Here is a 55,688-nt window from a genome sequence, read left to right as displayed (position 1 = left end):
ACAACGGACTGAACCTGGAAGCCTGGTTCGCGCAGTTCGTGGAGGGCATCGACGTGCCCCACGCGGTGGTGAGCGAGGGCGTGGACCCCATGTCCATCAGGGAGGACGCGTACCAGGGCAAGCCGAACCCCCATGCATGGATGTCGCCGCTCAACGTCCAGATCTACGTTGACAACATGGTCAAGGCCTTCTCCGAGCTGGACCCGGGCAACGCTGCCGTGTTCGAGGCCAACGGCAAGGAGTACAAGGCAAAGCTGCAGGCTGTGCAGGACGAGATGAAGGCCAAGCTGGCCGCCGTCCCCAAGAACCAGCGGGCGCTCGTGACGTGCGAGGGCGCCTTCTCCTACCTCGCCCGCGATGCCGGCCTCCAAGAGGTATACATCTGGGCGGTCAACGCCGAACAGCAGGCCACGCCGCAGCAGATCACCGAGGCCATCGGCTTCGTACGGAAGAACAAGGTGCCGGCCGTCTTCTGCGAATCGACGGTGTCGGACGCTCCGATGCAGCAGGTGGTGGAAGCCACCGGCGCTAGGTTCGGCGGCGTGCTCTACGTGGACTCGCTCTCCGAAGCCGACGGCCCCGTTCCCACTTACCTGGATCTCATCAGGCACGACTCCAAGGTCATCACTGCCGCACTGAATGGGGGCTCGTCATGAGCATGCACGTAGCCCGCCGGCACGCACCCCCGGAGCAGTCCGTTCCGCCACCCGCCATCCAGGTGGCGGGGGTGACTGTGCACTACGGCGAAGTGCTCGCGCTGGATTCCGCTTCGCTGAGCCTCGAGCATGCCAGGATCTGCGGCCTCATCGGCATGAACGGCTCGGGAAAGTCCACGCTGTTCAAAGCCATCATGGGCATGATCAAGCCCGACGCCGGGCGGGTGCTGATCAACGGCGCACCGCCGGCCAAGGCACGCAAGGAGGGCGGGATCGGCTACGTCCCGCAGAGTGAGGACGTGGACTGGCAGTTCCCGCTGTCCGTGCGGGACGTGGTGATGATGGGCCGCTACGGCCACCAGGGCTTTACCCGTCGCCCCTCCAAGGCTGACCGGGCCGCCGTTGACGAGGCACTGGACCGGGTGGAACTCTCAGAGTTCGCGGGCCGGCAGATCGGCCAGCTCTCGGGCGGGCAGAAGAAGCGTGCCTTTGTGGCGCGGGGAATTGCGCAGGGTGCCACCATCATGCTCCTCGACGAGCCCTTCGCAGGGGTGGACAAGCGATCGGAAGCCACCATCACGCGGTTGCTGCGCGAGCTGGCCGCCGACGGCTGCACCATCCTCATCTCCACCCATGACCTTCACGCCCTTCCGCAGCTGTGCGATGAAGCGGTCCTCCTGATGCGCAAGGTGCTGATGCACGGAACTCCGGACGTGGTGCTGCAGCCGGAGAACCTGGCCATGGCCTTCGGACTCGACGTCCTGAACCGGGACGGCGCAGGCACCCCGTTGACCGCAGGCACCCGGGACGCCGCAGGCAACTCGGAGACCGCAAGCAACCGGGACGGCCGGGCCGTTGCCCACGAGTGGGGGATCTGAGCATGGACCTCGTCTCCCTCCTCACCGAACCCCTCGGCTATGACTTCATGGTCCGGGCCATCCTCACTACGGCGCTCGCTGCCGTCGTGTGCGCGGTCCTGAGCTGCTGGCTCGTCCTGATCGGCTGGTCGCTCATGGGCGACGCCGTCTCCCATGCCGTGCTTCCCGGCGTCGTGCTTGCCTACATCGTGGGGGCGCCGTTCGCCCTCGGTGCGCTCGTGTTCGCGCTGATTGCGGTGACCCTGATCGGGGTGGTCCGCAGCACGAGCAGGGTGAAGGAGGACGCCGCGATCGGAATTGTGTTCAGTTCCCTGTTCGCCCTGGGACTCGTGCTGATCTCCGTGACCCCGAGCCAGACGGACCTGAACCACATCATTTTCGGGAACCTGCTGGGCGTCAGCGTCCCGGACCTCATCCAGGTGCTGGTGCTGGGCGTGGTGGCGTTCGCCATTCTCATCCTGAAGCGCCGCGACCTCACCCTCTACGCGTTCGACCCCACGCACGCGCACGCCATCGGTCTGTCACCGAAGCGCCTCGGCGCCCTGCTCCTGGGGCTGCTGGCATTGACGTCGGTGGTGGCGCTGCAGACCGTCGGCGTGGTGCTGGTGGTGGCCATGCTCATCATTCCCGGGGCCACGGCGTACCTGCTGACCGACCGGTTCTCGCGCATGCTGGTGATTGCCCCGTCCATTTCGGCGGCGTGCTCGATTGCCGGCATCTACTTCAGTTACTACCTGGACACGGCATCGGGCGCCATGGTGGTGCTCACGCAGGGCGCGGTCTTCGCCGTCGTCTATCTGTTCAGTCCCCGCCAGGGGCTCATCGGCACCCGGCTGGCCAAGGCCCGCCGCAGGAAGGCTGCCGTGCTCGCCGCCTAAACAGCGGCCGACGGCGGAGGCTCGCCTTAGGCGCGGACGTTCCGACGGCGGACCCCCGCCTTGAGGCGCGACGGTGAACCTTGACGGCACTGGCGCTGCCGGGCACTCTGGAAGGCATGAAGTCCTAATCAGCGGCGATGGCGAATGGCCGGGTCGCATCCCGTTACCGGGCTCCGTAGATCACCTCCCCTGGACGGGACCGATCCGGGCCACCCTTCGGACTGCAAGGACTTCCCATGACTGAACGCACTTCCCGGGTAACGCAGACTTCCTCCGCTGCGCAGGCTTTCCGGGCCGAGCAGATGCGTCTTTCCGGCGTCCGGCACAGCTACGGGGACCGCGAACTGTTTGACGACGTCGACTTGGTGATCTCCCCCGGCGAGCACGTGGCGATCGTCGGAGAGAACGGCGCTGGCAAATCCACCCTGCTGAAAATTCTGGCAGGGCTCGAGAAACCGCAAGCAGGCACGGCTGTCCGCCACGGACGGGTGGGCTACCTGGCGCAGACATCCGGGCTGCCGGAAGGGCTGACCGTGGCCGACGCCATCGACGAGGCACTGCGCCCGCTGCGCGACATGGAATCCGAACTCGAGCGTCTGGAGAGGTGCCTGGCCACTGCCGAAGACTCCGGGCTGGAGGCTTACGGCAGTCTGCAGACCCAGTACCAGATGCGTGAAGGCTACGCCGCGGAATCACGGGTGGAAGCGGCGTTGGACCGGCTGGGCCTTGGCGGCGTGGACCGCAAACGGACCATGGGGTCGCTGTCCGGCGGGGAGCAGGAACGCGTGGCCCTTGCCTGCCTGCTGGCCGACCCCGCCGAAATCCTGCTTCTTGACGAGCCCACCAACCACTTGGATGCGAACGGGGTGGCCTGGCTGGAAACACGACTTGCCGCTCACCGCGGTACGGTGGTGGTCGTTTCCAACGACCGTGTCCTGCTCCGGAAGATCGCATCCACGGTGATTGAAGTGGATGCCGAACGCGGCGCAGTGAACCGGTACGGCAACGGCTACGACGGCTACCTCAAGGAGAAGCGGGCCGAGCGGCAGCGCTGGGTGCAGCAGTACCACGGCTGGATCGACGCCATGGCTGCCGAGCGGAAGCAGGCGGACACCGTCGCAACCACCATGGGCTACGCCCGCCGGCGCGACGGCGACAAAATGAGCTTCGACTACAAGGCTGGCACTTGGGAAAGTGCCGCCACGAGCAAGATCCGCAATGCCCGCGAGCGCCTCCGGCGCCTCGAAGCGAGCCCCGTCCAGAGGCCTCCGGAGCGGCTGAAGCTGGATGCGCGGCTGGCCGCGGATGTGGACGGCAGGCCCGGCGACGGCGGCGTTGGCTCTGACGGTGCCGACGGGGAAGGTGCCGATCGGGAAAAGGCCGGCCGGGAAAGGGCCGGCCGGGACGGTGGCGGCGCTGGCGCCAGCGCCGCGGAACTGCATGGTTCTGAACGATATGGGGCTGTGTTTCGCGTTCACGGCGTGCGCGTACCAGGCCGCTTGGACGTGCCCGCGTTCCGGGTGGATGCGGGGCAGAAAATCCTGATCACCGGGCCCAATGGAGCGGGAAAATCCACGCTGCTGTCCGTGCTGGCGGGGACGCTGGCGCCAACGCAGGGCGTGGTGGAACGCCCGGACAAGGTGGGGTATCTGCAGCAGGAACTCGAGCTGCCCAGACAGCCGTCGCTGCGGCTGCTTCCCGCCTTCGCTGCCGGCCTGGGCGGCAACATCGACGACCACGCAGAGGCGCTGCTCCGGCTTGGCCTGTTCCGCGCCACCGAGTTCCATGTGCCGCTGGGCGGATTGTCGGCCGGCCAGCAGCGTCGGCTTGCGCTGGCGAGGCTGCTTCTGGGGGACCACGACATCCTGCTGCTTGACGAACCGACCAACCACCTGGCTCCCGTGCTCGTGGAGGAACTCGAAACCGCGCTCGCCGGGTTCGGCGGGACGGTGGTCATGGTGAGCCACGACCGCGCCCTGCGGCAATGGTTCCGTGGCTGCGCCCACGGGCCCCGGGGCAAAATTCGCGATTCTTCGGGGCCAGCCGTCACCGGTACCTGGCTGCAATACACGATGGACGGCGGAGCGATCGCCCCGGCCCCACCGACTGCATAGGGCCCGCCGACTGCATAGCCAGAACTGCATAGCCAGGCACGTGCCCGGAACAGGCACGTGGCCGGAAACGGCTTGCGCCAGTGCTGGCGGCCTGCGGCCGCCGGCACTGGCGCCAGCGTGAAAGGTGAACTAAGAACGTGATCCCGTCCGGTTTTACCGGAAGATGTCGTTGTAGGTTCCCATGATGATCCGGTCGCCGGGGGTCGACTTCCGGATGTAGTCGACAACTGCCCAGTCATCGAGGGAGATGCAGCCCGCCGTCGGGACTTTGTTCATGTGCAGGAAAATGGCGAAGCCGGCGTCCTGCACGATGTTGGGGCGGTTGTAGTTGACCACCACACCCTGGCGGTAGTCGTGCGAGGCGCGCGTGGCGAAGTACCACATGTTCTCGTCCCAGCCCACCCATGAGGACGACTCGAAGTACTTGTTGTACGTCGGGGTCCAGGGGTTTCCGCCCCAGCGGGAGTTGGGGTTCAGGGTCCGGTAGGCAAGCTTCGTTCCGGGGTTGCCCAGCCCGAATGCCTCCGTAACCGAGTAGGAGCCGGTAGGAGAGTAGAGGTAGCGGGTCGGGCCGGAGGGAACTCCCGGCGGCTTGAACCCGGAGGCACCCACGTAGCCGTCGGTCCTCCAGTCTGCAACGTACAGACCGGCCACCCGGACGCAGTAGACGTTGGTGGCATATGACTGCTTGTAGCCGCCGGTGTACGTCAACAGGACCCGATTGGCACCGTACGCGGAGTACTTGGTCTGCCCATTGTTGAGCTTGGCGCACGTGGTCATCGCGTAGATCCGCGTGCCTGCCGCAGGTGTCCAGCCGATGTAGCCGCCCTGGAACGCCTGGATGCACTGTCCGGGGATGCATTTCTCGTTCGCCGTGGGATATCCCAAGGCGCTCCGCATCGCGCCGACGCCCATATATCTGGCCCCGATGCCGCCCTTGGTGACCCAGGCGCCGCTTGCAGGTGACCAGAACACGGTGGCGCCCTGGAACGTCTGGATGCAGCCCCCGGCCGGCTTGCCGCAGGCCAGATCGCTGACCGGGTAGCCCATCGGTCCGTACAGGCCGCCCAAGCCCGCCCACCGGGTGTAATAGAGCCCGCTGACCACTCGCGCCCCGGTGGCCGGGCTCCAGTAGATGTATCCCTTGGCGAATCCCTGGGCACAACCGCCGTCGCGGAGGCCGCAGAGTTCCCTGGTGATCGGAAGGCCGAGCACACTCACCGCTCCCAGCGAGTCCCAGCGGCTGCCTATCGCGCCCTTGAGCCAGATTTGGAAAACGCCCGTGCTGGTCGATACAAGCAGCTTGCCGCTGGAGAACTTCTGAGCTGTTCCACCAGTGACGGCAACTTCATCTGTGACGGGATAGCCGAATACGGCGGTGCGGCCGTTTGCATACCAGGAAGGGCCCGTCCGGCCCGCGGCCAGCAGCACAGGATGCGCACCCGTGGCCGAGGTCCAGTACATGGTTCCGCCCTTGAACGTCTGCCCGCACAGGCTTCCGATGCAGATTTCGTTCGCGACGGGCGCGCCGAGAACGCCGGCAGCGCCGTTCATGGCCTGCCATTTCACGGCGATTGCGCCCTTAACGACGACGGGTGCAGGCTCGGCAGGCGGCTCCACCTTTGTTGTCGTCTTCGGGGGAGCAGAGGCCGACGGCGACGGCGTTACCGAGGGCGAGGGCGTCACAGATGGCGACGCCGTCACCGGGGCGGACTCGGCCGGGCTGGCAGAAGGAGTGGGCGAGGCCGACGGCGACGGCGACTCGGTTGGCAGCGGCGCCCCAGAGGCTGTCCCGGTGGGAGTCGGCGCAGGCGTAGCCGTGGCGGCACCTGTCGCTTCAGCCGACTGGGACGACGGTGTGGCGGTGGCGGAATCCTCGGCGAGGGCGGGCGAGGCAGCAAGGGACCCGGCCGCGAAGCTCAGGAGCAGGGCAGCCGTCAGTATTGGTTTTCTCATGAAGCATCCTTTGCCGAGACAACCGGTTCGCACTGGCCTGCTGAGCCAGTGGTTTTCGCGAAGTTCTCGGCTGACACCTCAGCCGATTTCCCTGCCGGGACAGTTTCCGTGATCAGGGCGTGGCCCTGAACGGCAGCGCCTATCGTCACGGCTACCGCCACAGTGTAGGTCTTGGCCTTGTCCGAGGTATTGACCAGGTTCCCTTTGAAGCTCCAGGATCCGCCGGCGCCTGCGGTGCATGTGTGCTCCTGCAGGTCCTTGATGGCGTTCAGCGTGGTCGACACGTCGGTGGGCAAGGATGGTGGGTCGGTTGGCGGTGGGGGTATCAGCGGCGTCTCCGATGCCGTCGAACCCGGTGTTGCCGATGATACGGGCGCCGATTCGCTGGCACCCGGCCCCGCAGGACCGGAGCCGCCGCCTGAACACCCGGCAACTGCAAGCAGCAAAGCTGCAGGCAGTAGTGCTCTTTTTCTCATAGTCCCCCCTGAGGAATGGCACGAGTGCCACATGCCCACGCAGGCGGCGTGGTCGCAAGAAGGAGACGCACGTCACCCCCATGGTGCTCAGGGTATCCGGAATTGCCTCCAATCAGGAGTGTTTTTATCCATTCGAAATACTTCGCGTGCCAGGACCGCCGGAACGGGGGCCGGCGGCGGGAAATGTTGCCCGCGTCACGGAGTGCCGCCGGGATCTTGTACGATGGATGGGTCGCGCGAACCTTCGATGCTTCATGAGTTTTGGCACACATATGGACCTCATAAGGGGTCTGAACGCGAATTATCTGTGCAAGAACTCCAGGTTCCCCAACCGGCAACATACCGACCCGCGGCAACACCACAACCTACAAGGAACAGCTGTGCCTCAAATTACCCCCACAGAACTTGAGAGCCGGACGGCCCCATCCGTCGCCGTCGACTCGACCCTCAGCGCCGAGGGCTACAAAAAGACCCTGGGCAGGCGCCACGTCACCATGATCGCCATGGGCGGTGCCATCGGCGTCGGCCTCTTCATGGGAGCCGGCGGGCGACTCGCCTCCACGGGCCCGGCACTGATCTTCTCCTATGCCATTGCCGGCGTCATCGCCTACCTCCTCATGCGGGCACTGGGCGAGCTCATCATGTACCGCCAGACGTCGGGCTCCTTCGTCAGCTACGCGGGTGAAATGTTCGGCAAGAAGGGCGCATTCCTGTCCGGCTGGATGTATTTCATCAACTGGGGCATGACGGGCATCGCGGAACTGATCGCGATCGGCCTGTACTTCCAGTTCTTCTTCCCCAACGTCCCGGTCGAAGCGTCCGCCATCGCTGCGCTGGCCCTGCTGGTGGCGGTTAACCTGCTCAGCGTCAAGGCGTTCGGCGAGTTCGAATTCTGGGCGTCCTGCCTCAAGGTCGGCGCCATCCTGATCTTCCTGGCCGTCGGCACCTTCATGGTGCTCACCAACGCACAGGTGGGCGACGGCAACGCCTCCGTGGCCAACCTCTTCGCTGCCGAGGGCGGGATGTTCCCCAAGGGTGCGCTCGTCATGGTCCTGGTCCTCAACGCCGTGATCTTCGCCTACAACGGCATCGAACTCGTCGGCATCACCGCCGGCGAGATGCAGAATCCGGAACGCGAAGTGCCCAAGGCGATCCGCGCCGTCGTGCTCCGCATCGTGGTCTTCTACGTCGGTTCCGTGACGCTGCTCGCGATGCTCCTGCCGTCCGACCAGTACAAGGCCGGCGTGTCCCCGTTCGTCACCGTCTTCGGCCAGATGGGCCTCGGCTGGGTCGGCGACGTCATGAACATGATCGTCATCACTGCGGCGCTGTCCTCCTGCAACTCGGGCCTGTACTCGATCGGCCGCGTCTTCCGCACCATGGCCAACAACGGGCACGCCCCGCAGTGGCTCACCAGGATGTCCTCGCGCCACGTGCCGTACGCGGCGATTCTTGCCATTGCCGCCTTCTACCTCGTTGGCATCCTGCTCAACATCTGGCTGGGCGGTTCGCACGCGTTTGACCTGGCCCTCAACACCGCGTCCATCGGCGTGATCTTCACGTGGGGCGCCATCTTCGCCAGCCAGATCGCGCTGCGCCACCGCAAGGGCGTCACGTCCACCCTGCCGATGCCCGGTTCGCCGTGGACCAGCTGGGCCGGGCTGCTGGGTCTCCTGGCCATCACCGTGCTGATCGGGTTCGACACCATGACCAGCAAGAGTGGCGAGGTCTTCTACCTCGGACTCTGGACCCTTGGCACCATCCCCTTCTTCGCGGTCCTGCTGTGGCTCGGCTGGCAGAAGGTTAAGAACAACGAGCCCAAGAGCGAGCTGTACAGCTAGTTCCCTCGTCCCTTGGAAGCGCGAACGGACACTTAAGCTCCCTTGTGACGGGCTTAAGTGTCCGTTCGCGCTTGAGGGCATGGAAAAACGACGGCGGCGGACACCCCCCAAGGAGAGTCCGCCGCCGTCGTGGCTTATGTAAGTTTTTAGGACCTAATCGCGCTTGAATTCGTCCTTGACGCCTTCGCCGACCTTCTTGGCGTCGGCCACAACCTGGTCCTTCTGGCCTTCGGCCTTCAGGCGGTCGTTGTCCGTTGCGTTGCCCGCGGCTTCCTTGGCCTTGCCGCCGAGGTCTTCGGCTGCGTTCGAAATCTTGTCTCCGATACCCATGGTGTTGACCACCTTCCGTTGCCGGTTGATCTGACAAAGCCATTTCAGCCTAACACAAAGCATACTTACTAATTCAAGGGGCAGGCCGTTTGGGTGCCAATGTCCGTCCCCGGCACTAGGCTCGGACCATGGATCACAGCACCAGCCTGACGCAGCACGTGAACGCCAGCCCGGAGAAAGTCTGGGCGGTGATCTCCGACATTCCCGGTTCTGCCGGAACCCTTTCAAGCGTGGAGTCCATCCAGATGGTCAGTGAGGGCCCTTACGGTGAAGGGACGCGCTGGAAGGAGACGCGGTCAATGCTGGGCCGCCGCGAGACGGTGGAAATGTGGGTAGCCGAGGCGGATCCGCCCCGAAGCACCACGGTCAAGGCCCTGCAGGGCGGCGCGGACTACACCTCCCGCTTTACTCTGGCTGAGCGCGAGGGGGGAACGGACCTGACGCTGACCTTCGGCGCCGAAGTCCTCCGGCCCACTGTCGTCAGCAAGGTCATGATGGCACTGTTCGGCAAGATCGGCATGAACGTCACGCGGAAAGCGCTGGCAAAGGATTTGGCCGAGATCGCCGCGAAAGCGGAGTCGCTGTAATGGCGGGAGGGGCGGAACGCAAAGCCTCTCCCGGGAAGGCCCTGAAGGTCAGGCCGCCGCGCCTGACTCCCGTCCGGCTCGAGGGGCTGCGGGATGACGATGCTCCTGAATTCCGCGCCGGCGAGCGGTACGACGGCGCGCACTACAGGAGGGTGGTTGCTGACGGCCTGGAGCTGGGCGGGACCGTCTTCGCCGAGTGCGCATTTTCCGGAGTTTCCTTCTATGAAACCCAGCTGCGCGGCGCCAGCTTCCGCGACTGTCTTCTGGACGAGGCCTACGCTCCGGTGCTCACGGCGGCCAGGTGCACGCTGCGCGACGTCGAGTTCAACAACCCCCGCTGGGGATCGGCTGAGCTGTATGGCAGCGGTTGGCAGTCGGTAAAGATCGACGGCGGCAAGCTGGACTATGTGAACCTCCGCGGTTCCCGGCTCGCTGACGTCCTGGTCAGCGACTGCATCATCAATGAACTGGACCTGGGGTCCGCCACGGCTGCCCGCGTTGCGCTCCGGAACTGCACCATCGGAAGCCTGGACCTCAGCGGCGCCGCTCTGCAGGACTTCGACCTGCGGGGCACCGATTTCCGGAGCATCAGCGGCCTCGAGAGCCTTGCCGGTGCGGTGATAGACGACCACCAGCTGGGTCTTCTTGCACCCCTGCTGGCGGCGCATCTTGGCCTCGTAGTGGCGTAAGCCTGCCTCCGCCGGTTGACCGCCGGAGCCTGCCGTGTAATCTTTATAGAACGAACGGTCGGTAATTTATTCGTTTCCGGCCCAACCCCCTGCGTAAAGGATGTTCTCATGGTCGAGGCTTTTCTGGTTGGTGGCGCACGTACCCCGGTAGGGCGATACGGCGGTGCACTCTCGGGCGTCCGCCCTGACGACCTTGCAGCGCTCGTGGTCCGCGAAGCCGTGGCCCGCGCGGGGGTGGATCCGGACGCCATCGACGAAGTCATCCTCGGGAACGCCAACGGAGCCGGCGAGGAAAACCGCAACGTTGCCCGCATGGCCACTCTCCTAGCCGGACTTCCCCTCCATATCCCGGGCATCACCGTGAACCGGCTGTGCTCCTCCGGCCTCAGCGCCATCATCATGGCCAGCCAGATGATCAAGTCGGGAGCAGCGGACATCGTGGTCGCCGGCGGCGTCGAATCCATGAGCCGCGCCCCGTGGGTGCAGGAGAAACCACAGACAGCGTTCGCCAAGCCCGGCGAAATCTTCGACACCTCCATCGGTTGGCGCTTCGTCAACCCGGCGTTCAAGAAGGGCGAACTCTCGCGCGACGGCAAGATGACCTTCTCGATGCCGGAAACCGCCGAGGAAGTGGGCCGGGTGGACGGCATCTCCCGCGAGGACGCCGACGCCTTCGCGGTCCGTTCGCACGAGAAGTCTTTGGCGGCCATCGAGGCCGGCCGGTTCAAGGACGAGATCGTCCCGGTCACCGTGAAGACGCGGAAGTCCGAAAGCGTCGTGGACACGGACGAAGGCCCCCGGCCCGGCACCACGATGGAGGTCCTGGCCGGCCTCCGCCCGGTGATCCCCGGCGGCTCGGTGGTGACGGCCGGCAACTCGTCCAGCCTCAACGACGGCGCCTCGGCGATCATCGTGGCCTCGGAAGGCGCCATCGAGAGGCTGGGCCTGACGCCCCGCGCCCGCATCATCGACGGCGCTTCGGCCGGCTGTGAGCCCGAAATCATGGGCATCGGCCCGGTTCCGGCCACCCAGAAGGTGCTCAAGCGGAGCGGGCTCAGCGTCGGTGACCTTGGCGCCGTCGAGCTTAACGAAGCGTTTGCCACCCAGTCGCTGGCAAGCATGCGGCGCCTGGGCCTGGATCCGGACATCGTCAACAACGACGGCGGTGCCATTGCGCTGGGGCACCCGCTGGGTTCCAGCGGGTCACGGATCGCCATTACCCTGCTGGGCCGGATGGAACGCGAGGATGCGCGGATCGGCCTGGCCACCATGTGCATCGGCGTCGGCCAGGGCACGGCCATGCTGCTGGAGCGCGTGTAGTGGTCGCCCCGGACGGCGCGAACGGACACTTGGGCACCCTGGAGTTCAGCACCCTGCTGGTTGAAGAGCGCGAGGACCGGGTGGTGGTGCTGCTGAACCGGCCCGAAGTCCGCAACGCGATCGACCAGCAAATGGTGGATGAACTGCACGCGGTCTGTTCCGCATTGGAAAAAGACCCCAAGGTTCTCATCATCGCGGGCACCGAGGGAGTGTTTGCCTCCGGCGCGGATATTGCCCAGCTCCGTGAGCGGCGCCGTGACGACGCCCTGCAGGGCATCAACTCAACCATCTTCGTCCGTATTGCCAAGCTCCCCATGCCCGTCATAGCGGCGCTGGACGGGTACTGCCTGGGCGGTGGCGCAGAACTCGCGTACGCCGCCGACTTCAGGATTGGCACGCCCAGCGTCCGGATCGGCAATCCCGAAACCGGCCTCGGAATTCTCGCTGCGGCGGGAGCCAGCTGGCGGCTCAAGGAGCTGGTCGGGGAGCCGGTGGCCAAGGAGATTCTCCTGGCGGGCCGCGTCCTGCGCGCCGAAGAGGCGCTGGGGGTGAACCTGATTACCGAAATCCATGAGGCTCCGGTGCTGATGGACGGGGCCCACAGTCTCGCCGACCGCATCGCCCGGCAGGACCCCCTGGCCGTCCGGATCACGAAGTCCGTGTTCCATGCACCGGCCGGGGCCCATCCGATAATCGACCAGCTGGCCCAGGGCATCCTCTTTGAATCGCAGGCGAAATTCGACAGGATGCAGGCGTTTCTAGACAAAAAAGTGGATAAGAAGACAGCCAAGGAAACAGAGAAGAAGACACAGCCATGAGCAACCCGACACCGCCCGCCAACCTTTCTGCCATGAGTCTTCCCGACCTCGTCGGAGTTCTCGGCGGCGGCCGGATGGGCGCGGGCATCGCCCACGCCTTCCTCATCAACGGCGCGAACGTCCTGGTGGTGGAGCGTGATGAAGAATCCGCGGCAGCAGCCCGCGGCCGGGTGGAGGCCGCCGCCGCCAAGAGCATCGAACGCGGCGCCGCGGACGGCAGCCTGGAGGACATGAAGTCCCGGCTCTCCGTCACGGCGGACTACAACGACTTCGAGGACCGCCAGCTGGTCGTTGAGGCCGTTCCGGAGGACTGGGACCTCAAGGTCACCTCTCTGCGGGGCATCGAGGAGCGCCTCGCGGAGACCTCCTACCTCGCCTCCAACACCTCGTCCCTGTCGGTCAACGGACTGGCCCGCGAGCTGAAGCGCCCGCAGAACTTCCTGGGCCTGCACTTCTTCAACCCTGTGCCCGCCTCCACGCTCATTGAGGTGGTGCTCGGCGAACAGACGTCCCAGGACCTGGCCGAAGCAGCCAAAAGGTGGGTCCGGGCACTGGGCAAGACCGCCGTCGTCGTCAATGACGCGCCCGGGTTCGCTTCCTCACGGCTGGGCGTGGCGATCGCGCTCGAAGCGATGCGCATGGTGGAGGAAGGCGTCGCGTCTGCGGAGGACATCGACAATGCGATGGTGCTCGGCTACAAGCACCCCACGGGACCCCTGCGGACCACCGACATCGTGGGACTGGACGTGCGGCTGGGCATCGCCGAATACCTGCAGTCCACACTGGGGGAGCGCTTCGCGCCGCCGCAGATCCTGAAGGACAAGGTGGCCCGCGGCGAGCTGGGACGAAAGACGGGCAAGGGATTCTTCGACTGGGCCGACTGAGGAGGGCTGCAGTCAGAGGGAGTTGAGCTTTTGCCTCAGCCCTTCCAACGCGGGATCGCGCAATGACATGAATGCCGGCTTCAGGAAGGGCTGAAGCAGTTTGAACGGCCCCTTGATGCTGAACTCGGCGGTGTAGAGGACGTCACAGCCGGGACCGGTGGATTTGACGTCGATGGAGTCAAAGGACACCACGTTGTCGTTTTCGCCGCGCAGCTTGATGTGGTTGTCGAACAGTTCGATGACTTCGTACTCAAGGGACTGGCGCTTGCCGCGGAAGAGCGTCTCCGCGTGATACCGGTGCCCGACAGCGACGGGCCCTTCCGTGAGCTTGTCCATTACCGCGGTACCGGGGTCCCATTCGGCCGTGTGCTCAAACGCCGACAGATAGGCGAAGGCCGTTCTTGCCGGCAGGGGAGCGCTGACTGTACCCGCGACCTTGATCATGGCATCAGCCTAGCGAGACAACAGGAACAGCACACCTGCCTGCGGGCACGGGTCTTCGCCCCTTCGGTGCTGCACGGCGAACTGTCCCGGTTTTCCGTCTTAGGAGGCGGAAAGCCGGGCCAGCAGGGTGGGTATAGGTCCCATAAGCGGGCCAGTCTGGCAGTTACTAGGCCAGCGCCGCCTTGATGGATGCTGCGTAGCCCTGGGCATAGCCAGTTGCTGTCGGGTGGAAGATGTCCATCTCCGTGCCGCAGGTAGTCGATGACACACAGCCGGGCGGCGGGCCGACAATCCATGGGTGCGCCGACCCGATGCCGTGGCCGGCAAATGCCTGCGCCACATCCACATAGTGAACACTGGCACTGGAGCGGCCGCGGGCAGTTTCCGATGCGGCCGCTGTGACTGCACTGGCAATGACCAGGTTAAGTTGGCGCGTCAGTCCGTTGACGGTTTCAAGCATCTGGTCGCCGCCGGATTCGAAGAGCAGCGGGTATCCGGTCACATAGATGTCCGCGTGGGGCGCCTTCGCCTGGATTTCGCGCAGCATTGCCAAGAGACCTTGAAAGAATGGGCTCCCAGCAGGGTCGTTCATGGCCTGCTGGAGGATGTAGGACTTTTGACCCAATGCATTCATGCATGCCACAGCCGTATCCTGCGTACACGTCACCAATGCCCCGATGGCATCCAGGTCGTTGCCGCCCGCAGTGACCGTCACCAGGTCGACTTTCTTGTTCAAGGAGGCCAGTTGGCTGTCCCGGACGACGCGCGTGGTGGCGCCGGAACATGCCTGACTTGCCAGCAACGAAATGGACCGTTCGGTGTCCAATATGGCCGGATAGCCTTGGTCACTTCGTAGGCACGCATCGGTATACGGGCTGGCGCCCTGGCCTGCGGCGAAGGAATCGCCGAGTGCCACATAGGTGTCAGACGCGTCGGCGGATGCCGGAGCAGCGGTCAGGCCCGCCGATAGGGCCAACGCGGCAAGGAGGCCGGTCAGGCGGGCGGAACGGCGTCGGATCAGTTGTTTGGTTATCACGATGAAGCCCCTCATTCAGGGAAACCAGGCACAGGCGCAGCGAATGCTGCAGGAAATCGGCAAGCGATGACGAATGCCCGCCGCGTGGCGGGCATTGAAATTTTTGGCGCGGTGCGGCGCTCATTGCCCTAGGGTATGCCCGGGCGGGACGTATCTGCCCGACCTCGCGGTACCCGTTTTTTCCCGCGTCGTGGGGGACTACTTGCTCTTGACCCCCTGCAGCAGCTGCGGAAGATGTGGTTAGCTGTCTCCGTGAACGCGAGCAAGCAGGCACCGGTCAGGTGGGACGGTGCAGTAAACGCCTGGCGCGTGGCCGGTTCGGTCTACCGGATGGGCCGCCGCGAATGGCTCACGGCTGCCGGCTGGCAGCAGGCGTACGACGACGGCGTCCGCACTGTCATCGACCTCCGGAATGCCGCCGAACGCCTGCCCCGGGCCACGGACCCCGAAGTCGGCGAAGCCCTCGCTGCCTTCGACGTGGTGCACGCGCCCACAGAGGACCCGGACCATCTCGAGTTCAAGGCACTCTGCGTTCCCTACCTCAACGATCCGGCCTACTACGCCGCCAACGCACGGTTCTTTCCGGAGAGGCTGACAGCCGTCTTCAAGGCCGTGGCCGCCGCGTCGCCCAACGGCGTCGTGATCCACTGCTCGGCTGGGCGTGACCGCAGCGGCATGGTGGCGGCGATGCTCCAGGACCTGGCGGGCGCCACCGACGACGACATCGTGACGTCCTACCAGTCAGCCATGCGCGGAATCAACGAGCGCCATCGGACGCTTTCCACGCCGCATCCGCACGAGCGGTACTTGGACGAAGAGGCTCTTTTGCCGCTGCTGGAAAGCCGCGGGGCCGGCGTCCTGGAGTTCGTCCGGTCGCTCGACACCCGGGAGTACCTCCTGCGGCACGGCGTCACGGTGCCGGAGCTGGAAGCCATTCTGTCCGTCCTCGGCACCAGGGTCAGCCTGTGACATTGTCCGGTGCCGCCGCCGCAGCCGGCCGTGGGTTCGGCCGCCAGTCTGTTGCCCTGGGTGTGGCGGCGATGGCGGTCTTTGGGTCCACCGCCGTTTCAATGCCGGCTTTCGCCGCAGTGGAAAGCCCGACGCCGGCGGTCACCAGCGGGGTCAGCGAGCCCGGCGTTGTTGGTCCCGGAGGCGGCGGTCCCGGCAGCGCGGGCCCCGCAGAGGGTGGTCTCGCAGAGCGTGGTCTCGCAGAGGCCGTGGCACGGGACCTGGGCATGAACCTGGCGGAGTTTAACGCCGCGGGGGCGCAGGGAAAGCGCGCGGCCGACGCCCTGCCCGCTCTCAGGAAGCTGCCGGGCTTCGTGGCGGTCAGGCTGCACGCCGGCCGTATTCTGGTCGAAGGCTCCGGCGCAGAGCTGCAGAAGGTCGTCGCGGGAATCAATGCGGCTGATGAAGCGGGCAGGAACGAATTCGTGGTCGTCGCACCTGGCATGAAACCGGCACCGCCAGCGCCAAAACCGGTGGCGAAGGAACCGGCACCGCCAGCGGAGGCAAGGCCAGCTGAGGGCGCTTCCGAGAAGGACCTCAAGGCTTCCAGTGTCGAACAGCTTTACCAGGCCTACCTGCGCCATGTCGGGCCAATAGGTCTTCAGTCCGTGGCCGCGGCCGACGGGAGGTTCATCATCCGCACGGGCGGGGATAACTCACCCGAGAATGCAGGGCAGGCCGGTGGGCAGCCCGCGAAAGACGTGGCCGAGCCCGGCGGCGAGCAAAGCATGTCGCCGTCTGAATTCGTGGCCCGGTACGCCAACGTCGTGCTGGAGAAGGGCGCACCGCTGGTCAGTGAGGAGGACTTCCTCGGCGGCCAGGGATACAGGATTGACGGCGGCGGGGTGGTCTGCTCCGCGGGGTTCAGCTCATACAGTCCGGCGGGAGAGCCCCTGGTGCTCACGGCCGGGCACTGCGCGGATGACGGCGCCGCCAGGCTTGCCGAGGTCACGCTTCCGGCGGGTGAACCTGCGGGCGGCTCCGTGGCGGACAGCGGAGTCACGGGAGTGCTGGGCACGTTCGGCTTCAGCCAGTTCGGCGGCCCGGGGAACTCCCGGATCACGGGCGATGTCGAAAACCCGGGGGAGCCCGGGAAGGACATCGCCGTCATCGAATCAATCCGCGCAGACCTGAACCTCCGCCCGGCCGCGACCAAATGGGAGGATCCCACGAACCTGGGCGCTGCCTCAGTTCCGGTCATCGGCACGGCGAGGCCGATAGTGGGCCAGGCGGTCTGCCGCTCCGGACGGACCGAAGGCTGGTCGTGCGGCACCATTGACGAGGTGGGGATCTATGTTGTCCGCGGCCCCTCCGGCGAACCTGACGATCTTCGATCCTTCAACGGCTTCCTGTCGACGTCGGTGCAGTCCCGGGGAGGTGATTCCGGTGGCCCCTGGATCAGCGGTAACTATGCCGTGGGGACGCATTCGGCCGGCAACCCCCGGACGTCAGCACAGAACTTCGCCGTGGCCGCCACGCTGCAGGATTCGCTCACAGTGGTTCCCGGCATCCAGCTCAGGCTGTTCCTCAACCAGCCCGTGCTGGCAGGCTCCCTGCCCGCCGGGCCGATCGCTGCCGGGCAGCGCATCTCGGGCCGGATTCCCGCGGCTCCCGCGGCACACGTTCCGGCCGGCTCCAGCGTCCGGATCACCGTCCCCGGCCAGGAACCGGTGGACGTTCCCGTTGATGCCAACGGCAACTGGTCCTTCACCGCGCACGTCTCCACAACCCAGGTTTCGGCGCAGACGCTCAACGGCTTCAGCCGCTCGGGCATCAGCATGTTCCGCACCGCGGCGAAACCGGCGGAGCCAGCGCCCGGGCCGTCCAGCCCTGCCGCCACGGCCGTTCCGGATGGCTCCAAGCCCGCCGTAGCGAGGCCGGCACCTGCCCGGCCGGTGACACCGGCAGTCCTTACACCCGCGCCCGAACCGTCGGTCGTGGCCGTGAAACCGGCCGGGGGCATCAATTCTTGGGAAAGGCCGACCGCGGCCGTCGGGCTGGCGGCCACGGGGGCCTCGGGGCTGCTGCCGGCTGCCGGCATTGCCGGGGCGGCGCTGATTCTTGGCAGTTGGCTGCTGGTGGCAGCCAGACGCCGCGGCAAGCGTTAGGGAGGACCGAAAAGCCTAGGTCAGCGGGGCAGGCCGGCGGCGGACCGGAGCCAGCATGTGCACCAGCACCACCGCCGTCACAGAGCCGGCCGCGATGATCGAGGCAAGCACCACAATCTGGAAACGCCCTGCCTCCAGGGGTGACAGTCCGCCGAAGATGGCACCCACAAAAGCCCCCGGCAGCGTGACCAGGCCGGTCGTCTTGGTCTGGTCAGTTGAGGGTATGAGGGCGGAGTGGGCCGCCCTGCGCGCCATGTCACGGGTGGCCTGCCGCGGGGTGGCGCCCAGTGCGAGCCAGCCTTCGACGAGGTCCCACCGGTCAATCACAGCCTCGTTCAACCGCCGGCCGGCGAGGGCGGCTATGGTCATCGTGTTGCCGATGACAATGCCGCCAATGGCCAGTGCGTAGCGGCTGGTGAGTTCAATGGACCCCGTGGCGAAGACGACCACCAGCGACACGACGATGCCGGCCGCCATCGAGGAGGAGACCATTGCCAGGTGGGCCCAGGTCCAGCCGAGCCGGCGGGTGGCGGTCGCGGTGGCCACGAGGAACATGACGCCCAGAGCCACCGCCACCCAGGCGCCGCTGGTGATCACGGCTCCCAGAATCAGGCTCACCGCGGCAAGCTGTGCGGCGCCGAGGAGAATGGCAAGCGCCGGCGCAAAGGCGTGCGGAACGCGGAAGCCCGCGAGGACGCCGGCCGAGACAGCCATCAGGAGGCCAACGGCCAACAGCGTCGGGATCAGGCTGGCCAGTTCAGTCACCTGATCAGCCTAGCCGCGGGGCAACGCAGAAGGGGTAACACAGAAGGGGGCAACGCAGAGGGGCCAATGCGACGGGGAAGGACGGGGGCAGGGAAGGACGGAGCCGTGAAGGGTCAGTTCCTGGGCGCCAGCAGCAGGTTGGTGATCCGCAAGGTGCAGAGCCGCTGGCCGGCGTCGTTGGTGATCAGCACCTCATGGGTGGTGAGTGTCCCGCCGAGGTGGATGGGCGTCGCCGTAATGGTGATCTGGCCGCTGCGGGCTGACCTGTGGTGCGTGGCCGAGACGTCCACGCCGACCGCCGTCTTGCCCAGGGTGCTTGCGTGGATCACCGCGGCCCAGGAGCCCACAGCCTCGCCGACGGCAAGTGAAGCGCCCCCGTGCAGCAGGCCGAATGACTGGCGGTTTCCCTCCACGGGCATCGTGGCCACCACGCGGTCCACGGATTCCTCCAGGATCCTCACGCCCATCTTTTCGTCTAGTTCGCCAAGGGTGATCTTCCAGAGGTCCTGCGTTTTCGGTTCGGCGGTCTGCAGGTCCGCGTCGCGGGGTTCGGGCGTCATATGCTCTCCTCAGAACGGTGGCGGATCCCGCCGGTAGGTCCGGCCGGAGCGCAATGCTTCTAGTGTGCAGCTCGGCACATTCATGTACTGTAGACATATTACCGAACGGACGGTCAGTAATGTGCTGGCCGGATTGCCGGATTGCCCGGATTCTTTGTTCCGCGTTGGAAGGACCCGTCAACGATGACCACAACCGCTACCGCTCCTCAGGCCACCCTGGACACAGTCGAGACCGTCCCCAGTTTTGTGCAGGATTCCTGGTGGACGCCCGACGCCGGCTCGGCAGCCTCCGCTGTCCCCGTGCGCGATGCGAGCACCGGGGAAATCCTGGCAAAGGTGAGCACCGAAGGGCTCGACCTGGCCGCCGTCGTGGATTATGGACGCACCACGGGCCAGACGGAACTTGGCAAGCTGACATTCCACCAGCGGGCCCTCAAGCTCAAGGAGTTGGCGCAGTACCTGAACGCCCGCCGCGAGCACTTCTACACGTTTTCCGCGCAGACCGGCGCCACGAAGATCGACTCGATGATCGACATCGACGGCGGCATCGGCGTCCTGTTTACCTTCGGCTCCAAGGGCCGGCGTGAACTCCCGAACTCGCAGGTGGTGGTGGACGGGCCCATGGAGGTGCTGTCCAAGGACGGCTCGTTCGTGGGGGAACACATCTACACCCGCATCCCTGGCGTGGCAGTACAGATCAACGCCTTCAACTTCCCGGTCTGGGGCATGCTCGAAAAGCTCGCCCCGGCATTCATCGCCGGCGTCCCCACGATCGTCAAGCCCGCCACCCCAACCGGCTATGTTGCCGCCGCCGTCGTGAAGGCGATCATCGAATCCAACATCCTGCCCAAGGGCTCGCTGCAGCTCATTTCCGGGTCCGTCCGCGGGCTGCTGGACGTGCTGGACTACCGTGACCTCGTGGCCTTCACCGGCTCCGCATCCACCGCGCAGTCTCTGAAGTCGCACCCGAACGTGGTGCAGGGCGGCGTCCGCTTCACGTCCGAAACCGACTCCCTGAACGCGGCAATCCTCGGCCCTGATGCCGTGGAGGGCACGCCGGAATTCGACGCCTTCATCAAGTCCGTTGTCACGGAAATGACCGTCAAGGCAGGCCAGAAGTGCACCTCCATCCGCCGTGCCATCGTGCCGCAGGAGCTGGTGCCGGCGGTTGTTTCCGCCGTCCGGGCCCGGGTTGAGCAGCGCGTGGTCCTCGGCGACCCCCGCGCCGAGGGCGTCACCATGGGTGCGCTCGCCTCTGTTGAGCAGCTCGCCGACGTACGCGCCGCCGTGCAGGCCATGCTCGACGCCGGCGGTGAGCTCGCGTACGGAACGCTCGATTCGCCGTCGGTCACCAGCGCTGACGGAGCCAAGGGCGTGGTCGAGGGCGGCGCCTTCATGTCGCCAGTGCTGCTCAGCTGGGCCGACGCCGAGGCGGAGCAGGTCCATTCGGTGGAGGCCTTCGGTCCCGTTTCGTCGGTGATCGGGTACAAGGATATTCCCGACGCCGTCCGTCTCGCCGCCCGTGGCGGCGGCTCGCTGGTCGCCTCGGTCTGCACCAACGACCCCGCCGTTGCCCAGGAGCTGGTCACAGGGATCGCCGCCCACCACGGCCGCGTGCTGATGCTCAACCGCGAGGACGCCCGCAGCTCCACCGGCCACGGCTCCCCGGTGCCGCACCTGGTCCACGGCGGACCCGGACGCGCCGGCGGCGGCGAGGAACTTGGCGGCATCCGCTCGGTCATGCATCACATGCAGCGCACCGCCATCCAGGGCTCGCCCAACATGCTGACCGCCGTGACCGGGGTCTGGCACGCGGGTGCGGACCGCAACTTCACGGTGGAGACCGAGGGCACGCACCCGTTCCGCAAGTCGCTCGAGACGCTGCGGATCGGCGACGCCGTCCGGTCCGGGCTGCGCCAGGTTTCGCTGGAGGACATTACTGCCTTCGCCAACTCCACCGGTGACACCTTCTACGCCCACACCAACCAGGAAGCGGCCGAAGCCAACCCGTTCTTCCCGGGCATCGTGGCACACGGCTACCTGCTGCTCAGCTGGGCGGCAGGACTGTTCGTGGAGGCGGCTCCGGGCCCGGTGCTGGCCAACTACGGCCTCGAGAACCTGCGCTTCATCACCCCGGTGGCGGCAGGGGATTCGATCCGCGTGACGCTCACGGCCAAGAAGATCACCCCGCGCGAAACTGACGAGTACGGTGAGGTGGCCTGGGACGCCGTCCTGACCAACCAGAACGACGAAATCGTGGCAACCTACGACGTCCTCACCCTCGTGGAGAAGTAACCCGGCGCTCCCTCACTTTTTGGTGGGTGTCCCGGGGGTGCTCCCTCATTTGCTGCAGAGGCAGAATTTGAAGGATCTTTCGGCGGCGCTCGGGCTTAAAATGTCCCCCGTAGGAGGTGGCAAAATGACCCTAGTACTAAATAAAGCCACAACTGTCCTGCCCGTGGATGACAAAGAGCGCGCCCGTCGTTTTTACGCGGAAACACTTGGACTCCCTCATCGTGGCGTGGCAGACGACGGAAGCGAATTGTTCGGCAGTGAAGGCGGCCCCATGCTCCAGCTGATGCCGGTGAGGGACGGCAAGCATTCCGATCACACCACATTGAGTTTCGAGGTCACCGACATCGAGCGGACGGTCCAGGACATGGAGTCCAAGGGCGTTCGGTTCCAGGATTATGACCGCCCGGATCTCAAGACCGAGAACCACATCTGTACAACCGACGCGGAGAAGTGCGCCTGGTTCATGGATACGGAAAACAACATTCTCTGCGTCCACGAAACCCTGGGCCGGCAGGCCGAATACCAGCTCTGACCGATCCCACTGCTTCCCAGCAGTTTTTTCCAAACCCTTCCTCACCATGTGAGGGAGGGTTTGGTTTTGGGTGGCGGGAGGTGAGGGAGGGTTTGGTTTAGGACCAGGGCGTGACGGGGTGCGGCTGGAGTTCACCGTCCACCGCGATGTCCACGCGCTCGTTGAAGAAACTGACCAGCCCGTGGATCTGCTGGGCGTCCAGGTACCGGGAATCATAGGCCCAGGCGATGTCCTTCCCGCGGTCCGAGCCAGGGAAGCTCCAGTACTTTGCCTCCCCCTTGTAGGGGCAGATGGTCCGGCGCGGGCTCGCCTCCAGCAGATCCAGGCGGACGTCCGCCGGCGGGATGTAGTAGCGGACGGGCAGCATGGTCTCGTACAGCAGCTGGGCGCCACCAGTGTCGGCGAGTTTCACGCCATCGAGCATTACCTCCACGCGCTGCAGTGTCGCCCGGATGTCGACCCGGTGGAACGGGTCGCGGGGGTGGCCGATAATTTCCTCCTCGTCCTCCTGCCAGTGGAAGGCCCGGAAATCCAGCACCACATAGCCCGCGAGGTCAGGATCGGAGGGGCGGAAGGCTGCATGCGGGAGAGTGGCGGCGGAGGTGTGGACGTCCAGTTCCTCGCCGGGAGTGGTGTGCCGCCGGAAGCCTGTCCGCGGGTCCAGCACCGGCGGTGCGTCAGCTGCCAGGCGGACGGGATGCTCGTCCGGGCCGCTGCCGCCGCCCTCGGGTGCGGGCCGCTCAAGCCGTGCCAGCAGGTCCTTTTCCGGAACGGCGTAGACCGGCGTGACCCGCTTCGGCTCCCAGACCAGGAGTGCTTCCCGGGTGTCGACGACGGGGCTTCCGTTCACGTCCGCGCGGATCCGTCTGGACGTGGGCTGGTAGCGAAGATCAGGAAATGCGCCGAAGAGAAGCTCGGACAGTTTCGTGGCCATGCATTCAGCGTGGGTGCGGCGGCCCCCGGCGTCAACGGGTAAGGCGGGTAACGGGGGAGCGTGTCCGCCCGGGTCAGGGCTTCGCGTGGAGGCCGTCGAACGCCATGGTGATGACGTCGTCGGCCAGTTTTTCGGGTGAAAGCGAGCCGCCGGGTTTGTACCACTCCACGATCGAGTTGATGGTGCCGAACAGGAGCCGGGTCACGGTACGGGGGTCGATGTCCTGCCGCAGTGACCCCTCATCACGGGCCGCAGAGATCAGGGCCGCCACCTTATGGTCGAAGGCGCGACGGCGTTCCATGGCGTTGCGTTCGATGTCCGTGTTGCCGCGCAACCGCAGCAGCAGCGTGACGAACGGCAGCCGGTCCACCAGCACGGCGATGGTCTGGCGCAGCACGAACTCCAGCCGCGCGTCAGCGGCACCGGATGTCGCCCCCGGCTCCTCGAGAATGGCCTCGAGACCTCCGAGCGCGTGGTCGAGGGCGAGCTTCAGGAGATCGCCCTTGGACGGCACGTGGTGGTAGATTGCGGACTTTGAAATGCCCAGGTTCTCAGCAAGAATGCCCATGGATGTGGCATCGTAGCCGTGCCGGTTGAAGACGTCGACGGCGATCAGCAGCACGGACTGCTGGTCGTATCCGGGCCGGCCGCGCTTCGTGGGTGCTGCTGTACTTGCTGCTGTGCTGGGCATACTGGCTATTTTCTCATGAACGTTCGGTAATTAGAGCCAAGGGTGCCAACAAAAGCGGCGGGCCACCCTGGGGGCAGCCCACCACAGATGGATGCCGACTCTATCCCTTCGGACGCAGATCGTAAATCCGGCGCAGCTTGCCGCTGGAACGCTCGAGCGACCCGGGCTCCACTACGTCCACGGTGCACGAAGAACCCACGTGGATCTTGATCTGCTCGCGCAGGGTCCGGGCCGCCGTCGTGCCGGCCTCGGAGGTGACGTTCTCGCGGCGCTCAATCTTCACGGTCAGCTGGTCCATGCGCTGGCCTTCGGGCCGTGTGAGCACAAGCTGGAAGTGCGGGCTGAGCTCGGGGATGCGCAGCGCGATTTCCTCGATCTGGGACGGGAAAAGATTCACGCCGCGGAGGATGATCATGTCGTCGCTGCGGCCCGTGATGCGGCCCATCCTGCGGTGCGCGGGGCGGGCGGTGCCGGGGAGCAGACGGGTGAGGTCCTTGGTGCGGTACCTGATGATCGGCAGGGCTTCCTTGGTAAGCGACGTGAAGACCAGCTCGCCGTGCTCACCGTCGCCCAGGACGTTTTCCTTGCCGGGCGCGGGGTTGAAGGGATCGATGATCTCGGGGCGGAAGTGGTCCTCCCAGATGTGGCTGCCGTCCTGCGTCTCCACGCATTCACCGGCAACACCCGGGCCCATCACCTCGGACAGGCCATAGATGTCGCAGGCCTTGATGTTCATGGTGACTTCGAGCTCGTGGCGCATTTCCTGGGTCCATGGCTCGGCGCCGAGCACGGCGTACTTCAGCGACGTGGAGGTCGGGTCGATGCCCATGTGAGTCATGGCGTCGGCGATGGTCAGCAGGTACGTGGGTGTGGCCAGGATGGCGTCCGGCTCGAAGTCCTGGATCATCTGGATCTGGCGCTCGGTCTGGCCGCCGGACATCGGGATGACGGTGCAGCCCAGTGCTTCGGCGCCGGCATGCGCGCCGAGGCCGCCGGTGAAGAGTCCGTAGCCGTAGGCGTTGTGGACCTTCATGCCGGGGCGGACGCCGGAGGCGCGGAGGCAGCGGGCCACGAGCTTGGCCCAGTCGGCCAGGTCCTGTTTGGTGTAGCCGACGACGGTGGGCCGGCCTGTGGTGCCCGAACTTGCGTGGATGCGGGCTACTTCGCTCTGCGGTACGGCGAACATGCCGAACGGGTACTCCTGCCGCAGGTCCTCCTTGGTGGTGAAGGGGAAGTTGCCGAGGTCGGGCAGCTCGCGAAGGTCTGAGGGGTGGATGCCGGCCTCGTCGAACTTGCGCTTGTACAGCGGCACGCGGTCGTAGGCGTACGCCACGGTGTGCTGGAGGCGGCTGAGCTGGAGCGCCTCGAGCTGGTCCCGGGACATGGTCTCCTCCGGGTCCAGGGGCGCCTCGGTGGTGGAGCTCGCTGCGGCTCCGGAGACGACGGTGGGTTCTGGGGCGTGGAGGGTCATGATTTGTTCCTAGTCTTGGGGATGGTCCGGCTGCGACCGCGGAACTCGGCAATGAGCTCGCCAGGCTGGCCGGAATTGAGCTCGGAGCCGGGGTCGGCGGCGAAGATCTGGATGTCGTACAGGCCGCTGCGCCCGGTGCTGGAACGGCGGTTGGCGACGGCGGTAATCACCTGGCCCTGGAAGGCCGGCTTGAGGAAGTTGATGTCGACGCCGGAGGCAACAGTGATGCTGTCGGCTGCGGCGCCCGCGGCGCCGTCGGTGTCTGCCGCCCCTTCGCCTGGGGTTTCCGCGCCTTCATCGGGTGTGGGCAGGGCGGCAGCGGCTGTGGCCTGGCCGGCAGGCGGTGTGGCCGGGTTGCAGGCGAGGGCAAAGGCGGTGTCAGCGAAGGCGAAGATCATTCCGCCGTGCGCCATTCCGAAGCCGTTGAGCATCTCCTGCCGGAGGGTCATGCGAATGGTGGCCTGGCCGTCGCCAAGGGACAGGACCTCGATCCCCATCCACTCGGAGGCGTAGTCGTTCTCGAGGATCGGGTGGACGGCCCCGGAAATTGTTGTTTCAGCCATGCGTCATTGCCTCCAGCTTTATTTACCGAATGTTCATTAGGTAATCCCATGGAGGGCCCTCGTGTCAAGAGTGCGGACGAGGCGGTAGGGCCCCGCATAGGCGATTACCACGAGTGCCGCCAGCACGTGGAGCAGCGCGAGCGTCCACCAGAGCGTGAGGTAGTGCGGACCCGCCAGCGCAGGGAAAATCAAGGCCCCGCAGGTGTTGAACGAGGCGTGGAAGAGCATGCAGAGGGGGACGCTTCCGGTACCCGTGGAAGGATCTTCCGCGGACGCCCGGCCCGCGGCGCCGGTGCCGTTGTAGACCCAAGCCAGCAGCACGGACTGGGCGATGACCATGAGCAGGAACGGAATCGGTGGCCGCCGCCCCGTCGTGTCGGACACCAGTTCGGGAAGATGCCACAGGGCCCACGCGATGCCGAGCAGGAGCGCGGCGCCCAGTGCGGTGTGGTTCCGCTGCAGGAGGGGCAGGGCGTAGCCGCGCCACCCCAGCTCCTGGAACAGGCCCACGATCACCAGGGTTGATGCGAACGTGCCGATCAGCATGAACCACCCCGGGTTCGGTCCGAGATCCGGAGCGGGCGCGCCGCCAGCCACCGTGAGCGCGGCGGATGCCACCACCAGAAGGCAGGGCAGCCCCAGGCTCAGCACGTACCACCGCACCGGGACGCGCCACCGGCCCAGCTGGCGCAGCAGTCGCAGCAGTGCACCGTTTCCGCCGGAGACAACCGCGACCAGTACCGCGGCCAGGGCGGGCCCGACCGGGAACAGTGGGGAGCTTCCCGGGATGAGGAAGGTCAGCGGCCACAGCAGCCAGGAGATGAGGAAGGCCAGCACGAAGAACATGGTGAGCCGCCGTTGTGCCGGCCAGGAGTGCTGGCTGTGCGCTGCTGGGATGGCGCGCCGTCCGCGCCAGCCCTGCACACCCAACCGCGTGGGATGGTGCTTGTCGGCGTGTGGATGGTGGGCCACGTCAGGCCTCCTCCGGCGGGCGGTGCCGCAACCGCTCCGCGGGGTCCTCAAGTGTTCGTTCGGGCCTGCCTTGACCCGCGGGGCGCTTACTGCGGATGCTCTTCAGCGACATGACGGCGGCGAGCAGGACGATCAGCGCGGCAATCTGCTGCCAGTCGCCGTCGAACACGTTCAGCTTGGTCGCCGCAGAGGCGTTGAAGGAAGCATGCAGCAGCCCCACAATCAGCAGACTGTAGGCCGTTCCCACATAGGCCAGGCCCATGAGGGCGCGGAAGAACGGGGCGAACAGGAACAGGACCGCCCAGGAGACGGCCACTTCCGCCCACGGCGTGGCGGTGAGACCCTTCTCCGCGAAGGCGAAGGGCAGGTGTATGAGCGCGAACGGGATGGCAGTCAGCAGGGCTGCGACGGCCATCCCGTGCCGGTCCATCAACCGGTGCTGCACCACACCGGTCCAAGCAAGCTCCTCCCAGATGTTGCCGAGGAGGGCACCGAAGAGCACGGTATTCAGCAGGTAGTTGCCGAGCAGCGCCGCCCAGCCGTCGTCGGGCCCGTGGAAGGTACCGGAGGCGGCGGCGACGAGCATAGTCAGCGCGGGGAGGGCGAGCAGCGCTGCCGCGTACCAGCCGTAACCCACGCGCCATCGGAATGCGCGACGGAAGAGTTCGCGTACGCCGGGCCGTCCGTCGGCAGCTCCGGTGACAAGAACCGACATCCCCAGCAGGATCAGCAGTTCGGCCAGGATCCCGGGCAGGATGTTTCCAACGAGCAGGAGGGACAGGATCTGGGCGGCCCAGGAAAGCGGGATGGCAAGAACGAGGAAGGCCGCCACGGGGTGCTTCTTGATGAGGGACGCGGGCGCTGCGCGGGAAGCGGCAGGAAAACCAGGAGAATGCATCAGCAATACCGTCATTCCGAGTCGCCTGCAGGGGACAGGGCATCGAGGCGCTTGCCCGCCTCGATCCCGAAGGAGCGCTGAGCCGCCGACGTGGGGATCAACACCATTGTCTGCTCCCGAAAGACCGCGAACAAGTGAAAGTATGGAGGGGCGGCGGGCTCCGGTGCTTCAGCGGTCCATCCCGGGGTACTTCCCAAGGAGCACGTCCAACGCAGCACGCGGGACCTTCCAACCAGAGGACTTGACCATGGCCAAAGGGATTTATGTCAGTGCGACCACCCCGGGTTCGGGGAAATCGCTCGTAGCGCTGGGCCTGGCGGACACGCTGCACCGGCACGCGGACCGGATCGGATTCTTCAAGCCGGTAGTCCACGGCAACGACGCCGACGGGGATCCCATGGTGGCGCTGATGAAATCCCGCTTCGACCTCGATGACCGGCGCTGCCGCGGGGGCCTGACGTTCGCCGAGGTGCGGGGCCTCCTGGCCGAGGGCAAGCGCGAGGACATCGACGGCCGCTGCGTGGAGATCTTCGCTGAGATGGGCCGGCACTGCGATGTGATCATCGTGGAGGGGACGGACCTGACCGGCCACGACGCCGCCGTCGAGTTCGACCTCAACGCCCGCCTGGCCAACAACCTGGCCGTGCCCGTGGTGGCCGTGGTGGGCGCTAAGGGGCGCAGCGTCGCCGAGGCGGCCGCCGCCGTCGACGTCGCCCGCAAGGAGCTGAGCGCGGAGAAGTGCTCCCTGCTGGCCATGATGGTGAACCGCGCCGATCCCGCGGATGTGGACGCGATTGCCGCGGCGGTGAAGCCCGGGGCGTCCGGCCGCCCGGTCTACATTTTCCCGGAGCTGGAGGACATCGCGCGCCCCACCACAGGCGAGGTATGCGCCGCCCTCGGGATCGGGCAGATCGCCGGCCGGGCCGACATGGAACGCGACGTCCGGGACGTCAAGGTCGCGGCCATGAGCGTGGGCAACTTTTTGAATGTGCTCGACGACGGCGCCCTGGTGATCGTGCCGGGTGACCGGGCGGACGTGATGGTGGCCTGCCTGGCGTCGTCGTTCTCGCCGGAATTCCCGGTGCCGTCGGGGCTGATCCTGACCGGCGGGCTGGCGCCGGACGCCAACATCTACCCCCTGCTGGCCTCGGCCCCGTTCCCGGTATTCGCCACCACCGATGACACGTACACCACCGCCCGCCGGGTCTCGGAGGTGCGGAGCGAGATCTGGAGCGGGCACCGCCGGAAGGTGGCGTCGGCCCTGGGACTCTGGTCCCGGCAGGTGGACGAGGCCGAGATCCTCGAGCGCCTGCACCTGCCCCGGCCCGAACGCATGACCCCGCTGCGGTTCCTGCATGACCTCATTGAGCGGGCCAGGTCCCAGCGCCGCCACATTGTCCTCCCGGAGGGCACGGACCCGCGCATCCTGCGGGCCGCCGAAATCCTGCACCGCCGTGACGTCTGCGACCTCACCCTGCTGGGCCGTGACGCGGACATCAGGGAGCTTGCGGCAAGCCGGGGCATCGACCTCTCCGGCATCAACATCGTGGACCCCGCCACATCGGACCTGCGCCGGGACTTTGCCGCCAGGTACGCGGAGCTGCGGGCGCACAAGGGCGTGGACCTGGCGCGGGCGCTGGAGGTCATGCAGGACGAAAGCTACTTCGGCACCATGATGGTCCAGCTGGGCGTGGTGGACGGCATGGTCTCCGGCGCCGCGCACACCACCGCCCACACGATCCGCCCGGCACTGGAATTCGTGAAGACCCGGGAGGGCGTGAAGATTGTCTCCTCGGTTTTCCTCATGCTCATGCCGGACCGGGTGCTGGTGTACGGTGACTGCGCCGTGAACCCTGACCCCAATGTGGAGCAGCTCGCGGATATCGCGCTGGCCTCCGCGGAGACTGCGGCCCAGTTCGGCGTCGAACCGCGGGTTGCCATGCTGTCCTACTCCACCGGGGGCTCGGGCTCGGGCGAGGCCGTGGAGGAGGTGCGGCAGGCCACCGACCTGGTCCGGAACCGCCGCCCGGACCTCGCCGTCGAAGGTCCCATCCAGTACGATGCCGCGGTGGACGCGTCGATCGCCGCGTCCAAGATGCCGGGTTCGTCCGTCGCCGGGCAGGCAACCGTGTTCATCTTCCCGGACCTGAACACCGGCAACAACACGTACAAGGCGGTGCAGCAGAGCTCCGGGGCTGTCGCCGTCGGGCCCGTCCTGCAGGGGCTGCGGAAGCCGGTCAACGACCTCTCCCGCGGCTGCACCGTGGAGGACATCGTCAACACCGTGGCCATTACCGCGATCCAGGCCCAGATGCCGGAACAGCAGCCCGCGGCAGCAGCACCCTTCCCGTCCGCAGAAGCCAAGGCTTAGGAGGCCCCATGCTCGTGCTCGTCATCAACTCCGGCTCGTCCTCGCTCAAGTACCAGGTGCGTGACGTGGCGTCCCACAGCATCCTCACCGAAGGGCTGATCGAAAGGATCGGCATGTCCACCGGGGGCCAGGGCGACGGCGAGGTGGTCGGTCCCGCCGACCATGCCGAGGCGCTCGAACTGGTGGATGCGGCCATTCACGAGGTGCTCGGCGGCCGGGAGCTGGATGCGGTGGGGCACCGTGTGGTGCACGGCGGGGAACGGTTCGGCGAGCCCGTGCTGATCGACAACGAGATCACCCGGGCCATCGAGCGGCTCAACCCGTTGGCACCGCTGCACAACCCCGCCAACGTGCTGGGCATCCGCGCGATTTCGAGGAAGTGGCCCGATATGCCGCAGGTGGCGGTGTTCGATACGGCGTTCCACCGCAGCCTGCCTGAGCACGCCTGGCGCTACGCCGTCCCGGACGAGCTTTACACGAACCACGGCATCCGCCGCTACGGCTTCCACGGGACCTCGCACGAATACGTCACCCATCAGGCTGCCGGGCTGCTGGACATTCCGGTCGAAGAGTTCGACGGCGTGATCGCCCACCTGGGGAACGGCGCCTCGGTCACGGCGATCCGGGGCGGCAAGTCCGTGGACACGTCGATGGGCTTTACTCCGCTCGAAGGCCTCGTGATGGGCACCCGCTCCGGCGACCTTGACCCGTCCATCCTCGTGTTCCTGGCACGCACCGGCTGGAACGCCGAGGACCTCGACACCATGCTGAACCGCGAATCCGGGCTCAAAGGCCTGGCCGGCAACAACGACATGCGCTCGGTGGTGGAGGCGTCCGAGGCCGGCGATGCCCGTGCGGCCACGGCGCTCGCCGTGACCTCCTACCGGCTGGCCAAGTACATCGGCGGCTACCACGTGGCTGTGGGCGGGGCGAAGGCGCTGGTGTTCACCGCGGGGATCGGCGAGAACTCGCATCAGTTCCGCGCGCTCGTGGGGGAGCGGCTCGGTGCGCTGGGTGTTGAGCTCGACGCCGGCCTGAACAGCGAGCGGTCCAAGGAACCCCGGGTGATTTCCACCGCGGCCTCGCTCATTCCGGTGCTGGTGGTGCCCACGGACGAGGAGCGGGCGATCGCGGAGGCCACAGCGTTGGTACTCACTGGTTGAGCCTGTCGAAAACCGTGTGCGTTCGGCGGCTCAGCCGGGCCAAGTGTCCTGGTCGGCCAGGCGCTTCGTGAACTCAGCCTCGGGAAGGGGCCGGCTGAAGTAGTAGCCCTGTCCGCTGATGCACCCGGTGCTCCGCAGGTGCTCGGCCTGTTCCGCGGTTTCCACGCCCTCCCACACGGCTTCGAGTCCGCACGCCCGAATGAGCTGCAGGATCGCCGCAATCAGGGCAGGCTGGGCCGGGTCGCTGCCCAGGGCGGAGAGGAGCGTGCGGTCCACCTTGACCCGGTCCACCGGCAGCCGCCTTAGGTAGCTGATGGAGGAATATCCGGTGCCGAAGTCGTCGATCTCGAGGCCCACTCCGAGTTTGCGCAGGCTGGCCAGCGTGTAGCGGTCCAGTTCGTTGCCTTGGATGATGGCCCCTTCGGTCAGTTCCAGGACGAGCAGCGCCGGGTCCATGTCGTTGGCGCTCAAGGCGTCGCGGACATCCTCGATGAATTCAAGACGCTGAAGATCGGCCGCAGAGATGTTGATCCGCACGGACATGTCGTGCCTGCTGGTTTCGGGTGCCGTGCGCCAGCGCCGCAGCTGCCCCACGGCGGCCTTGAGGACCCATTTGCCCAGTTCCGAGATGAGGCCCGTTTCCTCGGCGACGGGGATGAACTCGTCCGGCATGATGAGGCCGCGGGTGGGATGTTGCCAGCGGACCAGCGCCTCCACGCCTTCGATCCTGCCGGTGGCCAGTTCAATGACTGGCTGGTAGAACAGCACCAGCTGCGACCCGGTGATGGCCTCGCGCAGTTCCCCCACCAGCTGGTTCCGGAGCTGCCGCGCATGGAGCATTCCCGGTTCGAACACGCGCAGTTTGCTGCGGCCGTCCGCCTTCGAAGCGTACATCGCGATGTCGGCCTCCATGAGGAGGGCCTCGGACGTCTCGCCGCGGTCTGCAATGCGAAGGCCCACGCTGGCCCCGCACCGGATGGTCTTGCCGTCCACCTCGATGGTTCCGCTGAGGGCATCAAGGATCCGGGCTCCCACCACCTTGGCCTGGGCGGTCGTGCTCGCGGGGAGCAGAACGGCGAATTCGTCGCCTCCCAGCCGGGCCACCATGTCGCCCTCGCGAACCGAGGCTCGGATCCGATTCCCTACTTCGGTCAATACGTGGTCACCGATTGAATGGCCAAGCGAATCATTAATGCTCTTGAAGGCGTCAAGGTCCAGCAGCAGCAGTGCCGGCGGCAGCCCGTGGTCCTCCGCTTGCGCCTGGGCCTCGTTTACAGCAGTGACCAGCGCAGAGCGGTTGTAGAGGCCGGTCAGGGGATCGGTGAGCGCCATCCGTTGCATCTCCAGGTGGGCGGCCCTGAGCATCTGAGTGCGTGATTCCACACGCTGCTCCAGCTCCTCGTAGATCATCTGAAGGTCTTCGGCGAGCAGGTTGGTGCCCATGATCACGGCATCAAGCTCGTCCCTCGCCTCTGAAATCTCAATGCGGGAATGCAGCTCACCCGCCGCGAGCCGCACAATGCCGTCGAGGAGCTGCCCGAGCCGGGGATCGCGGTCATCAAACATTTTCGTCACTAAGCCGCGTCCGGACCGGCCAACCAGTCGAGGGCTTCACGGTCCGAGGTGAAGTATTCAGCCCGGGCTGAGGGGAATTCTGCGCCGAGGAGAAAATGCCCAAGCAGCCGGTCCACGGGGCTTTCGCCGACAAGCGCCCAGGCGGACACGCCGTCAATAGCCGCGAAGGTGGCCCGCGCCGTGCGGCTCACTGACGCCACGCCGGTGAGATGAAGGACGACGGCGGCCCTCCGGTCTCCGACACGTTCACTGATCTGCTGGCGGAGTTGAGCGATGGTGGCCGCAGTGAGATCCGCGCCTTGGGGCAGCACCGCCCGGACGGCCAGGTTCGGCAGTACCGTGCAGGCAATGCCGGGGGCCCTCGGATGCTTTGGTGTGTCCGGCGTTCTCGAACGTGCGACGGGAACCGTCGTTGCTTCTGACACTTATCCCCCCTGAACGAACCGCTGCTGACGCTTGATGGAGACGAGGTAGTCCCGCACCATGGCGCTCCGCTCCGTTGCGGCAGCCGTATCGAACAGCGTAGCCGCCTCTTCAAGAATCTGCAGTGATTCAGTGTCGTTTCCCTGCTCCATCATGGCTTTGCCCAGGATGAAGGCAGCGTCGGCGGCTGTGTGGCTGGCAAGGATGTGGAACTTGCTGCGGACGGGTGCCAGGATTTTTACCGCAGCGTCAAGGTCCCCGGTGACGTAGTACCAGTGACCGCGGACCAGCGCCATCTCCAGGAGGTCGCGCTCGCTGCCGCCCACCACCTCGGTGGCCAGTTCTGCGCGTTCGATGAAGCGGAGTGTGGCGCCGTCGCTGAGCTGGGCCTTCAGCCGCATGTCAGCCGAGGCGCGGTTGAAGCGCGCCCACAGGTCCACATCCCGCGAGGGGGAGAGCCTTTCAGCGGCCATATCGTGGTACTCGCTGCCTTCGGCAGCCCGCTGCGTGAGGAAGGCGACGTTGCCGATCACCCAGTAGGCCTTGCCGGCCGTGTCCTCGTCAACGATGTCGGTGAGCAGCGACTCCAGCGCCAGGCACTCCCGCCACGCCTCCGCCAACCGACCACTTTCGGCGAGGGCGGCAATGAGGGCCTGCTGCGCCTGGATGTGAAGGTAGACATTTTCGAAGTCGCCGGCCACCAGGTTGGCAGCCGTCGATGCCGACTCGACAGCCTCCGGAAGTTTGCCCAACGCCTGCAACGACTGGGCCAGCAGGATGTGGGCGCGGGCGCCTAGATCCGGGACGGACGCGGAAACCGGATGAGCGGCCAGCTTATGTGCAAGCAGTTCGCATTCCTCAAAGGAGCCCTGGTCCCGGAGGCATTCAGCCTGGAGCAGCACCATCTTCCACCACCGGTGCTCGTCGCCCGCTGCAATGGCGAGCTCCGCGGCGTGGCCTGCTTGCGTGTAACCGGCAATGTAGTCGCGCCGTTTCCAGCTTTCACGGGCCTCCAGTTCGGCAATCACGAACGGCGACAAATCTTGAGACATCGGCATGATTTCAATTATCCATGGACTGGACGTTGCGTCATTACGGGGACAGGTTACGTGGACTTGTTACGGGCTTTTCTTTTAATAAAGTGTTTGGATTTTCACTAGCAGATAATCCTTGTAAAAACCTTGCAGAAACTTGAGGAAAGAACCGTATACTGTCGCCGTAACCGTATGCACCTCACTATAGGAAAGGAACAGCGGAATGAAGAAATTTGCCGCAACACTTTTGATGACCGGCATCCTGGCGGTAGCAGGTTTCGCTGCTCCTGCCAATGCCGCACCGAAGCAGGACAAGGACACCACGTCCTCATCCTCCCAGACGACCACCGTCAGCTACTCCCGTGTCGGTTCGTGGCCCAACTAATTCTGGTCTCCGAGTAAGACGAATCAAAACTGCCCCGGGCCTTATGGTCCCGGGGCAGTTTTATTTGCATCCGGTATGGCTGTTTTCAGTTTGCAACTCCCCGAGGGAACGCTACTGCTGAGGTCCGGCGACCGGCAGATAAACCGATACTTCGGTTCCCGAACCCAGTGATGACTTCATCTCAAGGGAGCCATTGTGGCGCCGCACAATGTCGTAGGCTATTGCCAAACCGAGGCCGCTGCCCGGCACCGCCGCAGAGGACGCGTTTGACGCCCTATAGAAGCGGGTAAAGACCTGGGCAATTTCCTGCTCGGGAATTCCGACGCCGGTATCCGCGACCCGAACGACGGCCGACTGGCTTCCCTCTCCGGCGGGAGCCAGCATGACACTGATACTGATCCTCCCGCCGTCGGGCGTGAACTTGATGGCGTTCGCCACGATATTGGTGAAGACCTGTTCGAGTTGCGTTTCGTCCGCCCGGATTTTCACGTCCTCGTGGGAATCGGCGCCCAGGATGACCACGTTGCGCGCTTGAGCCAGCGGGCGCAGTGCGGCCACCACGATCCGCAGGACCTGGCCCAGCTCCACCTGCTTGAGGTGCAGGCGCCCGGAACCATCCTGCTGCGACACGGTGAGCAGATCCTCGATGAGCCGCCGCAGCCGGTCCGAGTTCCTTGAGATGACCTCCATCATGGATTCGATGCCCGGCGGCACCGGACCGCCGGCGCCGTCGCGGATCATGTCGAGGTAGGCGGTGATGGAGGTCAGGGGAGTGCGGAGCTCGTGGTTAACTGTGGCGAGGAAGTCGGTTTTGGCCTTATCCAGTTCCCGGAGCTGCTGCAGGACCTGCACCTGGGCGCTGATGAGGTGGCCCTGGATCAGGCTGTGCGCCAGATTTCCTGCAACGTGCTGGACAAGGGCGATTTCAGCGCGTGTCCACTCGCGTGGTGCGTCCAGCTGGGCGATCCAAATGATGCCGAGCGCGGAGTCGTTGTCGCCGACAGGGACCAGCACGGACGAGCGCGCATGGGTGGGCCCGAACCATTCCTGCAGCCCGTCGGTGCGGGGCGGAGCGGGTTCCGCCTGGTGGTCGGCCACCGCAAGGACCTCTGCCTCGGACCACAGGCACTTGGCCAGGTCCCGGGCAGCATCCTCGAAGGAGCCGAGCGAGTCCGGAAGCTGCGGCAGGCCCTGCCTGCACCACTGCGAGGTGATCCGGGGGACTCTCGGATCCTGGAAACTGGTGAACCAAACATGGTCCGCGCCGAGCGACTCGCCAAATCCCCGGACCAGGTGCCCGGCCATCTGCTGCGGGCTGTTGGTGCCGCGGATGGCCGCGGAGACGTTGCGCAGGCTTTCCCGCAGGGCCTCGGCCTCCCCCCGGATTCGGCGGCGTTCCTGTGCCCGCGCGATCAGAGTTTCCACACGGTGGACCAGTTCCAGCGCGCTGGCGTTTCGGGCAACGTAATCAGCAGCGCCCCAAGGCTCCAGCTGGGACAGGTCGAAGTCGTCGGTGAGGTCTACGAGGAGCAGCACCGGGGTGCCCTCCCACGAAAATTCATCAGTCAGGCGGGGATCAAGCACCACGATGGCGGCATCGGTCCGGGCCAGCTCCATGGTGAGTGCCCCGCCGTCGGCCGCTGAATGGACGGTGAAGCCGGCAGCGGTGAGGACGCTTCCCGTGGCGGCCAGCCGGTCCGCGTCAGGAATTGCGACCACTGCTACTCGCGGTCCGGAAACACTCTCCGCCGGTGCCTTTACCACTATGCCCCCCGTGTTGCGCGTCGCCGTGCGGCTACCGTGATTTTCGACTCACATTATCAGCCCTCGGACCGCATTGGCCGAGGCCGGGGCGGACGGTAGCTTGATAACAGTCTCGTCAACACCGTGGAGGTCTCAATTATGAATGCCGATGCCAGCGGCCGGAACACGCTGTTTGATCTGATCCTGGACGCCGAAGGCCTCCTTCGGCTCACCTGGGCTCGGGGTTCCAGCATCACTGAAGCGGATGCGAAATCCGCCATGGAGGAGGTGAATGCCCTCTGCGGCGTAAACCGCCACCCCATGCTCGTGGACATGGCCACTACCGCGGAGGTCAGCCGCGGAGCGCGCGCCGTGTTCGGGCGCCCCTGCCAGGCGTCGAGGATCGCACTGCTCGGCTCCTCGCCTGTGGACCGTGTGATGGCCAACTTCATTCTCGGCATCAGCAGGCTTCCATGCCCCACGAAGTTCTTCACCTCGGAGCATGACGCCCTGGCCTGGCTCAAAGTTACGTAACGGGCTGCGGCTATTCCGCACCGGCTGCTCAGGCCGGCTGTTCAGGTGGGCCGTTCAGGTGGGCTGAGCAGGGTGCCGCGGTCAGCGGGCCTGGAGCACGGCGAAGTATCCCGGGATCCGCTCCGGCTCGTTGGAGGTCAGCGGGCAGGTTTCGATGACGGTTGGCCCATCCTCCACCACATCCCAGCGGGCCTCGGGGAAAGCCCGTACGCGCTGGGCCGGCCCGAAGCGTCCGGGCATCGGCAGGCCCCGGATTGCAGCCGCGAGGGGCGCCGGTATGCCGTGACGCGTGGCGCCAAGATGGCTGACGTACTCGACGGCGTTGCCCCGGAAGTCCGTTTCGGCCAGGAAGACGCGGCCGTGCCTGCCCACCAGTTGGTGCAACTGCTCGGCGAGGGCGGCCCGGGCGCGGGGTTTCAGCACATGGAGAACACCGCGGATGAAGATATTGGCTTCCCCCGGCATGCCGGCGGCGTCCAGCGCCTCGGCGACGGAGCGTGCGCCTCCCGGCGCTGTCATGTCCGCTGCCAGGAAGGAGATGCCCTCCATTCCCTCGGATTCAGCGCGGGCACGGGAAATGGCGCTGGCGGCCACGTCCACGCCCAGAACGTGGGGGAAGTGGGCGGCCAGCCGCCGGCTGAACGCCCCGTCGCCGCATCCGATGTCCACGATGGGAAGCTCCGGGTGCATCTGCCGCTTCAGGTGTTCCAGGTGGCCGAGCAGTTCGTGGTCGTCGCCGGAGTCCCACAAAACGTCTCCCTGGGCGCCGGTGCTGGTGACGTTGGCCCAGTACTGGTCCCAGGCCGCATGCGGATCCTTCGGCGCCTCGGCGGACAGCTTTACGAGCCTGGGGACCAGCAAGTATTTCTTCAGGGATGAGAGCACGGTCCAAATATAGGGCTATTTTGCCGGCGCCATGTGACGGAAACGGCCGCCTGGGAACCCTGCAGGCGGCCCTTTCCGGCAAACGGACGGCGGACGGACCCGCCGCTGCATCGATTCAGGCCTCATCGAGCTGCCGCTGCGTCGACCAGCGGCTAGGGGACAGGCTCCTCGGTGACGGGGGCCGTTCCATCCCGGGCCGGCGTGGCTGGCGCGCTGTCAGCCGGTGCCTCTGCCCCGGCAGGACCCTCGGACCCGTCAGGACCCGGCGCCGGGGCAGGTGCAGGAGGCAGTGCGGGAGCCGTGGACGCCGGAGCGGGAGCTACTCCGGACGGCGTCGGGGCAGGAGGAGCGCCAGGTCCAGACGCCCCGGGAACAGGCGCTGGAGTTGCTGTGGACGCTCCGGACGGCGGCGGCTGCGTTTGCCCGCTTCCGGTCGTCGGACCCGGGCTTGTGCCTGTCGCCGGTGCAGGGTTCGTGCCGGGCGATGCACTCGGGTCGCTCCGGATGACGTCCATGATCTGCTGCTTGTAGGCCTCGAGCCGCCCCTGAATCTCGGACAGGGGGACGCCCTGAAGCGTGCGGCCGAACTCGGCGATCTCCTCCCACAGTTCGGCGAGCCGCGCCATGCCGTCGGCACTCAGGGGACCGTCCAGCGTCAGGACCAGCTGGCTGGCCAGGGCATAGGTGAGGCACCGGACGCAGTCGTAGTTCGCGGCAGCCGAGAGGTTCTCCGGCACCACAACGTCAGCCTGGCCGATGATCAGCACCACCTGGAAGCCGACGGCCACCGCAGCGCAATCCGCGCAGCTGGCGAAGGCGTAAGCCTCGTTGCGCGTATCCACCGGTCCGTCCTCAGCCCACACAAGGGCAAAGGCGACGTCGTACGTCACCGAACCGTCGGCCGTATTCACCGCCAGGGCCTGGTTGCCGTCCTCCTCAGGTGCCGGAGGCTTGTCGAAGGGGAAAACCCACGACGGCGCCGCGCCCTGCCCGTCCCCGGCTGCGGGTTGAGTTGCCTGGTCACCGGTCCCACGGGGGACCGTTTGGTCACCAGCGCCGGAAGGAGCGGGCGCGTCCTGCCGGGGCACCAGCACCATGCTGAGCTGAGGTTTGTCGCGGGTGGGCAGTTGGGCGCCTTCGGGCCACAGTGCCACTGTTTTACCCTCGCGCCCCTCCTGCAGGGGTGCCCCGGACGGACCTCCTGTCAAAGCAGGGTAGACGGCGGCCGTCGCATCGAACAGCGTTCCGTGTTCGTAGGGCTGCACCGGCCGGTACGTGTCAGGTGCGGGCCACCACACCCAGGTGAGCCCGGCAAGGACGGCGGCGACGGCGGCAAGGGCCGTGCCGCGCTGCAGCGGCCTGCCGCGGGTCTTCCTCCAGACGCCAGCACCCAGCTGGCGCACCAGCCGCACCAGCATGTAGCCGATGCCCAGCAAAGGCAGAACGACGGCGATAATCGCCAGGAATCGTACTGCGGCGTCGGCGACGTTGCCGCCTGTGAGGCTGCCGGCGAGCATGGCGCCTTGGTGCTGAAGGCTGGCCCATCCGGTGCCCAGCAGCCGCGGCAGGGCAAGCACCATCAGCACCAGGCTGGCCAGGAGCAGCGGCACGGTGACCAGGACCCAGGCGGTGATGACAGTTCTGGCCCACGGCTTCAGGGCCTGGGCTTCCGGTTCTGGCTTGCGCCAGTTCCATGGCAGGAGGCCCAGGAGCGTGGGCTTGATGCGTTGGAACAGGTCCGGTACGCCGGTCACGTCGGCGAGGATGTGGTAACCATCGAAGCGGAGCAGGGGCAGGAGCTGGCGGACCATCTGCAGGATCTGCGTGAGCACCACCAGCAGCAGTGCGTCGTAGCCCGTGGCCCACCAAAGGCCCATGATGGCGACGGCGACGATCGCGTTGAAGTAAAGGCCGCCGAGGTCGGTCCGCAGCCGGCCCCCGCGTCCCAGCCGGTATGAGTCCGTGACGTCGGTGTAAAAGGCCGGCCAGATGAGGTAGATGCCCGCTCCCATCGCTCCCGGCGTGGCTCCTCCACGGCGGGCGGCAGCTGCGTGGCCGAACTCGTGGAAACCGGCAGAGAGGACAGTAATGGCGAAAATGAGCAGCAGCAGGCTGGGGTTGGCGAAGGCGGCGTGAGTGGCGGACGCCAGCCCCTTGACCATGAGAACCCACCAGCACGAGGCCACGAAGGCTGCTGTCACTGCCGCCACGATCAGCGGATGGAAGAGCACAGCGAAGGGCGACGCCAGCTTCCGGGTCCGTTCCGGGTCGGTGACCGTGTAGCGGAAGCGCATCCCCAGCAGCGGGTCAGCCTTCCGGACGCCAGGCTGGGAACCATCGGCAAGCCGGAGCAGCCCCAGCGGCAGCAGTTGGCCCTCGATAAGCGTTTGAACATTGTCGGCGCTGACCAATTTCCCGAAGCGGAGACTCGCGTGTTCTGCGATTTCTGTCGTGTCCCGCTTGCCGTCGATGGACTCCAGTACGAGGAACAACAGACTGGTCAACTGGATGGCCTGGCCATCGGAGCGGCGGACCAGGAACGGCGGTTCCCGGTAGCCGGAGCCTTTGGCCTCGCCGATCAGCTCGACGCCCTCTGCGCGGACGGGAACCTGGCGTTGATGGGTATCGACGGCGGCAGGGGAGGGAACCGGCGGGCCGTCCGGATGGGACGGCCCGCCGGGCGCAATACTCATCGAGGATTTACTGTTCTAGGTCGGACTGCTGGTCCGCAGTGGCAGTTGCTGAACCATCGATGTTCTGGTTGATGATGGCGTCCTGCTGTGCCACGGCGAAGGCGTCGCTGTCGATGGATCCGATATTGGCTGCCACAGCGGCATCGATCGGGGCGGCCACGTTGGCATTGGCTGCCACGGCGCCGTTGATCGGTGCGGCGATGTCGGCGTCGGCGGCGAGGTCCACATTCACGTTCAGGAGGTCGCCGTCCAGGGCGGCTGCCGGATCCACGGGCACGGCACCGACGTCAGGCAGTGTCCCATCGGGGAGCGTTCCGTCAGGCAATGTGCCATTGGGGAGCTCGCCGCCGTCGATGACGGGGCCGTCCTCGGAACTTTCCGGGGTGCCGCCGTCGATGGCCGTACCGCCATCCGCCGTCCCGCTGCCCTGGGTGATGGTGCTGTCCTGGGTGGATTCGGCGGTGGCGTCGGCGGTAATTCCCTGGTTGATGATGACGCCCTGATCGGCGAGAGCCTGCGACTCGGAGCCGAATGAGAGGATGTTGGCCGACGCTGCAGCGTCAATCGGGGCGGCAACGTTTGCGTTGGCTGCCACAGCGAGATCGATCGGCGCCGCCGCGCTGATGCCGAGGTCGAGGTCGGCATTGAGGTCGAGTACTGACGCGACTTCCTTGTCGGGCAGGGCTGTTCCTGCCTGTGCGTTGAGTTCGTCATCGGACAGCGGCGTCATTCCCTGTTCATTGCTCACGCTATGCTCCAGTTCCGGCACCGGTTTCCCTGCCCCCAGCGAACAGGTGCACCGAAGATGCCACTGCACAATACTAAGCATGATGACTATCGCCGAGAAGACGCAGGAGGTACGCGCAGGATGAACTGGTGGGAGCCGGTGGTCGCCGTCATCGGCGGGATCGCCCTGGTCTACGCAGTGTTGCTGGTCCTGCTGGCCTTCTACGCACGTCGCCACCCGGAGACGGTGGGCATGAAGGAAGCCATGCGGCTGCTGCCGGACCTGCTCGTTCTGCTGCGGCGACTGACCGCGGATCGGGCCCTACGGCGGGGACTCCGGGTGCGGCTGGTTCTGCTGCTGGTGTACCTTTTGATGCCCATCGATCTGGTCCCGGACTTCCTGCCTGTGATCGGCTACGCCGACGATGTCATCATCGTGGCGTTGGTGCTGCGCTCCGTCATCCGCGGAGCCGGCAAGGAACCGCTGGAACGCCACTGGCCGGGCAGCCCGGCCGGACTGGCTCTGGTCCAGCGCCTGGCCGGGGTTGCCGTAACGCAGCCGTGAGGCCTACTTGAGCCCGGCGCCCGGTAGGAGCTCAGTGGCGCCGAGGGAGTCGGCGATGAAGGCGTAGTCCCAGGCCCGTTCGCGCCACTGCACGTACCGGCCGGAGGCGCCGCCGTGGCCGCCGTCCATTTCGATCTTCATGACGATCGGCTCGGATCCGGTGGTCTTGTTGCGCAGCTCCTGCACCCACTTGGCCGGTTCCACGTAGAGCACCCTGGTGTCGTTGAAGGACGTCACGGCGGCAATCTTCGGGTAGGCGGCCTCGCGGACATTCTCATAGGGGGTGTACGACTTCATGTACTGGTACACCGTGGGGTCGGTGATGGGGTTGCCCCATTCTTCCCATTCCAGCGCCGACAGCGGCAGCTCCGGGTCAAGAATGGTGTTCAGCGCATCCACGAACGGCACTTCGGCCACTATGGCGGCGTACTTCTCAGGGGCGAGGTTGGCCACGGCACCCATGAGCAGCCCGCCGGCCGAGCCGCCAAGGGCAGCGATCCGGTTGGGCGCAACCCAGCCGGACGCCGCCAGCCAGTCGGTGGCGGCGATGAAGTCCGTGAACGTGTTCTTCTTGCTGAGCTTCTTCCCGTTCTCGTACCAGTGCCGGCCGAGTTCGCCGCCCCCGCGGATGTGCGCGATGACGAAGACAATCCCGCGGTCCAGCAGCGACAGCCGGGCGATGCCAAAGCCAGGATCCATGCTCAACTCGTAGGAGCCGTAGCCGTAGACCAGTCCGGCCGCGGTGGAGTCCCGGGCAACCGACTTGTGCCGCAGCACGGAGAGGGGAATCTTGGTCCCGTCCTCGGCCTCGGCCCACTCCCGCGAGGCCACGTAGTCGTTCCCGTCGTAGCCGCCGAGCACCGGGCTTTCCTTGCGGAGCAGCAGTTCGCCGGCCGGCTGCTCCGGAGTGGGCAGCACAAAATCATAGACCCGCGACGGCGTGAAGTAGGAGGTGTAGCCCAGCCGGATCACCGGGGCCTCGTAATCGGAGCCGCCAACTCCGGCCGTGTACAGCTCCTCGTCAAAGGCGGGTTCGACGGGGGCCTCCTGGGAAGGCGTACCGAGCCCCGCCAGGGAAATCACCTGCACGCGCTCGATCGTGTCCTTTCGGACCGAGACCACCAGATGGGTGGAGGTGACCCCCGCGCCGTTGACGCGGACGTCGTCGGAATGCTCGACGGCGGTGGTCCACTGCTGCTCGGCCAGCGGCTTTGCCAGTTCGGCCGGGTCCACCAGTGAAACCATCGAGTTCACGGCATTCCGGTTGTGCGTAATGACGATGCGCTCAGCTTTCTGCCCGTCCGGGCCCTCGAGCAGGAACGGTTCGGCCTCGTATAGGACGCGCTCGTTGCGGGAGATCACGGTGGTGAGGGTGGCAGAGGGGTCGTCGAAACGCAGAAGCCGCGTTTCGCTGTACTCGGAGCAGCCGATTCCCAGCACGAGGTGACGCCGGTCGGAGGAGAGTTCGAAGCCCAGCCACATGGCGACGTCGTCCTCCTGGTAGATCACCTCATCCTCGGAGACCGGCGTGCCCAGCACGTGGGCTTTGACCTGGTACGGCCGCCAGGAATCATCCACCACGGTGTAGAAGATCCGCGTGCCATCCGGGGAGAAAGAGACGCCGTAGAAGACGTTCTCGATCACGTCCGGCAGCAGGTCTCCGGTGCGCAGGTCCTTGATGCGCAGCGTGAAGCGTTCGTCGCCCGAGTTGTCCACGGCGTAGGCATACAGGTTTCCGTCAACTGTCACTGCCGAGCCGCCCACCGAGAAGAAGGGCTTGCCTTCGGCCTCCACATTGCAATCCAGCAGGACTTCCTCGCCAGGAATTTCGACGCCGGCCTCCACTGCCGGGGGCGTCCAGTCGGCCACCCTGTTGCCGGTGTCGGCGCGGACGCGGCATTGGATGCCGTACTCCTTGCCCTCCACTGACCGGCTGAAGTACCACCAGCCGTCCTTGCGGTTGGGGACAGACAGGTCAGTCTCCTGGGTCCGGCCCTTGATCTCCTGGAAGATGGCATCCCGCAGCGGTTCCTGGTGGGCGGTGACGGCTTCCTGGTACGCGTTCTCCGCCTTCAGGTGTGCCACGACGTCGTCGGATTCCTTCTCCCGGAGCCATTCGTAGTTGTCCACGAATGTGTCGCCGTGGTGGGTGCGCTTTGCAGGCACTTTCTTGGCTACAGGGGGCGCAGGGGAGGCCGCGGTGGAGTTGTCTGCGGAGTGCTGCAGTGGAGTCTGGGTCATTCCCTCAATATATAGATCCGCCCTGAGAAATGGGGCGGACGTTCGCTACCGGGGGACAGCAACAGCCGGGCAGCCGGCCTGGGCGGAGTGCTCCGGGGGCCTCGAAAGTGCGTCCCGCCGGAACCCTGTCCCCGCCGCAGGCACGGGCGTATCCTGAACTCGCGTCCGCAAACCGGAAACAATCGAGCAGCCGAGGGGCAGCCATGACAATTCCGCCAGTGCACGAACCCGAGCCATTCCCGCCGGAACCGGGTCCCGATCCCATGCGGCCCAATCCGAACGGGCCCGACCCATCCGGCCCCACGCCGCCCAGCCCGTTCCCGACCCCCGAACCGCCGGGCCCGCTTCCCGTCCCGGATCCCGGTCCGGCCCCGCTGCGCCCGGACCCCACCAGGGACTAAGCAAGTCCTTCCCGCTTGACGCCCGCTGTATGGCGCTTGACGCCGTCCACCTTTCCGGCGGCTGGGTGACCTTGCCGAGGCGTCCTCGGCAAGCTCACCCGGCCGCCGTTTTGATGTCCTTCCCGGAGGCCGTGCAGGAAATAGGAAACACGAAATGCTGCGTCGATTCCGCAACATTCAGTCTTTTTGCTGTTACCTGAGTCACATTCGGGCTAGTGTGGTTCCCGGTCGCAGCGTCGCGGCCATGCATGAGGGGAGATGTTCTGTTGAACGATAAGCTCAAGGTCTTGGTCCGACTCGATCTCGAATGCGGCGAAGCTCAAGTCGCCGCGCAGGGAAATGTAACCGCCCGAAGCATCCAGGCTCTCTACGTCGTTATGAAGCGCGCCAATCATCTGAGGGAAGGCCTCAAGTTGGTTGTGGACGTCAGCCACGCACACGTCGAACCGTCCGCATTGGAGCAGCTCCGCAAGTGCTCCGAATCCCACCACCTGCCGGTGTCGATCGACCCGCAGCAGTCTGAATGCAACGTCCGCGTCCTGGCGCCGGCCGGCGCCGGCTTGGAAACCTCCGCGCGGCAGGCATCACTGGCAGTCGCGGCATAACTCGGCAGCTACTCGTCAGGGCTCGTTATTCGTCGGAGCTCCCTGCCCGCCGGCCTATTCGTCGGGGCTGGGGCTCCGTACGTCGCGGGATCCAATGTCCGCCGCCCCGAGCATGTCGGCGGCCGCGGAGTGTGTGGTCTCGTGTTCGCGTACCCGGAGTTCCGGGTGGTGCAGGTCCAGGGACGGCCGTTCCGAACGGATGCGCGGCAGGGACGTGAAGTTGTGGCGCGGCGGCGGGCAGGAAGTTGCCCACTCCAACGAAGCGCCGAAGCCCCAGGGATCGTCCACCATCACCCTTTCGCGGCTGCGCGCGGTGATGTAGACGTTCCACAGGAACGGGATCAGCGACGCGCCGAGGAGGAACGAGGAGATCGTGGAGAACTGGTTCATCGCGGTGAAGTTGTCCTCCGGCATGTAGTCTGCGTAGCGGCGCGGCATGCCGAGCACGCCCAGCCAGTGCTGGATCAGGAACGTGCCGTGGAAGCCCAGGAACAGCATCCAGAAGTGGATCTTGCCTAGGCGCTCGTTGAGCATCTTGCCCGTCCACTTCGGCCACCAGAAGTAGAACCCGGCGAACATCGCGAACACCACGGTTCCGAACACCACGTAGTGGAAGTGCGCCACCACGAAGTACGAGTCAGAGACGTGGAAGTCCAGCGGCGGGGAGGCCAGGATGATGCCGGTGAGGCCGCCGAAGAGGAACGTGACGAGGAAGCCCAGGCTCCACAGCATCGGCGTCTCGAACGTCAGCGAACCGCCCCACATGGTGCCGATCCAGTTGAAGAACTTCACGCCGGTGGGCACCGCGATGAGCATGGTCATGAACGCGAAGAACGGCAGCAGCACCGAACCGGTCACGTACATGTGGTGCGCCCACACGGTCACCGACAGGGCCGCGATGGCGATCGTTGCGTACACCAGGCCCTTGTAGCCGAAGATCGGTTTGCGGCTGAAGACCGGGAAGATCTCGGACACGATGCCGAAGAACGGCAGCGCGATGATGTACACCTCAGGGTGGCCGAAGAACCAGAACAGGTGCTGCCACAGGATTGCGCCGCCGTTTTCCGGGTCATAAATGTGCGCCCCGAACTTCCGGTCCGCGCCGAGGCCGAACAGCGCGGCGGCCAGCGGCGGGAACGCCATGATCACCAGGACCGCCGTGACCAGCGTGTTCCAGGTGAAGATGGGGATCCGCCACATGGTCATGCCCGGGGCGCGCATGCAGATGATGGTGGTGATGAAGTTGACGGCACCGATGATGGTGCCGAAACCGGACAGCGCCAGGCCGAAGACCCACAGGTCACCACCGACGCCGGGGCTGAACGTCGTGTTGTTCAGAGGTGCGTAGGCGAACCAGCCGAAGGACGCCGCGCCCTGGGGGGTGATGAAGCCGGCTACGGCAATGGTTGAGCCGAAGAGGAAGAACCAGTAGGCCAGGGCGTTCAGCCGCGGGAAGGCAACGTCGGGGGCGCCGATCTGCAGCGGCATGATGACGTTCGCGAACCCGGCAAAGAGCGGGGTGGCGAACATCAGCAGCATGAGGGTGCCGTGCATCGTGAACATCTGGTTGTACTGCTCTTTGGTGACGAGCACCTGCATGCCGGGTTCGAAGAGTTCGGCGCGGATGACCAGCGCCATCACGCCGGCGAGGCAGAAGAACACGAAGGAGGTGATCAGGTACAAGTAGCCGATGGTCTTGTGGTCCGTGGTGGTGATCCACTTGACCACCATTTGGCCTTTGCGTAGCGGCACGGCGGGGGTGGCGCCCGTGGCGGTCAAAACGGCTGGTTGCTGATATCCGGACATCGTCAGCCACTCCTGGGCATCGCGTTGCAGGGGCCCGCTTCTAGAGCTGCGGTGCCGGCCGGAACCAGTTTCGGTTCACGGAACCGACACGATCAGAATAGCCCGCAAAAGTGCGGTGCAACAGTAAAAAGGGCAAAGTGCGGCGGCCCCGCGGAGTTGCAGGGCCGCCGTCGTAATTAATCAGCTGCCTAACACACGGCCTCAGTGCCCCGTCCGCGTGCGCGGCGCGCGAACGCCCTCCCGGGACAGCAGCAGTGCCAGCGCAACCATGCCAACGCCCAGCACGAAGTGCAGCCAGTTGTCCGCAGTGTTAAACGGCACGAAATTGGCCGGGGTGTTGAGGTTGATGATCAGGCCGTACAGCCAGAGGACCAGGTAGATAATTCCGCCGTAGAGCAGGTAGCTCTTTGCCTGGCCGGGGGTGCGGGCGAGGAGCAGGCCGGCAGCCCCGAAGAGCAGGTGCACGATGTTGTGCAGGACGGAAACCTGGAACACGCCGAGGAGCAGCGCCTCTGAGGTGTGCCCGGCCATACCCAGCGCCCCGAAGTTGCTGGTGATCCCGGGAATGAAGCCCAGGATGCCGACGAGCAGGAACACTGCCCCCACGACCTGGGCTGCAAGCTGCAGTCGGCTTCTGGCTCCGGCTGCTGGATTTGTAGTAGCCATTTCCCTTTCTCCTTATTTGATTGGCTGCCGAATGGCGGCCAAGACCTCAGACCACCGTCTTGTTGCCGCGGCGCCGCCACCAGACCAGGGCCGCGACGAGCGTGATCAGGGCAACGCCTCCAATGAAGTACGGGGCATAGTTAATGCGGGTTGACTCGGATTCGGCCGGCTCGCCCGTTCCCGGATTGGCAGGGTTTCCCGAAGGTGTTGCGGAAGGTGAAGATTCGCCGGTGGGGGAAGGCGTTCCAGCCGCCTGTGCATTGTCCGCGGCTTCGAGCGGCATGTAGGCCGTGGAAGAGGAGCCTGAGGTTGCAGCATGCGACGGCACGGCCAGTGACAGTGATCCGGCAATCACGGCAAAGGCGGCAAAGGTTAGAACGATCAGCCTGCGCATTAATCCATCTCCTTGGTCGATGCTGCAAGAATATAGTAAGCATGATTAGCATTAACTGCTAAGCACCCTTGGTAAATTGCCTGAGGCCGAGATTCTATCTGTGCGCTCCTCAACACCCCTTAAACAGCCGGTCCGGCGGGGCTCCTTGTACGGCCGCTCTAATAGGGACGGTGCCGCGTCAGTCGGGAAGTTCCATTTGAAAGCCGCACCCGCACCGCAGCAGGCGCGTTGGCAGGTGGACGTCGTGGACGGTGTGGCGCCGCGGGAGCTCCATGCCGGGGATGCTGCTGGTGCCATAGCTGACCGTCATGGGCGTGCCGCAGTGGAAATACTCGCCACCGAACTGGAGGACCCCCATTACCTGCCCGTGGCGGTTGAGGACGGCGGCCACCTCATGCACGTTCGCCGCGTGGGCGTAAAAGTAGTCGCATTCAACGCAGGTGTATGACACATCAACCATGTCCGCCTGTGGAGGATGCAAGGCTTCAATGGACTCGATAATGAGGTGCTCATCCGTGCGGCATTCCGAGCACCAGGGTCTGCTCGCGGATGGCCGCTGCATCCCTCCTGGACGGTGGGCGTTGGAGATGGTCGACATTGACGCGCTCCTCTTGGCGGGGGGCTCTGCGCCCTGTCTGCTTGAGCTGAAGCTACGCTTAAAATAACTCCGGCGTGTCGTGTAAGCAAGAGTGAGCCCCCGGATTCCGGATTGCCGGATAGTGGCGCTCTGCCGGGGCCGGCGTCTGCGGAAAATCTATAAAACCCCTTGCGGAGTCCTGTCTCTGGTGCTATAAAAAATCTATACCAGCCGATATAGATCGGATGGGCGGAAGTTAATAGACAGACTCACCCTGAGGAGGGAAGCCATGTTGATGCGAACCGATCCGTTCCGCGAGCTGGACAGGCTCGCCCAGCAGGTCTTAGGCACGGTGGCGCGCCCGGCAGCGATGCCGATGGACGCGTGGCAGGAGGAAAAGGAATTTGTTGTGGCCTTCGATCTGCCCGGCGTGGATGCCGACTCCGTGGATCTGGACATTGAACGGAACGTCCTGACGGTGAAGGCTGAACGCCCCGATCCCGCAGGCAAAGACACCGAGATGATAGCCTCCGAGCGTCCGCGCGGCGTGTTCAGCCGGCAGCTGATCCTGGGGGACACCTTGGATGTCGAAAGCATCAAGGCGAGCTATGACGCCGGCGTGCTGACACTGCGCATCCCTGTCGCAGAGAAGGCCCAGCCGCGTAAGATCCAGATTGAAACCAAGGGGTCAAAGCACGAGATTGCGGCATAGCCCCGAACAGGACAGGGAGGGTCCGGCGAACGTGTTATCTGCCAAATGGGGCGGTTAGCCCGGGAGCACGCCACCGCGCTACATAGCGCACAGGCAGAAGTATCCGGATTTCTCCCGTGGGGTGTGGCCCCGGGCCTCGGCCCGGGGCCACACCTGTTTCACGGGCTACGTGTTCAGCTCCATCATCAGCGGCGGCAGTTCATCGGCCAGCTCCCGGGCCAGGAACCCCAGGCTCCCCAGCCTGCTGGCGAGCTTGTCCCCGGCCGCAGCGTGAAGATGCGTTCCCCAGCACGTGGCCTGCGCCTCGGTGGTGCCACGTGCCCGCAGCCCCGCGATGGCACCAGCCAGGATATCCCCGCTGCCGGAGGTGCCCAGGCCCCCGAAGCCGGTGGTGATCTTCCATCGGTTGGCAGCTTCGGGGGCGTCACCGCCGGGCGGGCGGGCGATCAGGCCCTGGCAGCTCACCACTGCCCGGTACTTCTCGGCAATTTCGACGACGGCGGCGGCCAGCCTGTCGTTGTCGTCGGCCCCCAGGTCCGTCTCCCGGTCCAGAAGGATTGCTGCCTCCGTGGGGTTCGGCGTGAGGATCAGGCGGCCGGCCCATGGCCCCAGCTCGTCGACCAACTTGGGAAGGCAGCCCAGGGCGTAGGCGTCGAGAATGATCGCAGAGTGCCCGCCTGCGGTATCGGCGCCGGCATCGGCCTTCCCGACGGTCCGCCCGGCATCGTGCCGGAGCAGCTCGCGCAGCAGCGCCTCGGTGCCGTCGATGTCGTCCAGGCCCGGGCCGATCAGCACGGCGTCCGCTGAATCGAAGTCCTCGAACAGAGCCTCGAGGCCATCGGATCCCAGGGAGCCGCCGGCGGATTCGCGGAGGCCGATCACCCCGGCCTCCGGAAGCGTGACGGCCAGCTGCACAGCCACGGATTCCGCCACGGCGAGCGTCAGCCTGCCTGCGCCGGCACGGAGCGCAGCGGTTCCTGCCAGCAGGGCTGCGCCGGGAGTCCGCCGCGCACCGCCGATCACCAGCACAGCGCCGCGCGAGTACTTGTCCGCTCCGGCAGCAGGGAGGGGCCAGTCTCGCAGCAGCGACGGCGTGATCAGCGCCGGAGCCGAATCCTCTGAAGCGTCGGCCGCGCCGGACGCCGGCTCACCGCGGGTGGACACTGGCATCCCCTGCATGCTCGGTCACCTGCACACCCTGCTGTTCGAGGTGGTCCGCCACGTTGAAGCTCTCGAGTGTCCACGGCCCGGTCCCGTCCGGCCGCACGTACCGGGTGACCGATGCATTCAGGACAGTGGTGCCCGCGGCGAGGTCCAGCAGTTCCCTCTCCGACATGCCCTCCAGGACGTAGCGGAACAGCAGCACCACGGCGTCGTGGCACACCAGCATCACCCGGTGGCCGCTGCCCAGTGCGTTCAGTTCGCCGAGCACGGAGCGTAACCGCAGCGCCACATCCGCCCAGGATTCCCCGCCCGGCGGGCGGTAATAGAACTTGCCCAGCCACCGCCGTCGTTCTGCCTCTTCGGGGTGCTTATTCTCTACGCCAAGGCGGGTGAGCATGTCCAGAATGCCGAGCTCGCGGTCCCGAAGCCGTTCGTCCGTGCGGATGGCCACCGGCCAGCCCGCGGTTTCGACGGCGATTGCGGCGGTCTGATAGGCGCGCATGTACGGGGAGGAGATGACGACGTCGGGACGCAGCTCTTCGGGGACCGCCGCCAGGGCGCGGCCCAGCGCCTGCACCTGCTCCCGCCCCGTAGCCGACAGTTCCACGTCGGCGTCGCGGGCGGGGACGTCGATCACGTCCGCTCCGGACTCCTGGGCGTTCGTGGCGGCCACATTGCCCTCACTCTCGCCGTGCCGGACCAAAATGAGCTCCACCGCTCCCGCGGTCCAGCCTGGCGGCATGGTTCCATCGGTGCGCCGGCTATCAAGGCGCTGCCCGTCGCTGCGCTGTCCGTTGCTGTCCTGTCCGTCAATGCCCACGATGTCCACTCCCGGTTCGCTGTTGGCCTGCGAATGCTCCACGTTACTAGCGCCGTACCCGCACTGTCAGAAAAATAACCTTTCCAGGCCAACGGGGCTGCCGCGGACGGGGCAGCACTCCGACAAATTCCACCTCCTGGAACATGAGGGTGACGGCCCGTAATAGGTCTAGGGTGGGAAGCGTCGGCAATCGCCGCGAAGACCCTCAAGGAGGGCGCATGAACTCCAAACAATCCAGCTCCGAACAGTTCGGGCAACACCTGAAAAGTGTCGGCGGCTCAGAGGGCGACGTCAGCGGCTCCGCTTACATAGTGACAGAGGAAGACACCGTGGAGAGCGTGGTGTCGGGCATGCGGATGAAGCAGCAGGAACGCGGCGGCGCCGCCAGCAAGCCATCCATCCTCCATGCCTCCGCCGAGGTGGCGATCAGCCGGCGCGATGAGAATGATCCGGCCCATCACCCCGGGGTGTCGCAGCCAGGGGAGTATCAGCTGGATATCCATTTCGGCGGGGACCACAGCACCCGGGAGCCCGTCCCGGAGACGGATCTCGAGGCTGCCCAGATCTGGGCGCAGGGGCGGATTGAAGCCGCGGGCGCAGACTTCGGCGCCATTTACTTTCCGACTGGGGGAGGCGCTGCCCCAGGCTCGGGTGCGCTTGAATGCCGTTACGACCGGGCGGTGGGCTGGTACCGCTAGGCAGCACGATGTTTATTTGAGAATCATTCTCATGTAGTCTTTGGGGCATGCTTCTTACAATCATCAGCGCCCTAGATGTGTTCTGCCGGCAGCAGGCGTGTGAAACCGTGGCAGCAGCCCACCCCGGAGCGGCCGTGGTGCTTCACGACCTCCATGAGGGAGGCCGGGTGGTGCGGCGGGTGTTCCGCGAGGGTCTCCTTGCCGAGAGTGGAGAAACGGTGCTGGAGCACGGATGCTTGAGCTGCACAGTGCGGCTGGACGTCGTGCCGACGCTCCGGCGGCTGCTCGAGGGCGGCGATTCCCACGTCATCCTTGGCCTACCGTCCGGAGCGTCTGCGGCCGCACTGCTGGAGGAACTGGGCAGGAATCCGGATGGGCCGCACATCAATTCGACCGTGATCGCCTGTGACCCCGGGGCCCTTGAAGACCAGATCTGGGACGGCCACACGCTGTTCGAATCCGGGTACACACCGGCGCACAGGGATGAGCGGACACCGGGTGAGTTCCTCATCGGGGAACTGCTCTACAGCGACACGGTCCTGCTCGTGACCCCGGAGCTCGTGGCCATGGATGCTGCGGTCCGGGACCGGGGAGTCCGGCTCGCCCGTGAACTTGCCCCACATGCCCGGATCGCCGAAATCACCGGCGACTTCACACTGGGCCGCCACGACCGGACGGAATCAGCCGCGCGTTCGTCTCCGGGTTCGGTGCAGATCCCTGCCGCTTCGGCCGCACCGTTCAACACGGTTCTCGTCACGAGCCGGAAGCCCCTGCATCCCGGGCTGTTCCGGCACGCATTGCCGAGACTGGCGGAAGCGAACTGTTGGATGCGGGGCAGGCTGTGGGTTGCCTCGGCGCCGCAGTGCAGGATCTCCATCCGCGGCATAGGTCCCCGGGTCTGGCTGGAGAGCACCGGCACCTGGGCGGCCGACCGAAAGCTGCACCCTGCGACCCATCACCTGGACAGCACCGACGCGATGCTGGACTGGGATCCGGCCGTGGGGGACCGCGGCACTGTCCTGGCCATCACCGGCGACGGCGTCAGCGAAAGCGACGCCGCGGCACTTCTGGCCGGCTGCGAACTCACCAGCGCGGAAATGCAGGAGGGCGCCGGCTCCCTCCAGGACCCCTTTGAACTCAGCACATCCCTCTAACCCGATAGGAACATGCCATGAAAGTACGAAACTCCCTCCGTGCCCTGAAGAAGATTCCCGGCGCCCAGATAGTGCGCCGCCGCGGCCGGACCTTTGTGATCAACAAGAAGAACCCGCGCATGAAGGCACGCCAGGGGTGATGCACGGGGGCGGCAACGGTCAGCTGTTCCGCTCCGCCTGGTAAACATCCGGGATGCCGTCGTGGTCGGAGTCGATCTTTTCCTCTTCTTCGGCCCGGCGGTATTGGCGGTTCCGGGTCAGCAGCACCGCCGTGGCCAGCAGGGCAGCCAGCAGGGAAGCCGCGAGGATGCCGACCTTGGCGTGGTCATCATGGAGGCTGCCATGACCGAAGCTCAGCTCCGCCACAAGCAGTGAAACAGTGAAGCCGATGCCTGCGAGGAGCGAGACGCCGAAGACGTCGATCCACTTGAACGAGCCGTCCAGCCGGGCCTTGGTGGCTTTGGTGAGCAGCCAGGTGGTGCCCATGATGCCGACAGGTTTGCCGAGGACCAGGGCCAGGACGATGCCCACGGCCACCGGATCCGTGAATGCCGAGCCGAGGCCGTCCCAGCCTCCGACAGCCACGCCGGCGGAGAAGAAGGCGAAAACAGGGACGGCAATGCCCGCCGAAATCGGGCGGAACCGGTGTTCGAAGATCTCGGCCAGGCCGGGCCCTGCCTCCGGCCCGCCAGCCGCCTGGGATCGAATGACCGGGACGGCGAAGCCGAGGAGCACGCCGGCCACGGTGGCGTGGATGCCGGAGGCATGCACGAGTGCCCAGGTGATCATCCCGAGCGGCAGCAGGATCAGCCAGGCGGCAGCATCATGGGTCCCGAAGAACCGACGGAATTTCTGGGCCAGCAGCAGGTACAGCCCGAGGGGAAGCAGGGCCAGCAGCAACGGAACAGCCTGGATGTCCGAGGAGTAGAAGATGGCGATGATGCTGATCGCCAGCAGGTCATCCACCACGGCCAGGGTGAGCAGGAAGATCCTCAGGGCACTGGGCAGGTGGGAGCCGATGATCGCCAGGACGGCGACGGCGAAGGCGATGTCGGTTGCGGTCGGGATGGCCCAGCCCCTGATCGTCTCCGGACTGCTGATGTTCACCAGCGCGTAGATAACGGCCGGAACCAGGACCCCGCCGGCTGCCGCGGCCACGGGAACCACGGATTTGTTGAGTTGGCGCAGATCGCCGGCCACGAACTCACGCTTAAGTTCCAGGCCCACCAGGAAGAAGAAGATGGCCAGCAGTCCGTCGGCCGCCCAGGCGCCGAGGCTCAGTTCCAGGTGCCAGGGCTCGTACCCGAACGTGAAGTCCCTGAGCGCGAAATAGCTTGCGGAGGCGGGGGAGTTTGCCCATACCAGGGCGATGACGGCGGCGGCGACCAGGAGCGCGCCGCCCACGGTCTCCTTGCGCAGGATCTCCCCGATGCGCAGGGCTTCGGCGTAGCTGCCGCGTGCGAAGAATGTGAGGCGCGGCGGAGTGGGAGGAGGTGACTGGCTCATAGGACGTCCTAAATTCGGGTCAGCAAATACACTGCCGACCAGACTTCCCGGCTCACCTTCAACCAGTGTACAGGGGCTGCCGGCGGGAAATTTTCAGGTCGGCAGCCGGCCGACTGGGGTTCAAAAAGGTTCAACGGGTTCAGCGGGCTCAGTGGCCGGCGCCCAGTTTCCCGCCGAGGCGTGCACGCATCAGGCTCCGTTCATGGTCAGGAAGGCGCACGGCAGCGCCTTAGCTCTTTCGAAGAATTAAGGGGCGCAGCGCCGCGCCGGAAGAGGGGAGCGCACTGGAAACCGCTGCCACCCTCAAGAACTTTACCGCTACCGCGCACAACGAGGTGGTCCTCCGGGTCTACCCGGAGGACCACCTCGAACGCCTCATAATCTCTATTTGCGGGTGAGAAGTGCCTGCGACGCTCAGCCTGCGGGTTTGAGGGCGGTGCGCCAGGCGGCGACGGCTTTGGCGGTGCTGAAGGTCCAGGTGGCGGTGCCGGTGGCGCCGGCTGTGGCCTGGGTCCTGTCGGCCTGTTCGGCGATCTGGCCGCCGGTGGTTTCCCAGCGTTCGGTCCAGCCGGTGGGAGCGGTGGCTGCCGGGTTGGAGCTGTCGAAGCCGAGGCCGCCGATGAGCAGGGCGCCGTTGCTGGCGGTGGTGATGCTGCCGACGGCGATGCTGGTGGCCGAATACGTGGCGTTGGCGGCGGTGGCGACGGTGCTGTCCAGCGGCGTGGTGGTGTTGACGCCGGTGTAGGCGGTGATGCCTCCGCCCCACTTCACTGCCGTGCTGAGCGTCCAGGTGTAGGTGGCGGGGTCGGCGGAGCCAACCACCCGGTAGTAGGCGAAGACGCGGGCGCCGCTGCCGATGGAGAGTCCGCTGGTGATCGCGGTCCAGCCGGCCGGGACGGCAACCGTGGGGTTTTTGTCGGCGGTGAAGGATGCGACCAGGACGTCACCGGCGGCCCGGCCGGTCGGCGCGGGCAGGGAGACCGTGGTGGTCGCCGTTTCCGTGGACGCCGTCCGGGTGCTGCGCACGGCGATCCCCGCGCTGCCGGCCGGGTTGACCGTGATGGTCCGCGTGGTGGAATTCGAGCCGGCGGCGTTGGTGGCGGTCAGCCGCGCGGTGTAGGTCCCTGCCGTGGTGTAGGTGTG

Annotated in this window: 53 protein-coding genes (1 of these 53 running past the window's edge); 24 read left to right on the top strand and 29 right to left on the bottom strand. The window is 66.0% G+C overall.

The window, feature by feature from the left end; translation table 11 throughout:
* The 4 genes from AC5RUM_RS14565 to AC5RUM_RS14550 form a co-directional block, all read left to right on the top strand.
* On the top strand, positions 1 to 656 hold the 3' portion of the coding sequence (locus AC5RUM_RS14565) for a metal ABC transporter substrate-binding protein (protein ID WP_494035590.1). Its footprint begins 217 nt before the window's first position; only the last 656 of its 873 coding nucleotides appear in the window; its start codon lies off the left edge, out of view; it ends in the stop codon at positions 654 to 656.
* Positions 657 to 658: 2 nt separating this feature from the next.
* Complete coding sequence (locus AC5RUM_RS14560) at positions 659 to 1,534, top strand: metal ABC transporter ATP-binding protein (RefSeq protein ID WP_494035730.1); 876 nt, start codon at positions 659 to 661, stop codon at positions 1,532 to 1,534.
* Between the two features lie 2 nt (positions 1,535 to 1,536).
* Positions 1,537 to 2,412 carry a metal ABC transporter permease gene (locus AC5RUM_RS14555; RefSeq protein WP_494035589.1) on the top strand — a complete coding sequence of 292 codons (876 nt, stop codon included), beginning with the start codon at positions 1,537 to 1,539 and terminating at the stop codon, positions 2,410 to 2,412.
* A 236-nt stretch (positions 2,413 to 2,648) separates the two neighbouring features.
* Positions 2,649 to 4,526: an ABC-F family ATP-binding cassette domain-containing protein gene (locus AC5RUM_RS14550; RefSeq protein ID WP_494035588.1), complete on the top strand. Its 1,878-nt coding sequence runs from the start codon at positions 2,649 to 2,651 to the stop codon at positions 4,524 to 4,526.
* Between the two features lie 153 nt (positions 4,527 to 4,679).
* Here AC5RUM_RS14550 and AC5RUM_RS14545 read toward each other — a convergent pair whose 3' ends face one another.
* Both AC5RUM_RS14545 and AC5RUM_RS14540 read right to left on the bottom strand, forming a co-directional pair.
* The gene (locus AC5RUM_RS14545) at positions 4,680 to 6,482 is read right to left on the bottom strand and encodes a hypothetical protein (RefSeq protein WP_494035587.1); all 1,803 of its coding nucleotides are present in this window, start codon (positions 6,480 to 6,482) and stop codon (positions 4,680 to 4,682) included.
* Positions 6,479 to 6,778 (bottom strand): hypothetical protein, encoded by a 300-nt coding sequence (locus AC5RUM_RS14540; RefSeq protein ID WP_494035586.1) that lies wholly within the window; start codon positions 6,776 to 6,778, stop codon positions 6,479 to 6,481. The genes AC5RUM_RS14545 and AC5RUM_RS14540 overlap by 4 nt, the downstream gene beginning before the upstream one ends.
* Before the next feature lie 560 nt (positions 6,779 to 7,338).
* On the opposite strand from AC5RUM_RS14540, the gene AC5RUM_RS14535 reads away from it, so the two are divergent.
* The gene (locus AC5RUM_RS14535) at positions 7,339 to 8,799 is read left to right on the top strand and encodes an amino acid permease (RefSeq protein WP_494035585.1); all 1,461 of its coding nucleotides are present in this window, start codon (positions 7,339 to 7,341) and stop codon (positions 8,797 to 8,799) included.
* 153 nt (positions 8,800 to 8,952) lie between these two features.
* Here AC5RUM_RS14535 and AC5RUM_RS14530 read toward each other — a convergent pair whose 3' ends face one another.
* Positions 8,953 to 9,129, bottom strand: a complete 177-nt coding sequence (locus AC5RUM_RS14530; RefSeq protein ID WP_494035584.1) for a CsbD family protein — start codon at positions 9,127 to 9,129, stop codon at positions 8,953 to 8,955.
* A gap of 128 nt (positions 9,130 to 9,257) precedes the next feature.
* Between AC5RUM_RS14530 and AC5RUM_RS14525 the strand changes: the two genes are divergently transcribed.
* The 5 genes from AC5RUM_RS14525 to AC5RUM_RS14505 all read left to right on the top strand — a co-directional run bounded on the left by AC5RUM_RS14525 (position 9,258) and on the right by AC5RUM_RS14505 (position 13,427).
* Positions 9,258 to 9,716 (top strand): SRPBCC family protein, encoded by a 459-nt coding sequence (locus AC5RUM_RS14525; protein WP_494035583.1) that lies wholly within the window; start codon positions 9,258 to 9,260, stop codon positions 9,714 to 9,716.
* The gene (locus AC5RUM_RS14520) at positions 9,716 to 10,405 is read left to right on the top strand and encodes a pentapeptide repeat-containing protein (protein WP_494035582.1); all 690 of its coding nucleotides are present in this window, start codon (positions 9,716 to 9,718) and stop codon (positions 10,403 to 10,405) included. Before AC5RUM_RS14525 ends, AC5RUM_RS14520 begins: the two co-directional genes overlap by 1 nt.
* A gap of 108 nt (positions 10,406 to 10,513) precedes the next feature.
* Positions 10,514 to 11,725, top strand: a complete 1,212-nt coding sequence (locus tag AC5RUM_RS14515) for a thiolase family protein (RefSeq protein ID WP_494035581.1) — start codon at positions 10,514 to 10,516, stop codon at positions 11,723 to 11,725.
* Entirely contained in the window at positions 11,725 to 12,543 is an 819-nt protein-coding gene (locus AC5RUM_RS14510; protein WP_494035580.1) for an enoyl-CoA hydratase/isomerase family protein, read from the top strand. Before AC5RUM_RS14515 ends, AC5RUM_RS14510 begins: the two co-directional genes overlap by 1 nt.
* Entirely contained in the window at positions 12,540 to 13,427 is an 888-nt protein-coding gene (locus AC5RUM_RS14505) for a 3-hydroxyacyl-CoA dehydrogenase family protein (RefSeq protein WP_494035579.1), read from the top strand. The genes AC5RUM_RS14510 and AC5RUM_RS14505 overlap by 4 nt, the downstream gene beginning before the upstream one ends.
* A 12-nt stretch (positions 13,428 to 13,439) precedes the next feature.
* Here AC5RUM_RS14505 and AC5RUM_RS14500 read toward each other — a convergent pair whose 3' ends face one another.
* Together AC5RUM_RS14500 and AC5RUM_RS14495 are read right to left on the bottom strand one after the other, a co-directional pair.
* Positions 13,440 to 13,871, bottom strand: a complete 432-nt coding sequence (locus AC5RUM_RS14500; RefSeq protein WP_400579254.1) for an SRPBCC family protein — start codon at positions 13,869 to 13,871, stop codon at positions 13,440 to 13,442.
* A 166-nt stretch (positions 13,872 to 14,037) separates the two neighbouring features.
* Positions 14,038 to 14,922, bottom strand: coding sequence for an SGNH/GDSL hydrolase family protein (locus AC5RUM_RS14495; RefSeq protein WP_494035578.1), 885 nt, complete (start codon positions 14,920 to 14,922; stop codon positions 14,038 to 14,040).
* A 219-nt stretch (positions 14,923 to 15,141) separates the two neighbouring features.
* On the opposite strand from AC5RUM_RS14495, the gene AC5RUM_RS14490 reads away from it, so the two are divergent.
* Together AC5RUM_RS14490 and AC5RUM_RS14485 are read left to right on the top strand one after the other, a co-directional pair.
* Complete coding sequence (locus tag AC5RUM_RS14490; protein WP_494035577.1) at positions 15,142 to 15,876, top strand: tyrosine-protein phosphatase; 735 nt, start codon at positions 15,142 to 15,144, stop codon at positions 15,874 to 15,876.
* Entirely contained in the window at positions 15,873 to 18,023 is a 2,151-nt protein-coding gene (locus tag AC5RUM_RS14485) for a S1 family peptidase (protein ID WP_494035576.1), read from the top strand. The genes AC5RUM_RS14490 and AC5RUM_RS14485 overlap by 4 nt, the downstream gene beginning before the upstream one ends.
* 15 nt (positions 18,024 to 18,038) lie before the next feature.
* Here the strand turns inward: AC5RUM_RS14485 and AC5RUM_RS14480 are convergent, their stop codons facing one another.
* Positions 18,039 to 18,788: an ABC transporter permease gene (locus AC5RUM_RS14480; RefSeq protein WP_494035575.1), complete on the bottom strand. Its 750-nt coding sequence runs from the start codon at positions 18,786 to 18,788 to the stop codon at positions 18,039 to 18,041.
* A 113-nt stretch (positions 18,789 to 18,901) separates the two neighbouring features.
* Complete coding sequence (locus tag AC5RUM_RS14475) at positions 18,902 to 19,348, bottom strand: PaaI family thioesterase (protein WP_494035574.1); 447 nt, start codon at positions 19,346 to 19,348, stop codon at positions 18,902 to 18,904.
* A gap of 183 nt (positions 19,349 to 19,531) precedes the next feature.
* On the opposite strand from AC5RUM_RS14475, the gene paaZ reads away from it, so the two are divergent.
* Together paaZ and AC5RUM_RS14465 are read left to right on the top strand one after the other, a co-directional pair.
* A complete protein-coding gene (paaZ, locus tag AC5RUM_RS14470; RefSeq protein ID WP_494035573.1) occupies positions 19,532 to 21,643 on the top strand; it encodes a phenylacetic acid degradation bifunctional protein PaaZ in 2,112 nt (703 codons plus the stop codon).
* A gap of 124 nt (positions 21,644 to 21,767) precedes the next feature.
* Positions 21,768 to 22,175, top strand: a complete 408-nt coding sequence (locus AC5RUM_RS14465) for a VOC family protein (RefSeq protein WP_494035572.1) — start codon at positions 21,768 to 21,770, stop codon at positions 22,173 to 22,175.
* A 97-nt stretch (positions 22,176 to 22,272) separates the two neighbouring features.
* On the opposite strand, the gene AC5RUM_RS14460 is transcribed toward AC5RUM_RS14465, so the two are convergent.
* The 6 genes from AC5RUM_RS14460 to AC5RUM_RS14435 all read right to left on the bottom strand — a co-directional run bounded on the left by AC5RUM_RS14460 (position 22,273) and on the right by AC5RUM_RS14435 (position 27,704).
* The gene (locus AC5RUM_RS14460; protein ID WP_494035571.1) at positions 22,273 to 23,109 is read right to left on the bottom strand and encodes a DUF427 domain-containing protein; all 837 of its coding nucleotides are present in this window, start codon (positions 23,107 to 23,109) and stop codon (positions 22,273 to 22,275) included.
* A gap of 73 nt (positions 23,110 to 23,182) precedes the next feature.
* A complete protein-coding gene (locus AC5RUM_RS14455) occupies positions 23,183 to 23,800 on the bottom strand; it encodes a TetR/AcrR family transcriptional regulator (protein WP_494035570.1) in 618 nt (205 codons plus the stop codon).
* A 100-nt stretch (positions 23,801 to 23,900) separates the two neighbouring features.
* Positions 23,901 to 25,271 (bottom strand): phenylacetate--CoA ligase PaaK, encoded by a 1,371-nt coding sequence (paaK, locus tag AC5RUM_RS14450; protein WP_494035569.1) that lies wholly within the window; start codon positions 25,269 to 25,271, stop codon positions 23,901 to 23,903.
* Complete coding sequence (locus tag AC5RUM_RS14445; protein WP_494035568.1) at positions 25,268 to 25,834, bottom strand: hotdog fold thioesterase; 567 nt, start codon at positions 25,832 to 25,834, stop codon at positions 25,268 to 25,270. The genes paaK and AC5RUM_RS14445 overlap by 4 nt, the downstream gene beginning before the upstream one ends.
* A 36-nt stretch (positions 25,835 to 25,870) precedes the next feature.
* A complete protein-coding gene (locus tag AC5RUM_RS14440; protein ID WP_494035567.1) occupies positions 25,871 to 26,806 on the bottom strand; it encodes a CPBP family glutamic-type intramembrane protease in 936 nt (311 codons plus the stop codon).
* Between the two features lies 1 nt (position 26,807).
* Positions 26,808 to 27,704 carry a CPBP family intramembrane glutamic endopeptidase gene (locus tag AC5RUM_RS14435; RefSeq protein ID WP_494035566.1) on the bottom strand — a complete coding sequence of 299 codons (897 nt, stop codon included), beginning with the start codon at positions 27,702 to 27,704 and terminating at the stop codon, positions 26,808 to 26,810.
* A 247-nt stretch (positions 27,705 to 27,951) separates the two neighbouring features.
* On the opposite strand from AC5RUM_RS14435, the gene pta reads away from it, so the two are divergent.
* Both pta and AC5RUM_RS14425 read left to right on the top strand, forming a co-directional pair.
* A complete protein-coding gene (gene pta, locus AC5RUM_RS14430; RefSeq protein ID WP_494035565.1) occupies positions 27,952 to 30,075 on the top strand; it encodes a phosphate acetyltransferase in 2,124 nt (707 codons plus the stop codon).
* An 8-nt stretch (positions 30,076 to 30,083) separates the two neighbouring features.
* On the top strand, positions 30,084 to 31,238 hold the full coding sequence (locus tag AC5RUM_RS14425; protein WP_494035564.1) for an acetate kinase: 1,155 nt from the start codon (positions 30,084 to 30,086) through the stop codon (positions 31,236 to 31,238).
* A 30-nt stretch (positions 31,239 to 31,268) separates the two neighbouring features.
* Here the strand turns inward: AC5RUM_RS14425 and AC5RUM_RS14420 are convergent, their stop codons facing one another.
* From AC5RUM_RS14420 to AC5RUM_RS14410, 3 genes are read right to left on the bottom strand one after another with little or no spacing between them, the layout of a single operon-like run.
* A complete protein-coding gene (locus AC5RUM_RS14420; protein WP_494035563.1) occupies positions 31,269 to 32,804 on the bottom strand; it encodes a putative bifunctional diguanylate cyclase/phosphodiesterase in 1,536 nt (511 codons plus the stop codon).
* A gap of 8 nt (positions 32,805 to 32,812) precedes the next feature.
* Positions 32,813 to 33,238, bottom strand: coding sequence for a DUF7793 family protein (locus tag AC5RUM_RS14415; protein WP_494035562.1), 426 nt, complete (start codon positions 33,236 to 33,238; stop codon positions 32,813 to 32,815).
* Positions 33,239 to 34,294, bottom strand: a complete 1,056-nt coding sequence (locus tag AC5RUM_RS14410) for a hypothetical protein (RefSeq protein WP_494035561.1) — start codon at positions 34,292 to 34,294, stop codon at positions 33,239 to 33,241.
* A gap of 199 nt (positions 34,295 to 34,493) precedes the next feature.
* On the opposite strand from AC5RUM_RS14410, the gene AC5RUM_RS14405 reads away from it, so the two are divergent.
* Positions 34,494 to 34,655 carry a hypothetical protein gene (locus AC5RUM_RS14405; protein WP_494035560.1) on the top strand — a complete coding sequence of 54 codons (162 nt, stop codon included), beginning with the start codon at positions 34,494 to 34,496 and terminating at the stop codon, positions 34,653 to 34,655.
* A 111-nt stretch (positions 34,656 to 34,766) separates the two neighbouring features.
* Here the strand turns inward: AC5RUM_RS14405 and AC5RUM_RS14400 are convergent, their stop codons facing one another.
* Positions 34,767 to 36,374: an ATP-binding response regulator gene (locus AC5RUM_RS14400; RefSeq protein WP_494035559.1), complete on the bottom strand. Its 1,608-nt coding sequence runs from the start codon at positions 36,372 to 36,374 to the stop codon at positions 34,767 to 34,769.
* 183 nt (positions 36,375 to 36,557) lie between these two features.
* Here AC5RUM_RS14400 and AC5RUM_RS14395 point away from each other — a divergent pair, with 183 nt between their 5' ends.
* The gene (locus AC5RUM_RS14395; protein WP_494035729.1) at positions 36,558 to 36,932 is read left to right on the top strand and encodes a DUF7793 family protein; all 375 of its coding nucleotides are present in this window, start codon (positions 36,558 to 36,560) and stop codon (positions 36,930 to 36,932) included.
* Between the two features lie 81 nt (positions 36,933 to 37,013).
* Here AC5RUM_RS14395 and AC5RUM_RS14390 read toward each other — a convergent pair whose 3' ends face one another.
* The 3 genes from AC5RUM_RS14390 to AC5RUM_RS14380 form a co-directional block, all read right to left on the bottom strand.
* The gene (locus AC5RUM_RS14390; protein WP_494035558.1) at positions 37,014 to 37,817 is read right to left on the bottom strand and encodes a class I SAM-dependent methyltransferase; all 804 of its coding nucleotides are present in this window, start codon (positions 37,815 to 37,817) and stop codon (positions 37,014 to 37,016) included.
* Between the two features lie 152 nt (positions 37,818 to 37,969).
* Positions 37,970 to 40,510 (bottom strand): hypothetical protein, encoded by a 2,541-nt coding sequence (locus AC5RUM_RS14385; RefSeq protein WP_494035557.1) that lies wholly within the window; start codon positions 40,508 to 40,510, stop codon positions 37,970 to 37,972.
* Positions 40,511 to 40,517: 7 nt separating this feature from the next.
* A complete protein-coding gene (locus tag AC5RUM_RS14380; RefSeq protein ID WP_494035728.1) occupies positions 40,518 to 41,240 on the bottom strand; it encodes a peptidoglycan-binding protein in 723 nt (240 codons plus the stop codon).
* 138 nt (positions 41,241 to 41,378) lie between these two features.
* On the opposite strand from AC5RUM_RS14380, the gene AC5RUM_RS14375 reads away from it, so the two are divergent.
* A complete protein-coding gene (locus AC5RUM_RS14375) occupies positions 41,379 to 41,801 on the top strand; it encodes a YkvA family protein (protein ID WP_494035556.1) in 423 nt (140 codons plus the stop codon).
* A gap of 3 nt (positions 41,802 to 41,804) precedes the next feature.
* Here AC5RUM_RS14375 and AC5RUM_RS14370 read toward each other — a convergent pair whose 3' ends face one another.
* Positions 41,805 to 44,042, bottom strand: a complete 2,238-nt coding sequence (locus tag AC5RUM_RS14370) for a S9 family peptidase (protein WP_494035555.1) — start codon at positions 44,040 to 44,042, stop codon at positions 41,805 to 41,807.
* Between the two features lie 667 nt (positions 44,043 to 44,709).
* Here AC5RUM_RS14370 and AC5RUM_RS14365 point away from each other — a divergent pair.
* Positions 44,710 to 45,048 (top strand): hypothetical protein, encoded by a 339-nt coding sequence (locus tag AC5RUM_RS14365; RefSeq protein ID WP_494035554.1) that lies wholly within the window; start codon positions 44,710 to 44,712, stop codon positions 45,046 to 45,048.
* A gap of 54 nt (positions 45,049 to 45,102) precedes the next feature.
* Here the strand turns inward: AC5RUM_RS14365 and ctaD are convergent, their stop codons facing one another.
* The 4 genes from ctaD to AC5RUM_RS14345 all read right to left on the bottom strand — a co-directional run bounded on the left by ctaD (position 45,103) and on the right by AC5RUM_RS14345 (position 48,374).
* Positions 45,103 to 46,854: an aa3-type cytochrome oxidase subunit I gene (gene ctaD / locus AC5RUM_RS14360; protein ID WP_494035553.1), complete on the bottom strand. Its 1,752-nt coding sequence runs from the start codon at positions 46,852 to 46,854 to the stop codon at positions 45,103 to 45,105.
* Between the two features lie 201 nt (positions 46,855 to 47,055).
* On the bottom strand, positions 47,056 to 47,520 hold the full coding sequence (locus AC5RUM_RS14355) for a DUF4383 domain-containing protein (protein ID WP_494035552.1): 465 nt from the start codon (positions 47,518 to 47,520) through the stop codon (positions 47,056 to 47,058).
* Positions 47,521 to 47,566: 46 nt separating this feature from the next.
* Positions 47,567 to 47,914: a LuxR family transcriptional regulator gene (locus AC5RUM_RS14350; protein WP_494035551.1), complete on the bottom strand. Its 348-nt coding sequence runs from the start codon at positions 47,912 to 47,914 to the stop codon at positions 47,567 to 47,569.
* Positions 47,915 to 48,092: 178 nt separating this feature from the next.
* Entirely contained in the window at positions 48,093 to 48,374 is a 282-nt protein-coding gene (locus AC5RUM_RS14345) for a hypothetical protein (RefSeq protein WP_494035550.1), read from the bottom strand.
* 406 nt (positions 48,375 to 48,780) lie between these two features.
* On the opposite strand from AC5RUM_RS14345, the gene AC5RUM_RS14340 reads away from it, so the two are divergent.
* Positions 48,781 to 49,203: an Hsp20/alpha crystallin family protein gene (locus AC5RUM_RS14340; protein WP_494035549.1), complete on the top strand. Its 423-nt coding sequence runs from the start codon at positions 48,781 to 48,783 to the stop codon at positions 49,201 to 49,203.
* Positions 49,204 to 49,368: 165 nt separating this feature from the next.
* Here the strand turns inward: AC5RUM_RS14340 and AC5RUM_RS14335 are convergent, their stop codons facing one another.
* Together AC5RUM_RS14335 and AC5RUM_RS14330 are read right to left on the bottom strand one after the other, a co-directional pair.
* Positions 49,369 to 50,373, bottom strand: a complete 1,005-nt coding sequence (locus AC5RUM_RS14335) for an NAD(P)H-hydrate dehydratase (protein ID WP_494035727.1) — start codon at positions 50,371 to 50,373, stop codon at positions 49,369 to 49,371.
* Positions 50,351 to 51,109 (bottom strand): histidine phosphatase family protein, encoded by a 759-nt coding sequence (locus AC5RUM_RS14330; protein ID WP_494035726.1) that lies wholly within the window; start codon positions 51,107 to 51,109, stop codon positions 50,351 to 50,353. The genes AC5RUM_RS14335 and AC5RUM_RS14330 overlap by 23 nt, the downstream gene beginning before the upstream one ends.
* A gap of 296 nt (positions 51,110 to 51,405) precedes the next feature.
* Here AC5RUM_RS14330 and AC5RUM_RS14325 point away from each other — a divergent pair, with 296 nt between their 5' ends.
* From AC5RUM_RS14325 to ykgO, 3 genes are read left to right on the top strand one after another with little or no spacing between them, the layout of a single operon-like run.
* Positions 51,406 to 51,885, top strand: a complete 480-nt coding sequence (locus AC5RUM_RS14325) for a hypothetical protein (RefSeq protein WP_494035548.1) — start codon at positions 51,406 to 51,408, stop codon at positions 51,883 to 51,885.
* A gap of 47 nt (positions 51,886 to 51,932) precedes the next feature.
* Positions 51,933 to 53,039 carry a GTP-binding protein gene (locus AC5RUM_RS14320; protein ID WP_494035547.1) on the top strand — a complete coding sequence of 369 codons (1,107 nt, stop codon included), beginning with the start codon at positions 51,933 to 51,935 and terminating at the stop codon, positions 53,037 to 53,039.
* Between the two features lie 17 nt (positions 53,040 to 53,056).
* A complete protein-coding gene (gene ykgO / locus AC5RUM_RS14315; RefSeq protein ID WP_011693081.1) occupies positions 53,057 to 53,179 on the top strand; it encodes a type B 50S ribosomal protein L36 in 123 nt (40 codons plus the stop codon).
* Between the two features lie 19 nt (positions 53,180 to 53,198).
* Here ykgO and nhaA read toward each other — a convergent pair whose 3' ends face one another.
* Both nhaA and AC5RUM_RS14305 read right to left on the bottom strand, forming a co-directional pair.
* Complete coding sequence (nhaA, locus tag AC5RUM_RS14310; protein WP_494035546.1) at positions 53,199 to 54,545, bottom strand: Na+/H+ antiporter NhaA; 1,347 nt, start codon at positions 54,543 to 54,545, stop codon at positions 53,199 to 53,201.
* Between the two features lie 414 nt (positions 54,546 to 54,959).
* Positions 54,960 to 55,688 (bottom strand): PKD domain-containing protein (locus tag AC5RUM_RS14305; RefSeq protein WP_494035545.1); only part of this gene is annotated, 729 nt, incomplete at its 5' end.

This window comes from Arthrobacter sp. B2060 (assembly GCF_059090445.1).
This window is presented reverse-complemented; position numbering and strand designations above follow the sequence as displayed.

Bases quoted from the DNA above. Each gene is read 5' to 3' on its own strand.
- AC5RUM_RS14550 (WP_494035588.1), top strand. From the start codon at position 2,649: ATGACTGAACGCACTTCCCGGGTAACGCAGACTTCCTCCGCTGCGCAG.
- paaK (WP_494035569.1), bottom strand. From the start codon at position 25,271: ATGACCCTCCACGCCCCAGAACCCACCGTCGTCTCCGGAGCCGCAGCG.
- AC5RUM_RS14505 (WP_494035579.1), top strand. From the start codon at position 12,540: ATGAGCAACCCGACACCGCCCGCCAACCTTTCTGCCATGAGTCTTCCC.
- AC5RUM_RS14455 (WP_494035570.1), bottom strand. From the start codon at position 23,800: ATGCCCAGCACAGCAGCAAGTACAGCAGCACCCACGAAGCGCGGCCGG.
- AC5RUM_RS14460 (WP_494035571.1), bottom strand. From the start codon at position 23,109: ATGGCCACGAAACTGTCCGAGCTTCTCTTCGGCGCATTTCCTGATCTT.
- AC5RUM_RS14320 (WP_494035547.1), top strand. From the start codon at position 51,933: ATGCTTCTTACAATCATCAGCGCCCTAGATGTGTTCTGCCGGCAGCAG.
- AC5RUM_RS14465 (WP_494035572.1), top strand. From the start codon at position 21,768: ATGACCCTAGTACTAAATAAAGCCACAACTGTCCTGCCCGTGGATGAC.
- AC5RUM_RS14330 (WP_494035726.1), bottom strand. From the start codon at position 51,109: ATGCCGCCAGGCTGGACCGCGGGAGCGGTGGAGCTCATTTTGGTCCGG.
- AC5RUM_RS14515 (WP_494035581.1), top strand. From the start codon at position 10,514: ATGGTCGAGGCTTTTCTGGTTGGTGGCGCACGTACCCCGGTAGGGCGA.
- nhaA (WP_494035546.1), bottom strand. From the start codon at position 54,545: ATGAGCCAGTCACCTCCTCCCACTCCGCCGCGCCTCACATTCTTCGCA.
- AC5RUM_RS14375 (WP_494035556.1), top strand. From the start codon at position 41,379: ATGAACTGGTGGGAGCCGGTGGTCGCCGTCATCGGCGGGATCGCCCTG.
- AC5RUM_RS14425 (WP_494035564.1), top strand. From the start codon at position 30,084: ATGCTCGTGCTCGTCATCAACTCCGGCTCGTCCTCGCTCAAGTACCAG.
- AC5RUM_RS14355 (WP_494035552.1), bottom strand. From the start codon at position 47,520: ATGGCTACTACAAATCCAGCAGCCGGAGCCAGAAGCCGACTGCAGCTT.
- AC5RUM_RS14380 (WP_494035728.1), bottom strand. From the start codon at position 41,240: ATGACGCCGCTGTCCGATGACGAACTCAACGCACAGGCAGGAACAGCC.
- AC5RUM_RS14340 (WP_494035549.1), top strand. From the start codon at position 48,781: ATGTTGATGCGAACCGATCCGTTCCGCGAGCTGGACAGGCTCGCCCAG.
- AC5RUM_RS14560 (WP_494035730.1), top strand. From the start codon at position 659: ATGCACGTAGCCCGCCGGCACGCACCCCCGGAGCAGTCCGTTCCGCCA.
- AC5RUM_RS14395 (WP_494035729.1), top strand. From the start codon at position 36,558: ATGAATGCCGATGCCAGCGGCCGGAACACGCTGTTTGATCTGATCCTG.
- AC5RUM_RS14525 (WP_494035583.1), top strand. From the start codon at position 9,258: ATGGATCACAGCACCAGCCTGACGCAGCACGTGAACGCCAGCCCGGAG.
- AC5RUM_RS14370 (WP_494035555.1), bottom strand. From the start codon at position 44,042: ATGACCCAGACTCCACTGCAGCACTCCGCAGACAACTCCACCGCGGCC.
- AC5RUM_RS14325 (WP_494035548.1), top strand. From the start codon at position 51,406: ATGAACTCCAAACAATCCAGCTCCGAACAGTTCGGGCAACACCTGAAA.
- AC5RUM_RS14410 (WP_494035561.1), bottom strand. From the start codon at position 34,294: ATGCCGATGTCTCAAGATTTGTCGCCGTTCGTGATTGCCGAACTGGAG.
- AC5RUM_RS14495 (WP_494035578.1), bottom strand. From the start codon at position 14,922: ATGAGGGGCTTCATCGTGATAACCAAACAACTGATCCGACGCCGTTCC.
- AC5RUM_RS14475 (WP_494035574.1), bottom strand. From the start codon at position 19,348: ATGACGCCCGAACCCCGCGACGCGGACCTGCAGACCGCCGAACCGAAA.
- AC5RUM_RS14520 (WP_494035582.1), top strand. From the start codon at position 9,716: ATGGCGGGAGGGGCGGAACGCAAAGCCTCTCCCGGGAAGGCCCTGAAG.
- paaZ (WP_494035573.1), top strand. From the start codon at position 19,532: ATGACCACAACCGCTACCGCTCCTCAGGCCACCCTGGACACAGTCGAG.
- AC5RUM_RS14335 (WP_494035727.1), bottom strand. From the start codon at position 50,373: ATGCCAGTGTCCACCCGCGGTGAGCCGGCGTCCGGCGCGGCCGACGCT.
- AC5RUM_RS14420 (WP_494035563.1), bottom strand. From the start codon at position 32,804: ATGTTTGATGACCGCGATCCCCGGCTCGGGCAGCTCCTCGACGGCATT.
- AC5RUM_RS14405 (WP_494035560.1), top strand. From the start codon at position 34,494: ATGAAGAAATTTGCCGCAACACTTTTGATGACCGGCATCCTGGCGGTA.
- ykgO (WP_011693081.1), top strand. From the start codon at position 53,057: ATGAAAGTACGAAACTCCCTCCGTGCCCTGAAGAAGATTCCCGGCGCC.
- AC5RUM_RS14555 (WP_494035589.1), top strand. From the start codon at position 1,537: ATGGACCTCGTCTCCCTCCTCACCGAACCCCTCGGCTATGACTTCATG.
- AC5RUM_RS14385 (WP_494035557.1), bottom strand. From the start codon at position 40,510: ATGAGTATTGCGCCCGGCGGGCCGTCCCATCCGGACGGCCCGCCGGTT.
- AC5RUM_RS14530 (WP_494035584.1), bottom strand. From the start codon at position 9,129: ATGGGTATCGGAGACAAGATTTCGAACGCAGCCGAAGACCTCGGCGGC.
- ctaD (WP_494035553.1), bottom strand. From the start codon at position 46,854: ATGTCCGGATATCAGCAACCAGCCGTTTTGACCGCCACGGGCGCCACC.
- AC5RUM_RS14500 (WP_400579254.1), bottom strand. From the start codon at position 13,871: ATGATCAAGGTCGCGGGTACAGTCAGCGCTCCCCTGCCGGCAAGAACG.
- AC5RUM_RS14345 (WP_494035550.1), bottom strand. From the start codon at position 48,374: ATGGTTGATGTGTCATACACCTGCGTTGAATGCGACTACTTTTACGCC.
- AC5RUM_RS14490 (WP_494035577.1), top strand. From the start codon at position 15,142: ATGTGGTTAGCTGTCTCCGTGAACGCGAGCAAGCAGGCACCGGTCAGG.
- AC5RUM_RS14545 (WP_494035587.1), bottom strand. From the start codon at position 6,482: ATGAGAAAACCAATACTGACGGCTGCCCTGCTCCTGAGCTTCGCGGCC.
- AC5RUM_RS14435 (WP_494035566.1), bottom strand. From the start codon at position 27,704: ATGCATTCTCCTGGTTTTCCTGCCGCTTCCCGCGCAGCGCCCGCGTCC.
- pta (WP_494035565.1), top strand. From the start codon at position 27,952: ATGGCCAAAGGGATTTATGTCAGTGCGACCACCCCGGGTTCGGGGAAA.
- AC5RUM_RS14350 (WP_494035551.1), bottom strand. From the start codon at position 47,914: ATGCGCAGGCTGATCGTTCTAACCTTTGCCGCCTTTGCCGTGATTGCC.
- AC5RUM_RS14445 (WP_494035568.1), bottom strand. From the start codon at position 25,834: ATGGCTGAAACAACAATTTCCGGGGCCGTCCACCCGATCCTCGAGAAC.